Origin of the sequence: Paenibacillus sp. p3-SID867 (assembly GCF_025142895.1) — a bacterium.
Taxonomy (GTDB): domain Bacteria; phylum Bacillota; class Bacilli; order Paenibacillales; family Paenibacillaceae; genus Paenibacillus_AQ.
The window spans coordinates 1-50631 of the sequence record NZ_JAMBDM010000031.1 but is presented as its reverse complement, the minus strand read 5'-3'; the positions used below and the strand labels follow the sequence as shown (position 1 = coordinate 50631).

The 50631-nt window shown below is 40.6% G+C and carries 44 protein-coding genes, 3 pseudogenes, 1 riboswitch and 1 other annotated feature; of the genes and pseudogenes, 8 read left to right on the top strand and 39 right to left on the bottom strand.

What is annotated here, in order from left to right:
• Positions 1-736, top strand: a 736-nt coding sequence (locus M4D81_RS32655) for an IS3 family transposase (RefSeq protein WP_260069428.1), incomplete at its 5' end; no start/stop codon positions are given.
• A 118-nt stretch (positions 737-854) separates the two neighbouring features.
• Here M4D81_RS32655 and M4D81_RS32650 read toward each other — a convergent pair.
• The 9 genes from M4D81_RS32650 to M4D81_RS32610 all read right to left on the bottom strand — a co-directional run bounded on the left by M4D81_RS32650 (position 855) and on the right by M4D81_RS32610 (position 10813).
• Positions 855-1316 carry a GNAT family N-acetyltransferase gene (locus tag M4D81_RS32650; RefSeq protein ID WP_260069427.1) on the bottom strand — a complete coding sequence of 154 codons (462 nt, stop codon included), beginning with the start codon at positions 1314-1316 and terminating at the stop codon, positions 855-857.
• 809 nt (positions 1317-2125) lie between these two features.
• Positions 2126-2524 carry a DUF3221 domain-containing protein gene (locus tag M4D81_RS32645; protein ID WP_260069426.1) on the bottom strand — a complete coding sequence of 133 codons (399 nt, stop codon included), beginning with the start codon at positions 2522-2524 and terminating at the stop codon, positions 2126-2128.
• Positions 2525-3429: 905 nt separating this feature from the next.
• The gene (locus M4D81_RS32640; RefSeq protein WP_260069425.1) at positions 3430-4092 is read right to left on the bottom strand and encodes a YdcF family protein; all 663 of its coding nucleotides are present in this window, start codon (positions 4090-4092) and stop codon (positions 3430-3432) included.
• A 632-nt stretch (positions 4093-4724) separates the two neighbouring features.
• Positions 4725-6035, bottom strand: coding sequence for an alkaline phosphatase (locus tag M4D81_RS32635; protein WP_311200738.1), 1311 nt, complete (start codon positions 6033-6035; stop codon positions 4725-4727).
• Positions 6036-7631: 1596 nt separating this feature from the next.
• Positions 7632-8408 (bottom strand): phosphotransferase enzyme family protein, encoded by a 777-nt coding sequence (locus tag M4D81_RS32630; protein ID WP_260069424.1) that lies wholly within the window; start codon positions 8406-8408, stop codon positions 7632-7634.
• 195 nt (positions 8409-8603) lie between these two features.
• Positions 8604-9065, bottom strand: coding sequence for a YdcF family protein (locus tag M4D81_RS32625; RefSeq protein WP_260069423.1), 462 nt, complete (start codon positions 9063-9065; stop codon positions 8604-8606).
• A complete protein-coding gene (locus M4D81_RS32620; RefSeq protein WP_260069422.1) occupies positions 9034-9222 on the bottom strand; it encodes a hypothetical protein in 189 nt (62 codons plus the stop codon). The genes M4D81_RS32625 and M4D81_RS32620 overlap by 32 nt, the downstream gene beginning before the upstream one ends.
• 267 nt (positions 9223-9489) lie before the next feature.
• A complete protein-coding gene (locus M4D81_RS32615; protein WP_260069421.1) occupies positions 9490-9975 on the bottom strand; it encodes a hypothetical protein in 486 nt (161 codons plus the stop codon).
• 658 nt (positions 9976-10633) lie between these two features.
• Positions 10634-10813 (bottom strand): hypothetical protein, encoded by a 180-nt coding sequence (locus tag M4D81_RS32610; RefSeq protein ID WP_260069420.1) that lies wholly within the window; start codon positions 10811-10813, stop codon positions 10634-10636.
• A 392-nt stretch (positions 10814-11205) separates the two neighbouring features.
• Between M4D81_RS32610 and M4D81_RS32605 the strand changes: the two genes are divergently transcribed.
• Positions 11206-12525: a hypothetical protein gene (locus tag M4D81_RS32605; protein WP_260069419.1), complete on the top strand. Its 1320-nt coding sequence runs from the start codon at positions 11206-11208 to the stop codon at positions 12523-12525.
• A 325-nt stretch (positions 12526-12850) separates the two neighbouring features.
• Here M4D81_RS32605 and M4D81_RS32600 read toward each other — a convergent pair whose 3' ends face one another.
• From M4D81_RS32600 to M4D81_RS32575, 6 genes are all read right to left on the bottom strand, one after another.
• Positions 12851-13600 (bottom strand): DUF3600 domain-containing protein, encoded by a 750-nt coding sequence (locus M4D81_RS32600; protein WP_260069418.1) that lies wholly within the window; start codon positions 13598-13600, stop codon positions 12851-12853.
• Positions 13590-14174: a sigma-70 family RNA polymerase sigma factor gene (locus tag M4D81_RS32595; RefSeq protein WP_260069417.1), complete on the bottom strand. Its 585-nt coding sequence runs from the start codon at positions 14172-14174 to the stop codon at positions 13590-13592. The genes M4D81_RS32600 and M4D81_RS32595 overlap by 11 nt, the downstream gene beginning before the upstream one ends.
• Positions 14175-15658: 1484 nt before the next feature.
• Entirely contained in the window at positions 15659-17530 is a 1872-nt protein-coding gene (locus M4D81_RS32590) for an alanine--tRNA ligase (protein WP_260069416.1), read from the bottom strand.
• Between the two features lie 109 nt (positions 17531-17639).
• Positions 17640-17883, bottom strand: a binding site (T-box leader).
• 991 nt (positions 17884-18874) lie between these two features.
• Positions 18875-19291 (bottom strand): amino acid kinase family protein, encoded by a 417-nt coding sequence (locus tag M4D81_RS32585; protein ID WP_260069415.1) that lies wholly within the window; start codon positions 19289-19291, stop codon positions 18875-18877.
• Between the two features lies 1 nt (position 19292).
• A complete protein-coding gene (locus M4D81_RS32580) occupies positions 19293-19832 on the bottom strand; it encodes a prolyl-tRNA synthetase associated domain-containing protein (protein WP_260069414.1) in 540 nt (179 codons plus the stop codon).
• Between the two features lie 122 nt (positions 19833-19954).
• Positions 19955-20833 carry a DMT family transporter gene (locus M4D81_RS32575; RefSeq protein ID WP_260069413.1) on the bottom strand — a complete coding sequence of 293 codons (879 nt, stop codon included), beginning with the start codon at positions 20831-20833 and terminating at the stop codon, positions 19955-19957.
• A gap of 164 nt (positions 20834-20997) precedes the next feature.
• On the opposite strand from M4D81_RS32575, the gene M4D81_RS32570 reads away from it, so the two are divergent.
• Complete coding sequence (locus M4D81_RS32570) at positions 20998-21882, top strand: LysR family transcriptional regulator (protein ID WP_260069432.1); 885 nt, start codon at positions 20998-21000, stop codon at positions 21880-21882.
• 619 nt (positions 21883-22501) lie between these two features.
• Here M4D81_RS32570 and M4D81_RS32565 read toward each other — a convergent pair.
• Positions 22502-22963 carry a GNAT family N-acetyltransferase gene (locus M4D81_RS32565; protein ID WP_260069412.1) on the bottom strand — a complete coding sequence of 154 codons (462 nt, stop codon included), beginning with the start codon at positions 22961-22963 and terminating at the stop codon, positions 22502-22504.
• A gap of 604 nt (positions 22964-23567) precedes the next feature.
• Positions 23568-24383 carry a MerR family transcriptional regulator gene (locus M4D81_RS32560; RefSeq protein ID WP_260069411.1) on the bottom strand — a complete coding sequence of 272 codons (816 nt, stop codon included), beginning with the start codon at positions 24381-24383 and terminating at the stop codon, positions 23568-23570.
• 98 nt (positions 24384-24481) lie between these two features.
• Here M4D81_RS32560 and M4D81_RS32555 point away from each other — a divergent pair, with 98 nt between their 5' ends.
• Both M4D81_RS32555 and M4D81_RS32550 read left to right on the top strand, forming a co-directional pair.
• Positions 24482-25774, top strand: coding sequence for an alpha/beta hydrolase family protein (locus tag M4D81_RS32555; protein ID WP_260069410.1), 1293 nt, complete (start codon positions 24482-24484; stop codon positions 25772-25774).
• A 99-nt stretch (positions 25775-25873) separates the two neighbouring features.
• Positions 25874-26443 (top strand): GNAT family N-acetyltransferase, encoded by a 570-nt coding sequence (locus tag M4D81_RS32550; protein ID WP_260069409.1) that lies wholly within the window; start codon positions 25874-25876, stop codon positions 26441-26443.
• Positions 26444-26769: 326 nt separating this feature from the next.
• Here M4D81_RS32550 and M4D81_RS32545 read toward each other — a convergent pair whose 3' ends face one another.
• The 5 genes and pseudogenes from M4D81_RS32545 to M4D81_RS32525 all read right to left on the bottom strand — a co-directional run bounded on the left by M4D81_RS32545 (position 26770) and on the right by M4D81_RS32525 (position 30807).
• The gene (locus M4D81_RS32545) at positions 26770-27651 is read right to left on the bottom strand and encodes a phosphotransferase family protein (protein ID WP_260069408.1); all 882 of its coding nucleotides are present in this window, start codon (positions 27649-27651) and stop codon (positions 26770-26772) included.
• Between the two features lie 187 nt (positions 27652-27838).
• Positions 27839-28057: pseudogene (locus tag M4D81_RS32540) on the bottom strand (DNA mismatch repair protein MutT); the annotation flags it as partial.
• Complete coding sequence (locus M4D81_RS32535; RefSeq protein WP_260069407.1) at positions 28050-28313, bottom strand: hypothetical protein; 264 nt, start codon at positions 28311-28313, stop codon at positions 28050-28052. The gene M4D81_RS32535 and the pseudogene M4D81_RS32540, both read right to left, overlap by 8 nt.
• Positions 28314-28589: 276 nt before the next feature.
• Positions 28590-29456, bottom strand: coding sequence for an MBL fold metallo-hydrolase (locus M4D81_RS32530; protein WP_260069406.1), 867 nt, complete (start codon positions 29454-29456; stop codon positions 28590-28592).
• Positions 29457-29706: 250 nt separating this feature from the next.
• Positions 29707-30807 (bottom strand): GNAT family N-acetyltransferase, encoded by a 1101-nt coding sequence (locus M4D81_RS32525; RefSeq protein ID WP_260069405.1) that lies wholly within the window; start codon positions 30805-30807, stop codon positions 29707-29709.
• A 51-nt stretch (positions 30808-30858) separates the two neighbouring features.
• A riboswitch (ZMP/ZTP riboswitch) is annotated at positions 30859-30940 on the bottom strand.
• A 441-nt stretch (positions 30941-31381) separates the two neighbouring features.
• On the opposite strand from M4D81_RS32525, the pseudogene M4D81_RS32520 reads away from it, so the two are divergent.
• Positions 31382-31627, top strand: a pseudogene (locus tag M4D81_RS32520) (group II intron maturase-specific domain-containing protein); the annotation flags it as partial.
• 206 nt (positions 31628-31833) lie between these two features.
• Here the strand turns inward: M4D81_RS32520 and M4D81_RS32515 are convergent.
• From M4D81_RS32515 to M4D81_RS32445, 15 genes and pseudogenes are all read right to left on the bottom strand, one after another.
• Positions 31834-32706, bottom strand: coding sequence for an aminoglycoside phosphotransferase family protein (locus M4D81_RS32515; protein ID WP_260069403.1), 873 nt, complete (start codon positions 32704-32706; stop codon positions 31834-31836).
• Between the two features lie 196 nt (positions 32707-32902).
• Positions 32903-33058 (bottom strand): annotated as a pseudogene (locus tag M4D81_RS32510) (DoxX family protein); the annotation flags it as partial.
• Between the two features lie 524 nt (positions 33059-33582).
• Positions 33583-33831, bottom strand: coding sequence for a hypothetical protein (locus M4D81_RS32505; protein ID WP_260069402.1), 249 nt, complete (start codon positions 33829-33831; stop codon positions 33583-33585).
• A gap of 279 nt (positions 33832-34110) precedes the next feature.
• Positions 34111-34752 carry a signal peptidase I gene (gene lepB / locus M4D81_RS32500; RefSeq protein ID WP_260069401.1) on the bottom strand — a complete coding sequence of 214 codons (642 nt, stop codon included), beginning with the start codon at positions 34750-34752 and terminating at the stop codon, positions 34111-34113.
• Between the two features lie 275 nt (positions 34753-35027).
• Positions 35028-35696 carry a Type 1 glutamine amidotransferase-like domain-containing protein gene (locus tag M4D81_RS32495; protein WP_260069400.1) on the bottom strand — a complete coding sequence of 223 codons (669 nt, stop codon included), beginning with the start codon at positions 35694-35696 and terminating at the stop codon, positions 35028-35030.
• Between the two features lie 264 nt (positions 35697-35960).
• The gene (locus M4D81_RS32490) at positions 35961-36671 is read right to left on the bottom strand and encodes a GNAT family N-acetyltransferase (protein WP_260069399.1); all 711 of its coding nucleotides are present in this window, start codon (positions 36669-36671) and stop codon (positions 35961-35963) included.
• 79 nt (positions 36672-36750) lie between these two features.
• A complete protein-coding gene (locus M4D81_RS32485) occupies positions 36751-38328 on the bottom strand; it encodes an MFS transporter (protein ID WP_260069398.1) in 1578 nt (525 codons plus the stop codon).
• A 102-nt stretch (positions 38329-38430) separates the two neighbouring features.
• Complete coding sequence (locus tag M4D81_RS32480; protein ID WP_311200739.1) at positions 38431-38976, bottom strand: TetR/AcrR family transcriptional regulator; 546 nt, start codon at positions 38974-38976, stop codon at positions 38431-38433.
• A 123-nt stretch (positions 38977-39099) separates the two neighbouring features.
• Complete coding sequence (locus M4D81_RS32475) at positions 39100-39405, bottom strand: DUF6320 domain-containing protein (protein WP_260069430.1); 306 nt, start codon at positions 39403-39405, stop codon at positions 39100-39102.
• Positions 39299-39622: a DUF6320 domain-containing protein gene (locus M4D81_RS32470; RefSeq protein WP_260069397.1), complete on the bottom strand. Its 324-nt coding sequence runs from the start codon at positions 39620-39622 to the stop codon at positions 39299-39301. The genes M4D81_RS32475 and M4D81_RS32470 overlap by 107 nt, the downstream gene beginning before the upstream one ends.
• Positions 39623-40221: 599 nt before the next feature.
• Positions 40222-40488 carry a hypothetical protein gene (locus M4D81_RS32465; RefSeq protein ID WP_260069396.1) on the bottom strand — a complete coding sequence of 89 codons (267 nt, stop codon included), beginning with the start codon at positions 40486-40488 and terminating at the stop codon, positions 40222-40224.
• 1255 nt (positions 40489-41743) lie between these two features.
• Complete coding sequence (locus M4D81_RS32460; protein ID WP_260069395.1) at positions 41744-42208, bottom strand: hypothetical protein; 465 nt, start codon at positions 42206-42208, stop codon at positions 41744-41746.
• A 669-nt stretch (positions 42209-42877) separates the two neighbouring features.
• Positions 42878-44578, bottom strand: coding sequence for an ABC transporter ATP-binding protein (locus M4D81_RS32455; protein ID WP_260069429.1), 1701 nt, complete (start codon positions 44576-44578; stop codon positions 42878-42880).
• Positions 44579-44700: 122 nt separating this feature from the next.
• Positions 44701-45507, bottom strand: a complete 807-nt coding sequence (locus M4D81_RS32450) for an NmrA family NAD(P)-binding protein (protein WP_260069394.1) — start codon at positions 45505-45507, stop codon at positions 44701-44703.
• A gap of 12 nt (positions 45508-45519) precedes the next feature.
• On the bottom strand, positions 45520-46365 hold the full coding sequence (locus tag M4D81_RS32445; protein WP_260069393.1) for an AraC family transcriptional regulator: 846 nt from the start codon (positions 46363-46365) through the stop codon (positions 45520-45522).
• 108 nt (positions 46366-46473) lie between these two features.
• On the opposite strand from M4D81_RS32445, the gene M4D81_RS34930 reads away from it, so the two are divergent.
• Both M4D81_RS34930 and M4D81_RS32440 read left to right on the top strand, forming a co-directional pair.
• Entirely contained in the window at positions 46474-46797 is a 324-nt protein-coding gene (locus M4D81_RS34930; protein WP_397376799.1) for a LysE family translocator, read from the top strand.
• A gap of 452 nt (positions 46798-47249) precedes the next feature.
• Positions 47250-47810: a hypothetical protein gene (locus M4D81_RS32440; RefSeq protein ID WP_260069392.1), complete on the top strand. Its 561-nt coding sequence runs from the start codon at positions 47250-47252 to the stop codon at positions 47808-47810.
• A 542-nt stretch (positions 47811-48352) separates the two neighbouring features.
• Here M4D81_RS32440 and M4D81_RS32435 read toward each other — a convergent pair.
• Entirely contained in the window at positions 48353-49798 is a 1446-nt protein-coding gene (locus M4D81_RS32435; protein ID WP_260069391.1) for an erythromycin esterase family protein, read from the bottom strand.
• Between the two features lie 334 nt (positions 49799-50132).
• The gene (locus M4D81_RS34765; protein WP_311200736.1) at positions 50133-50450 is read right to left on the bottom strand and encodes an NUDIX domain-containing protein; all 318 of its coding nucleotides are present in this window, start codon (positions 50448-50450) and stop codon (positions 50133-50135) included.
• Positions 50451-50631 lie beyond the last annotated feature (181 nt).

The following is a 50631-nucleotide window of genomic DNA, read 5'->3' as shown; positions in this document are numbered from 1 at the left end:
CGATCCGAATGCCGAGTTGGAGGCTGAAATCCAGTCCATTTACGTGGAACATGATGGACGTTACGGATATCGCCGTATTCGTGATGAACTGGCAGTCCGAGGGTGGAAAGTTAACCACAAAAAGGTTCAGAGGCTCATGAAGAAGATGGGCCTTCAATGCCTGGTCCGCATGAAAAAGTATAAGTCATATAAAGGGACCGTCGGCAAGATTGCACCGAATCATCTGAACCGCCAGTTCACGGCTGGGGCGCCAAATGAGAAATGGGTGACGGACATTACAGAGTTTAAGTTATTTGGAGAAAAGCTGTATCTATCGCCCATTTTGGACTTATTCAACGGGGAAATTATCACCTATACCATGGGTTCACGACCAACCTATTCTCTAGTATCCGAGATGCTGGATGCAGGACTGAAGCGTCTGCCGGAAGAACACCAACTTCTCCTTCATTCAGATCAAGGATGGCATTACCAAATGAAGCCGTATCGCCATGCACTTAAGTCGAGAGGCATTTTCCAAAGCATGTCACGAAAAGGGAATTGTTACGACAATGCCGTCATAGAGAATTTCTTCGGCATTCTCAAGTCGGAGTTTCTGTACTACAAAGAGTTTGAAAGTGTGGAACATTTTAAGGAAGAACTGAAAAAGTATGTTGAATACTACAATACCAAACGGTTAAAGGCAAAATTAAAAATGAGTCCGGTACAGTACCGAACTCATTTTGAGAAAGCTGCCTAATGAAATAACCGTGTCTAACTTTTGGGGGTCACTTCATTTATGCGGCTTACAATGTTAACTTGTTCTTGTCACCCGACATCAAGTAATTTATAAGTCTGCTTTTACTATTTTTGACGTTTTAGTAATTTGAAGTGTCAAACGAAAAATGAAATGTTTTAGTTTGTTCTCCACCGATTTTTTTATAGAATTTTATAGCATGTTGATCAACGCTATCAGCCTGAACAAACATTTCCTTAATGGATTTTGATTTGCAGTATTCAATCATTTCATATACTAATCCACTGCCAATTCCTTTTCTTTGACATTTATTAATGACAGCTAAATCATAAATGTACATCGAAGACCCCTCACGGTCATACATCTCTAATTCGAATCCAGTTAATCCTCCTACAACTTTGCCATCGATGGTTGCCACAAAGCAGACAAAGTTTGGATTTTTCAATAGTTTTTCAATATTATCTAAATTTACATAATTCGGATTCGGCGATTCAAACTCTACATTAAACAATAATACTAGCTCAGAAAACTTTGAATTGTCTCTAATTTTCAATTTTGTGTACTCTACAACACTCTTATTCATTAAAATTCTCCCCTATCCTTGTCTTGATTAACTCACTTTACTATAAATACTTTATTAATTTGTATTTCACATTGCTCTTGAACTCTCGGGGATTTTGTTAACGTCTTATTCACGTACTTCGCAAATCATTCTATATGTAGGGTATTCTCTAAAATTTTGAACTATCCTGCCCGTTAGCTTAATGAGATTGCATGGAAACATAGTTAGATACTTATCTAATCGGGAATCGGCTCATGTTCTTGTCCTTTTCGGCAATCGGTACAAGTTCTTATCCTCGACTCGGGACAAGAACTTGTACCGATAAAACAAAAAAGCCGCTAAATTAGCGACTTTCAATGGGAACATGATCTTGTCCCCCGACAGGTAAGCAGCAGCGTAAGAATAACCACCTTCAAAATCTCCATTCGCGCTCTTACTTATCGACCCTAAACGTGAGGAAATATTAATGATCTTGGGCTGGGGCGCATTTTTTAGAAGGTCGATACTAGATTTAATTACTCGAACCGCTCCAAGTGTATGGATATATTGAATAAGTTCAAGATATTCTCTGTTGATATAGAATCAACTTCTCAGGATTGGGGTGGATTACTTCTTCTTTTTGAATTTAATTTTTGCGACAGTCCTCACTAGTGTTACTGTGATCTTAATGAAAGGTTGAAGCTCTTTTTCTATTGAGTATAACGAATGCATGATACTAATTGATATGCTTGCTTACAAACGGGACAGTCAGTGTCAGTGGTGAGATTTGAAATGGGTGCATCCTTTCATTGTTTGTGACACGATTTTATGATAGCTCAATTTCATAACAGTTATTCTGATTCAATTACAATTTTAGTTGCTTTACCTTGAGCCGGATAAGAAGTATCGATCTTCCCAGTAGTCCATACATCAACTTGATTACCGACCGAGTAGTCGTCTAACTTTTGACCTTCAGGTATAATTAACCAAGTCGCGTCTGGTGAAGCTTTTGTCAATATTTCATTAATGCTTAGTTTATTCAGATCCTCTTCAACTATTTCTCCACCTACTACTAGGATTCTATTATCTGAAATATCAACGATATATCCACTAATGTCAGGAGTAACCTTCACTTCATCCCCCTCTATAACTTTAGAGTTATTTTCAGGGTTGCTTGTTTGCTCAATATTTCCACAACCCGCACTACAAATTATAATAAGACAGGTGATTATAATTTTTTTAAAATTCATAACAATTGTTCCCCACCACTTAGTTAAATATTATGTTCTTAATACTTTAGACGGCTGGGTGTGGGAATATGTTGCAAGAAAAATGATATTTTACCAAGTAACGGGAGTTAGTCCTAATCGATTTGTTACATTTCCTACATGGCTGTAAACAGAATATACAAAGCCATTGGCGGGAAGGGTACCTTTGTTAATGCCTTTTAAAGTGTTCCCTCGAAAAATTGTACCACCACTGTCCCCTCCAGAAGTAGGATATGTTGCAGCCCTTAAGTTATCAAACCATACTTTTGTTAAGACTCCGTTATCCATTATTTCCCAAAATGCACTAGCGCTTTTACCCTGCAGAGTACCACATGGGTTGGTTTCTCTCTATTTCATCCTGAGATACACACGACCTCACCTATAACATCATTACCTGGAACTTGCAGAGCTGTTAACCTTGTGGTTTCGTTGTAGACTTGATTACTTAGAAGATTGGTTGAACTAACACGTATCGCCGCAGCATCTACGTTATTCCCATAATGGGCTATACTACTAAAGGTACCAATATACGCATCGGACTGATATATTCCTGTACCCGGTTGTTTATACCAACAATGTGCTGCAGTCATAATATACGGGTTACCTGAAGAATCTAAGGCAGAATAACCTGTTGAACAATTTCCAGCTGTAGATGGTGCCGAATCAATAGTTAATCCCCCCTGTAAGGGTCTAATGCGATCCGTACGTAAATTATCCTCTATCTTTGAAGTTGGGTCTGTAACTATTTTAAATAGGTTTTTATTTTGTCTAGTTATCTCACTGATTTTTTGGACTATTAAACCATCGGCATCATTAACTTCCTCTTTAGTACCTATTTGATTTTCTTGTTGGGACCAAGTTCTTGTCCCCCGACACGGATTAATAAATCAATCATCCATAGTATAAGTGAGTCCCTCCACTTTCTTATTTAAGCGAAGTATGTCTCCACGGTCACCGTAAAAACAGATTCTCAAATACTCTCCAAACACTCTCGAGCGACCCATTGAACTATGCATCCAGTTTTCTCTGTTTATCGTTTGACCATTATAGTTGGAATCAAAGCCATATGAAAAATAATTAATTTTTGGGGGCAAATGCTTCGCTAATGTACGATATTGCCTGCCCGCACCATGAGATTTGCATATAATGAGAAGAGACTCGATAGCGTCGAAGTTAAATACTTCTTTAGCGAATAACACATTCTCTAAAGTGTTCCTTGAGCGATCTTCATACACGATTACATTTAAAGGAATACCTGCCTCAGTTAGTTTATTAACAATGACATGCGCTTCGGGTACAGTTTTATCTACCCAATTCTCATGCTTAATTCCTGTAGGACTGACTCCTCCTGTGACAATAATCATTCTGCCCAGGCCTCTATTATAAGCGTCAATCGTGGCTTCCCAATGCCCCGGATAAGTACCTCCAAAAACAAAAATAGCGTCGCAAGGTAATAGTTCCTTAGATAAGAAAACGATATCAGTTAATTCTGTTATCTGTACTTCAGTTAATTCAGGGACTACAGGATCTTTAGGTATTTGAGGTTGCATATAACACCCTCCTTAATTCAAATCATTATTATAATATATGCGTCGTACCTAATTAAGTACTGACAATATACATATACCCGCCCAGCGCCCGATAGCTGAGAAAGACATTGCCTACATATGTCTTTATTATGTCTATCTCCTCTATCCTGCACGCTAGCTTAATGAAATAGCTGTAGAATTTTAATTAGATATGTATCTAATCGGAAATCGGCTCATGTTCTTGTCCTTTACGGCAATCGGTACAAGTTCTTGTCCTCGACTCGGGACAAGAACTTGTACCGATAAAACAAAAAAGCCGCTAAATTAGCGACTTTCTATGGGAACATGATCTTGTCCCCCGACACCTGCTGTTACATATACCATGTTAAAATAAAGAATCCGCTTTAAAATATCAAAAAATAAACGATTCCGGGTTCGTGGAAACCAAGAATCGTTCATTTAAAGTTATGGCTCGTGTACAATTCCAATCTCGATAGATTTATCCGATACCGTTTGATTTTAGGAGTCCGTCACAAAACTGTTTGACTTCCGCAGTCCCGCAAACCTAAAGAAGGAAATTTACCCGAGCTTGCGGATTTCGTAAAGGCGGTAGAACATTTAGCGCTAATTATTTTGATATCACCCGATCGATTTTAGTTTCCCGGCGTAAAGTTAATTTTCATAGCTTGTGCCATTAACACCGGTAAATCTGTATTTTGATGCAGACCTCTAAAGAGATCAGCACCTGGACCAAATGCGTAGAGCGGAATATCTACACCTGTGTGATTATAGCTTGTCCATCCTATATTAGCCCGTTCCGAGATCACTTCTTTGATGGCGATATCCGGTTTTTCTGTGGATTTAATTTTTTGAACCTCTGCATCGGTAAGATCTAAAGTTGTATATTGTTTCACTACCTCTTTTACATTACTGCGGGTTGCATTCAACTTCGTTACCATAAAATCGCCGGTAGCCGTTACGTTGCGAAGGACTTCTAGTTTCACATCTCCCTGACCATAGCCACCAACTGCCATACCGCCAGTATCATGGTCGCCTGCTACAACAATCAAGGTGTTTTTATCCTTCTTTGCAAATTCCAATGCTGCTTCCAATGCCTGCTCGAATGCTTCCGAATCTTTCATTGCCCACGCTGCATCATGATCATGGCCTGCCCAATCAATTTGGCTTCCTTCAACCATTAGGAAGAAACCGTCTTTATCCTTGTTAAGAACCTCCAATGCCGTTTCCGTCATTTCTCTAAGGCTTGGCTGATTGGACGTGTCACGATCCAATTCCGGTGCCATGGCATCTTCAGCAAACAAACCAATTACTTTAACAGACTTTTTGGCTTTACTTAAGTCTTTTTTGTTCGATATATATTGGTAGCCCTTTTCTCCCGCCTGATTAAGAAGTGATTCAGGGAAATACTTTTTTCCTCCGCCCAGGATGACATCCACATCATTATCAATAAGCTGGGGGGCGATCCCCGCCTCATCCGCACGGGTGGCCACGTGTGATGCGAACACAGCCGGTGTCGCATGTGTAATCGTTGAAGTTGCAACTAATCCAGACGCTTTACCTTCTTCTTCAGCGGTTTCAAGAATCGTTTTCAGCTCTTTACCTTCAGGAGAAGTGCTGATCATTCCATTATTTGTTTTTACACCGGTCGCAAATGCTGTTCCGGCAGCGGCTGAATCGGTGATCTCAGAGTTTGCAGAATAGGTACGGTGCATACCAACCAGTATGGAGTCCAAAAGGGTTTCTTCACCCTTAAACCAACGGTAATTGGTTGCATAGGAAGCGGAAAAACCATCGGGAACCATGAAGATGACATTTTTAGCTTTTCCTTTATCATTTGAGTTCGCTTTCGCATGTGATAGCGGCAAATGGGTCCCGGCAAAAGTCCCTACCGCTATTACAGAAGCTACCGCGATCATTGCTACATTTTTTTTGAATTTGTTCACTATTTACCCTCCCTATAAATTAATTCCAATTTAATATAACTCATAAATATAAACTCAGTATTTTTGAAGTGTAAATTATTTTGACTGGACAATATTCAATTACAACTGGACACTTCCTCCAGGGAGACGAATATAAATTCTGTACCTCAGCGTCACACTTAAGATCCGAGACTTCTAGAAACAAAGAAGTCTCAGATCTTACGGTTGAACACGACTTCCTTCCTCCATTCATTTAATTAAAAGAATTCTGGGTTCTGCTGATTTTTCACTGAATATCCTGTTTGCTTTTTCGTGTAATGGAACTGAATGACTTTACTCCCATATTCCATAAAAAAGCACGCACCTATCGAAGATAATAGATGCGTGCTTCGCATTTAATAGTATTTAATTGAGTTAATGATAACAACGACAGGGTCATTATGGTCCCCTCTTGGCTCAATAGCTATAGTTCATGTTGAGCAGCGCAGGTATCGTTTAGATGAACAAACGTTATTTCTGATTGGAGATAACTGCTGCTGCAAAATTGCGTAAATCCTCATCATCAGCGGTATTAGTGACTACTGCGTAACTCCGATAATTACCATCGGCCACTTTCTCCGACCAATTTATAGACCTTTCACTTCCATTGAGATCCCGATAAAAAAAAACTCGGCCCTACCCACGACCTGTATACGCCTTCTGCGATCCACGAATCGAGACCGATGATTTCTCTGAGCCGGAGGTCACGCTCATCCTCTGGTGCCTTTACGCCATATTCGTTCGATTGATTATCCCAGAAAATATCGTCTAGATCGTAATGGGGATTTGGAGCTTAGCGCTTAATAACGCCGCGATATAAGATTTACCGCTACCTGAACCGGTGATGCGGCTGCCATGTTCTTCTTAGATTTCAACAAGGAGGCCTTTTCCTTTTCATAATCCGGGAGGATATATTTGAGTTCTGTAAACTTTTGCATATTTACTCTCCTTTATCAATGTTGCCCGCGCGGTTATTAACAACACTACACTTCCCACAAAAAAATAATAGACTCATATTAATTTTTTTATATACTAATATGTATCCGTGTCATTTTTAAGGAATATCACATTTTACATATAAGCATTGGCGAACCGGCATCGATTATGCCGGTTTTTTATTTAGGTTTAACAGGCGATAGCTGAGGAAAAAGGCATCCGGCTTTTTGGTCGGCTGCCTTCAACTGTCTTCTTTGAGCTAACGTTTCCCGTTAGCTTAATGAATTTTGCCGAATAGTCTGAAACGCGAATGGTGTTTATGCATGTCGGATGACAAGAACTTTATCCCTAACATAAAAAGCCGCGATTAGCCCCTACGTTAGTAAAATGTAATGCTCCCAGGTTAATGAATACTATTATAAATGCTTTTAAATTCATGAACAAAGTCAATCGGCAGCATAGGCTCATCAGAAGTGGCTATTTGTTGAATCTCTTTTAACCTGTTCATTGATTCTTCATCCAAATTTGACACATCGTTTGCTTGATGAAAATAAATATACTGCAATACATAACGAAGTTTAATAGACTCTTGTAAATATTCTATTTCTTCTTCTTGGATTGTATTTTCCTTTAGATATCCTTTTATAAAATGGCGGAAAAACAATCTATAATATTCCGTTTTATTTTCAAATTCCTTATACGGAAAAAAAGTGCATAACACAATGTAATCCCAATATCGTTTACGAAATACGTATAACTGCAATCATCGAAATCGAACAAATAAATGTCGCCGTTATGCAGATAAAAATTACTTTGACTAAAGTCACTATGAATCAAACCGTATGTATCTTTGGACTTGGGCAGAGAAGTAAGTTTTGTTAATCTTTCTTTTAGAATTGAAATCATTACATCATCAGGTCGCAGGTACTTCTCCGCCTTTAATTGAACTTCTTGGTCCCAGGCTTGTCGTTTAAACGCCGGATTACTCCATTCATAACCCTTTGTGGCATGATGGATTTTCCCCATAAATTCGCCCCATTTTTCGTAAAGCGATTCATTCCAATCTTCATCCGACACTTCTTTTCCAAGAGCCATTTTGTATGAAATGGCTAGGAACGAACCATTTTCTGCAGCAATTTCTTCAACCATATTACCTCTGGTCGATGGAACAGCATTTGAAACTGCCAGTCCTTTATTCGACAAAAAATTTAAAAATTCAAGTTCACCCAGTATATTATTTCTTGATCTTCTAATTGTATGTGAGATTTTTAATATGAAAAATGCGTTGTTTTTCTGGTATTCATAAACAAAGCTTTCATAACCGCCCAATGAACGAACAGTGTCTTTATTAAGGTCATATCGCTTTATTGCTTCGGTAAGGATCTCTTCAGTGAATTGCTGTTCAATTTCTTTAATCATTTTCTATACCTTCTTTCATTAATAATTTAAGTAGTTGCATAATTTTTTCAATCAAAAATTCCGGCAACTACCTGACGGAAGACCTCCTGCTGACCGCTTTCAAGGTAATTGTCCAGCATATAATAAAATTCCACTTATTTCCACGATATCCTGCCCGTTAGCTTAATGAGATTGCATGGAAACATTGTTAGATACTTATCTAATCGGTAATCGGACTATGTTCTTGTCCTTTACGGCAATCGGTACAAGCTCTTGTCCTTGGCTCGGGACAAGAACTTGTACCGTTAACATAAAAAAGCCGCTCAAATAGCGACTTTCAATGGGACCATGTTCTTGTCCCTCGACAGAAAAACAATTAATTTTTTGAGGTAAATGCTTCGACAATGTACGATATTGCCTGCCCGCACCATGAGATTTGCATACAATTAAAAGTGACTCGATAGTGTCGAAGTCAAATATTTCTTTAGCAAATAACACATTCTCTAAAGTGTTCCTTGAGCGATCTTCATACACGATTACATTTAAAGGAATACCTGCCTCAGTTAGTTTATTAACAATGACATGCGCTTCGGCTACCCAATTCTCATACTTAATTCCTGTAGGGCTGACTCCTCCTGTACAATAATCATTCTCCCAAGCCTCTATTATAAGCGTCAATCGTGGCTTTCCAATGCCCCGGATGAGTACCTCCGAAAACAAAAATAGCATCGCAAGGTAATATTTCCTTAGATAAGAAAACGATATCTGTTAATTCGTTTATCTGTACTTCAGTTAATTCAGGAACTATAGGATCTTTAGGAGTTTGAGGTTGCATATAACACCCTCCACAATTCAAATCATTATTCTAATATATGCGTCGTACCTAATTAAGTACTGACAACTTACATATACCTGCCTTTAAGTTGAGTAATGACGATTTTCAATACAAGCGGTTAATATCTACTTGCGCAATCCTGTCTGTTAGTTTAAACAAAAAGAGCAGCCATTGTTCTGTCGGCTGCTTTCGTGCGTTTATTCATCATTCTCACCAAGCTGTCTTCTAGTCTTTAATGAGCTATCGTCTTCTGGAGAATATCCAAAATCACTTCACTTTGTTTAAAGGAATCTCAGCAATAACCTTGTTCCCCATAAGTACAAGTAATGTAGAATCAAGCGCAGATTTTCCTACTTCATCAATATCCACATCCTTCTTTATCGAATACTCAAGATTAAGTGTAGTCTTTCCTTCTGTGTCAAAATTACCTGAACTACCGCCACCACGAAGTTGCATTTTTACATACTTTTTATTTGATTCCAATTCCATTAGTGATGCTAAATTATTGTTAGGCCTAACAGCAAAATTTAATCCTTCGTTAAACACATGACCTGGAGAATTATTAGTCTCATTGATATCGTCTAATTTAAATTCTGCGGTTTTCTTTAAGACGATATCATACCGAAGAATACCAGCTATCTTCATTACATTGATTTCAACATCACTTATAACAATGGGGTCTTGTTTGCTAAATGCGGTTAACAATGTTAGCAAGACCAGTAGTATAAGAGTAATATGTCTTTTCTTAAGCATAGGGCTCACTCCAATTCTTAGGTTCGTGAATGTAACTATTTATTTTGGTGTATTATGCCCTGCTTATTATTTTTTATTAAATGGATAAGAGGAAGTGAGTTTTCTATAGCTAAACAGCCGATAACTCTGGCAGGCTGCTTTTTTGTCATTATTGACCTACCGTTCCCCGTTAGTTTAATGACGGCAGGGTAATTTGATCATATATTCATTAACGATATTTTCCGGATTAACTTATTGTCTTTATTGAGTAGAGCAACTTCATTCAAAGAGACCCATTGTATTTTTCCGAGAAGTTAAACATAAGCCCATTCGTTTGGAAGATCCCGAAAAGCCTCTGTACGAAGAACTTCTTTAGTTGTTTTATCAAAGACAATTAAGTTACCAATTACAACAGTTACTTCATGCACAATATATAAACCTACTTTTAATCTTCTGTCAGGACTTTCATATCTGCTTCAATCACTTTTGAGAACGCTTGCTCGAAAGAATCTGAATCCCATCACCTTATCAAGCCCTTTTCTTAATAAATCAAATGTTAGTTCTTTCTTTTGTTGATCACTCATTGAGAAGAATGAATCAACATGAAATTGTATTTGCGTTTAGCAAACTCCTCCATAGGTAATTACCCTAGGATCAGTAACTTCAGACACACAACAAATTAATACCTTCCATGATTCGTTTTTATATTTTCCAAAATGACGTTCGTAAAGAGAAGCAATGCAGCGTATCTCATCTCGGAATTGAACTCTTTTTCTCTCCAATTGGCTTCATAATCTTCAGGTGTTCCATCTATATTAGGGTAAGGAATATCTAAATCGAATTCTTTTAAAGTAGGCAACTTGTGAAACTCCTTTCCGGGTCAACTTCAACTTGAAAAATCTAATGCCGAACTTATTTATTCCCAGTACTGTTTCCCAACATCCCGTTCTTAAGTAAATAACAGCCTGTTCTTATGACCGACCGGCTTCTACACTGCATTTAACTAAAGTTTCCCGTTAGTTCAATATCCTAGATAAGTAGTCGTAAAAGATTAAAACAAAAATTAACGTGAATAATCTGTCCTGATGGTACTATTTCCCACCTCAAATGTGCTTTTCATAAGTCTCATCTGTGCAGGATTGCCTAATGGGCTAGCGATTTGCATTGGCAATATTTACTCATTAAACTGTGTTCTCATCTTTGTTAAAGTGGATAAGCATTATGAAGACAAAGACGGGAGTTTTAATAGACATGAGTGTTCTCACCAAATCTATCATTGGTCTGCTTTGCGTGACGACATTAGCGGGCACGTATTTCAGTTATACGGAGCATCAGAATAATCGGCAATGGGAGCAGCAACAACAGCACAATACGCAATACTGGTCGCATATGCAATTGATCTACCTGCGTGATTTCGACTATGCGCTTGCGGAGTCCCTTGCGGCATCTACGATTTCAGATCGGCAAGCAGCACTTCAATCTGCGATTGAAAATGCCAATTTTATCTTGCAATCTGTAAGGATCGGATACGTTACAATGAACTTTCAATCTTGGTCATATGAGTCGTTTATCACAGAGGGCAGCCGCTACTTGGCCTATCCTGCCAGCGAGAAGGAAATCTCGCTTAACCCGGATCAATTAGAACAAATTCAGCGTTTGAGAACGTTCGCGAGGACCGCCCTACCTTATCTCGATCAGATGAGAAAGAAAGCTGTTGATTCCTCTATATCGGATATACAACAGATATCAACTGAAATGGAAGAGGATTTGTCTCAACTCGACTCGGTCTCCACCTATGGAAATAAAGCCTTTAACGAGTTCCTGTACAACCAGAATCCATACATACCTCCGAAGCCAGGAACCGTTTTCGCCGGTGAAACCACTTATACGGCTACGGAGCTTGCGGCCAAAGCGAAAATTTTCATGGGCGAGGCTTGGAATAAAGGAGCAGGTAAGCAAATTGTCCACATCTCAGGCGAAAGCAGCCCCCAATTCGGAGAAGTCTTGGATTTCAAGTTATCGGACACCGATGGAAAATCAACCAACTCCTATATTGCAACACTAAGTAAAAGCGGACACGTGCTCCAAGTGAGACGCAAGAGCTCGATCTCTGAAAAAGGAGATGTAGAGCAAATTATGGACTTAAAGCAGGTTGTCGCGGTTACGGACACCTGGATGGCTCGCTGGTCTGACGAACGTCTGACATTAGTAGCGAAAGAGATAAACAATACCTCCATTTATCTCACGTATATTCCGGTCCGGGAGCAAGTTTCCATTCCGCAGATGAAAGTCGTATGGCGATTTGATCGCCGTACCGGTACGTTGAAGAGCTTTGATGCGTCTAATTATTATTCCCATTACAATAAAACCTTCCCCGTTCACCCGAGGCTGACAGCGGAGCAAGCCTCCTTGAAGCTTGGCCCAAAAGTAACCCCCTCGGGCAAGCCAAAGCTGGAAATCCACAACAGCCAGCTCGTATACGCATTTCCCGTCACTGGGATCGAAGGCGTTTCTCACGTATACGTAAACGCCCGCACAGGTGCTGGCGAAGGCATTAATTACAACCTGTAACCACAACAAATTTAGGCAGCCCCACGAATATCCTCGCTGCGGACTGCCTAAATTTTGCGTGCCAACGTTGGGTCTTCCTTTTAGTTTTTTTACGTTTCTTCGTGACTAAAATTAAACTAACCTGCCCGTTAGTTGAACAAAAAGCAGCTGATCATGGCCAGCTGCTTTCTATATTTATTTAACTATCGTTTCCCATTAGTTGAGTGGCTTTACAATTCTAAAATCATGTTTGAAAAGGCTTCAGTTTTTCTTGAGTTAGGTGAACTAGGGTTGCTCCTAACGTTTCGTTAACGTGGAGTTTTACATGTTCTTGTTCCTCGACAGCTCAAGTTTTCGGCTTAACTGTTATGCCCAACTTCTTAAAAAATGGTTGTATCTGCTGGAACAATTGCTCTATATTCATTTGATCTTCCTTTGACAGCCGTTCAGTATGAACACTACCATCCGGATCATCTTTTTTCTCGTCATAAGCCCTCAATTCATTTAATAATTTTTGAAACTCATCAAATTCTTCTTTGCTGAATATTTGCCCTGCTTCATCTAGCACTCCATTCCAAAAAGTAGTGCTATCTATAGGTTTAGCTTCTCCCTTCGTTGATTGAACTTCATTTAATTTGCGAAAGAGTGGCTCTAGCTCTGCGGTTAACCTTCTATAGATTTTTTGCTCTCCTACGCTCAATCTCTCAATATGAAAATCCCCATTTGTATCGGCAATTTTCAAATTGAGGAGGCCCCATTCTTTTAGTAAGGACATCCATTTTGTAAACTCCTCTTCACTGAGGTTTTGTTTGGCGGTCTGCAGCTTTGCCTCCAGCTCATCATATTGCTTTTGAGTTACTCCGATATTGTCCCGCGAACCATAGATGGAATCAGCTATGTAGCTATAACCGGCAAAAGCACCTGTTGGGATTAACAATGTAGCGGCCAAAATACATGCAACGACCCACTTTTTCATTCGTCTTCCTTCTTGAATGTGTACGACTTTGTTAAGTATTTTTTCCTTGAGCTCCGTTGGTGCGTTCCATTCTTTGGTCTCTTCCTTAAAAGCGGTTTTCAATCTTTCATCAAAACTCATTTTGCCCCTCCACCTTTCCCATAGCCAGAATGCTAATTTTCTGTTTTTTGCGCATCTTTTGCAGAGCAGCATGAATCCGTGATTTTACCGTCCCAAGAGGGATTTCTAATGTGGCTGCAATCTCTTCTTGCGTGTAATCATTCATATAATGCAGAATAACTACTAGCTTTAGCTTATATGGAAGTCGATCTACGCTTTCAAGTAGCGAATGATTCGATAGTTTGTTGACCACCTCACTTGAGATATCATTGACCACGGCTTGATCAATCTGTTCAGCTTTTTTGATGATCCGCATATGTGTCCAACTCTTTCTGCGGTGCGCTTGAATTTGCCGCATAACCACTCCCATTAACCAAGGCCGAAACGGCCTGCTTACGTCAAACTTTTCAAGAGACCGGTATAATTGAATATAAATCTCCTGAATGACATCCTCTGCATCTGATGGTTCTCGAATAAGAAAATAAACAGTATTGTAAACGTCCTTAATGGTTGCTTCATATAACTCGCCAAACGCATCACGGTTCCCAGCCAACGTAAGCGAAATAAGCCTTGCATATTCAGATGGATGATTCATCTGCTACCTCCTCCCCTTCGGTCTTACAGTATATATTGGTAATAATTATAGATATCGTTCGAATTATTTCAAAATATAGGACAAGAATTCAGCTGTGACCGGAAAATGGTTTGTTTCTGCCCTATCTACCCGCTGGCGTTATTGTTAAACCCCAAGCTACTTTATAAGAAAATCTACCGCGGTTAAGGATAAACTTTTTTATCACAGCCTTTGAATAAGAGCTTACATTCATAAATCAAAAAGCCCGCTATTTATGAGGACTTTTATGCGTATATGTTCGTTGCCATAAAAAAGCGGGCCCTCTCTTTCTCTACAAGGGGCTCGTTTTTTGTAAATTATCAGCTGAGCAAAGTTCAACTAACGTATGCCGTTAGTTCAATCATTGAATGCTATTCAGATACCTTCTAAACCATTTATTCCGTAGTATACGATCGAATTGTTCTTTGTAGTAAATGAGAAGATCTCCATCTTGTGGCTCGATTTCAATGGGTATCTTGATTTGATCGTACACATTTTCTTGCTCATTCATCCATTGGACATGAAACACATCGTCTCTGTGTCTTGCCCTCCAGACTTCCCTCCATTCGAATTCAGGAAATGAAGTTAACTTTTCTTCCTTGCCGATCTCATGGTAATCCTTAAGATCGTTTAAATGAGCCCGTTCCTCCTCGGTCGTCGATTCGTACCACTGGGGGGTAATGGTTCAAAAACAGAGGATGGTTACAATGGAAAATCTGGATGTCACGTTGCCGCAGTGAACGTACTAATGGCGTTAGTTTATTCAGAATGATTTTTTTCTCTCTTCGTGCATGAGAAGTTCCTCTTTACGTACTTAACTCCCAACCTAAGGAATCAACAACAGGACCGTCCTCCCACCCAAAATTCCACAGATCCACGAGTGCGATTCCAATCTCTTCAGATCGAAAAGTGAATTGGGATGACGAACGTACAAAACTAGATTCCGTATATGTTACGCCGGGACGTGGCGATCGGGGTGAATTCTAAGTCAATTTTAATGTCCATAACCAACACCTCCTGAAACGATTTTCGTCACAACGGAGAAAATTCCTTCAAGCCTTACTGATACTTCTTAGTTAGATACTTGTCTAATCGGTAATCGGCTCATGTTCTTGTCCAATACGGCAATCGGAACAAGTTTTTGTCCTCGGCTCGGGACAAGAACTTGTTCCGATAAAACAAAAAAGCCGCTAAATCAGCGACTTTCTATGGGACTATGTTCTTGTCCCCCGACAATACACCATATAGCTCGATTTTCGTTCTGTTTTTTTATAAGTTCCCCTTTCTTGCAGTAAAAAAGCAATTCGGATTAAGCCCGAATTGCTTTTTCTTTGAATACTGTGCTCCGGTACCGCCAATGGAAAGGCCAAGCGATGTCAAACCCTCTTCGATTGCCGGATTTATCATTCATCCTGGATTCCCGGCAACTCATAACGTTGTTACAAATGGCAATCCTAAAACATCAGCTATTGTTCCGCGTTTTTATTAATTACTCCTTTAATCCTTCTAACTCCAGCAGCAGAAGATTGTTCTTTTTTAATACTGAACTTTCCTAAGTTTGTTGTATCTTCTACATGAGGTCCTCCACATACTTCTCGACTCCAAACTTTCCCTTCGTTATCTTTGATTGTATACACCTTAACGATATCCGGATATTTATCCCAAAAATTCCCTTCAACATTACTTTCTTTCGCTTCAATTTTAGGCAGCTCTGAAATATAGGTAACTGCTTTTGATGAAATCGCATCATTCACATACTTTTCCACCTCAGCTATTTGCTCTGGCGTAAGTTTTTCATCGTGGTTGAAGTCAAACCGTAATCGTTCTGAAGTAATATTACTTCCTTGTTGATGAACATGATCACCTAAAACTTCCCTTAAACCAGCAAGTAATAAATGAGATACCGTGTGCAGCGCTGTTGTTTCTGTTGAATGTTCAGCTAATCCACCTTTAAATTTACCCGCAGAAGCAGTTCTGCTCTTTTCAGCATGTTTCTTTGCCGCCTCTATATAAGACGCCTTGTCCTCCATGCTATATCCACTTTCAGTTAGAAACTCTTCCGTCAACTCCAAGGGAAACCCATATGTTTCGTAAAAATAAAAGGCATCTGCACCTGTAACTTTACCCTTATTCTTAAGATGTTTTTGTATTTCAAATTCTCCTTGCTGTAAAGTTCTATAGAAAAGATTTTCTTCCTTATTTACTGTTTCGATAACTTTCTTTTTATTACCGATCAAATCTTCATAAGCTGTTGCTTCATCTATATAAACTTCAGACAACTCACCCACAAAACTTCCTTGTATACCTATTTTTTTACCTGCACGAATCGCCCTTCTTAATAACCTTCTTGTTATATACCCTGCATCACTATTAGCTGGCTCCGCACCATCATTAATTAGAAAAGTAGCCGCTCTCACATGATCAAGTATGATTCTAAACGACTTTAAATCGTCAGTATATTGTTTACCACTTAACTCCATCAATTTTTTCTTGGGATTAAGGAAGAAAGCCGTATTATAAATATCCTTGTCACCATTAAGGGCTGTTGCAACCCTTTCTAATCCGCCTCCATAATCAATATTGGGATTTTGCATTTTTACAAATCCTGTGTCTTCATTTTTGTAACACATAAATACGTTGTTCCCAATTTCTAAAAACCTCTCGCTTACAGAAGCAGGATGATCCAGCGAATCACCGCCTGGTTCAAGATCATAGAACATTTCACTATCAGGCCCACCCGGTTCACCAACAGGCATATCCAATGGACTTCCGGCTCGACTCCACCAATTTTCTTTTTCATCGTATAAGAATATTCTTCCACCTCTAGATGCCCCATATTGATAGGGATCATCTTCAATGATAGGTTCTATACCAACTGATTTGAATTTTTCTGACCAGATTTGAATGGCTTCCGTATCTTTCTGTATATTCAAATCATCACTTCCTATAAAAGCACTGATATACAGCCTGCCAGGATCAATTCCTAATTCGATAATATGCCAATTCCAAATGGCATCGATTTGCTTTTTCTTATAGTTATTTTCATTTGCTTTAAACTCCCATCGACCTATCATTTCAAAAAATGTCAGATGCGACGTATCTCCTACTTCATCAATATCCACTGTCCTTAAACACTTCTGAATATTAGCAATCTCATTACCTATCGGATGCTTTTCCCCCAATAAATATGGAACCATAGGTTGCATTCCACTTCCTGTAAACAACGTTGAGGGATCATTTTCTGGTAACAAGCTAGAAGAGGGCACTTGGCTAGCCCCTATTCCTTTCATAAAATCAATATATGATTTTCTTAACTCATCTGGTGTCATTTTCACCATGCTCAATACCTCCATTTCAATTATTATTTATTTTCGGAAAATTATTTTGCAAATATCCAAACGAGAAGAAATAAAACAAAAAAGCCCTAAGCTGACATATTTCTTGTCAACTTAGGGCGAACTATTATGTCCGTGTTACCACCTAATTTCAGATTTCTCTGCACTCTATCAATACGGGATATCTCCGATATTGTTTCCTGAATAACGGTGGAACTCCGTTGAAGCCTACTAAGATTCCTCTGTTCGGTTCACAGCTCCGAGACTGCTTCACTACTAGATCAATGAAGATTCGCACCAACCATCTTCTCTCTGTGAGATCCCTAATAGCTACTATTTCTCATCATAGCCTTTTCGTTTTAAGTTAAACCAATGCTATCACACTCAACTTGTTCTGTCAATTAATTCCACTATTTTTTTATAAGGTATAAGTCTGTCGATTCTACCATCAGCTTTGGCAATTCGGTTGCTTCGCATATCCTCTGACTTTAGCCAAATTATAATTCTCCCCAACCTCAATTCCACATTCCTGTTTACCTGTGAAATAATCAGGAGGTAGAACAAGCTTGGGTGGGGAAGTATCGCCTCCGGAGCGGAGGTGATAACCCTTTGTGGCATGATGGATTTTCCCCACAAATTCGCCCTATTTTTGAAAAGGGAAGAAATTAGTTAATCTGCCCTTTTCTTTGAAGGTTATTGCTTGTTAAAGAGATAGAGATAGGATTCATTCGTTGATAAACTTCTCAAATTCACTTTTCAGCCTATGCTGATTCTGATATGCAATATACTGTTCCATCCGAATCAGTAGATCAACCAATTCTGGCTTTGTTAACTGCATATAACGCTGTCTGACTCGATCTATGTCGCGATCCTGTTTTACATCCAAATCATTATCTAAGGGCTTAGATAAGCTTTTGCGCGGATTATAAACCTTGGTTGTTCTATACTGAAGAAAATGATTATGAAGTTCTTGGTTCTTACGAATTGTGTTTTGGTGGATACCTATTCCTTCTGGATCAATAAACTTTGATTTGTCCGAAACAGTTCGGTAAGAAACCGTTTTACCCTCTTCGTATCAATTGCTTTTACACCAATTTCAAGTGAACGGTTCTTCTTCTTGTCGTAAGATGCTTGAAGCCATTCCAGTTCAGTTGTTTGAGGTGATACGGATTTCCGGCGCATATGTCTCATCCCTTTGAGATTTCTCTATCAGTTGTATTATGTACATATGTCAAAGATGGTCAAAGTCAAAGTGATTGAATCTAAATTATTCCCCATGGCGTTCATTGTATCATGGAGAACAATTGGTTTCTCGATGTTTTTTCTCATATCGGCGGAGAAACACGGTTAGTACGTAATCCTGCCCGATACCCTGCGGTTGATTTCGAGTAAAGCATCAAAAGTGTTTGTCAGATTCTCCTTCTTTTCCTCGATTTCTATATCCTCAGCATTTAGGAGGATTTGTGCTATGGTATTATCATAGTCATTAAAAAATTTATCATATAAAAAGATGATACTACACTGTCCAACCGCAGCTGCAGCCTGCTTCAAACGCATAGAAGTAGGCCTCGTTTTCATTTGAAGCTTATTTGAACCTATGGCTATCGCACCGGAAGATACTAAAATAATTTCATAACCCATGTTATGAACATCGGATAATACACAGGCAAGCCGGTCAAAAGAACGCAAGTCATTTTGTCCTATTTCATTTGTCAGTGTGGAAGTTCCAACTTTCACAACAATTCTATTCTGATATAGTCTCATACTACACCTCAATAATGGACGGTGTATCCTTCACAAAAGGCAGAAATTCGTGAATGATTTGCGCCGTTTTGATTTTCATATAACCTGTGGTTGTACCGTCGCTACATCCATACCATTCTTCGCAGATAATGTTCTTATCAATTACAATTTGTATAACATTATCTTTGTCAAGTAGTGCACTAAATACAGTTGCGGCTCCGACTTTCGTTCCCAGCATCTTTTCCAGTAAGTCCGAAGGGGCAAAGGAGACTCGTGAAATTCCTAAAGCATTGCTGAACTCCTTTGACTTAAAAGGTTTATCGCCAGCCGTTATGAATAAATAAAATGCTGTTTGTTGCCGGTTGCAAAGAAATAGAGTCTTTACCATCTTCATATTCAGCTTTTTATTAATCTGCACACAATCTTCCATTGTTCTCGCTTCATCGGTATCTACACGCTCAAATGGTATATGCAGGTTTTGCAACGTATGGTAGGTCTTTTCTTGTAGTACCGACTTAAACTCGGAAGGTGCTGTTGTATATATATCACTTACAAAGAACATTGATCATTTTCCTTTCACTGAGTAATTCATGTTTTTAATGTATCACTTTTATTTGGAATACAATAACGAATATTTATCATGATTTTCATTACAATACCAGATATAAAGAGATGCTTGTTACCTTACGAATCGCTCATTTTTGCCCTTGATTTGCCAGATTCACCGAACCAAATGGACCCTAACAACAAAGCAGCACCTATCAGTTGTTGCATAGTCATCTCCTCTCTTATTATTAAAGCTGAAATCATTAGTGAAGTAAGTGGATCAACATAGCTTAATACGGCGATACTTTGGGCTTTTAATCCTTTCATACCTGCGAAGAACATATAAAATCCGATTCCGCCATGAAGGACACCCAGTAAAAGCATTACAAAAATCGGCCTCCACGTGAGAGAAGAAAAATTGAAGCCATCGGTGAATAATACTAAAGGGAATAATAGCAAAACCGATAAACCAAGTTGTAAAAGGGTAATTGTCAGCCCATCCAGACCACGAATAAATTTATTTGTCATAGTTAACACGGCATAAAATCCCGCTGCTATTAGTCCATAGCCGATACCAAGCAAATGATTCCCGGTGCTTTCCATTGTACTGTTTTGCAGTATAAGGAATAATCCCAATAAAGCGACAACGATACACATCACTTTTTTAAGCGACAACTGTTCTTTTAAAACCAAAGGTGAAAACATAATAACCAAGACAGGCGCAAAATAATAGCTTAATGCCGCATTAGCTATTGTTGTTTCCTTATACGCTTGAAATAAAAAAATCCAGTTTCCGCTTAGTGCAATGCCTGCAATAAACAGAACAAAGGCATTTTTTCTTACAAGGGCCCAGGATACCTTCTGTTTTCTGAATAGAAAAATAAAAAGTAGAAATAATGCTCCAATTAGACTTAGAAATAGTGAAATTTTACTCGAAGACAGGTCAATATATTTTGCGAAAACTCCTACCGCGCCGAAGATAATCATCGACAACATAAAATACAGTTTTTCCTTCATTCTAGGTTCCTGCTTTCTATCGGTTTGAAAATAAATAATGAGTTGCTCTCATTTGTTTTTTACTACATAGGTAGGTTATCATATCCTTAAAGATAACAAAAACGAATATTTTTAATGATGAGCATAACAAAATCAAATGTAAAAGAGGATATCTAAATATGGATATGAATATTCAAAAATACATGGCTTTTATCAAAACCGTCGAATTGGGCAGTTTTACAAAGGCTGCAGAAGTACTGAACTATTCCCAGTCCGGAATCAGCCGCATGATAAACGATTTGGAAAAGGAATGGCGCGTGTCACTTCTTGAACGTGGTCGTGCTGGTGTTCGTTTGACTTCTGATGGATTAAAGCTGTTACCTTTTGCTCGAAGTGTATGTAATGAATTCGAGAAATTACAGACTCAAGTAGACGAACTGAACGGCTTGCAATCTGGGTTAATTCGGATTGGAACGTTTTCCAGTGTGGCAACGCATTGGCTCCCGAATATTATCAAGATGTTTCAGAAGGATTATCCTAATATTGATTATGAACTATTACTGGGTGACTATACTGAAATAGAAGGCTGGATCTTGGAGGGGCGCGTGGATTGTGGATTTATTCGGTTACCGACAATCCCAGAGTTTGACACAATTTTTTTGGAACAGGATAAATTACTAGTCATTTTGCCGGAGGATCATCCCATGGCCGACTGCGAACGTTTTCCTGTAAAAGCGTTATGTGATTACCCCTTCATGCTTTTAGAAAAAGGCGCTAAAGCAGAAATATCGGAAATTTTTGAAAAATGTAACATTGAACCTAACATACATTTTACAACATGGGATGATTATGCCATCATGTCAATGATTGAAAGCGGATTGGGAATCAGTATTTTGCCAGAGCTTATTTTGAAACGTATTCCATATCGAATCATAACGAAAGATCTTGATATACCAGCATATCGTAAGATAGGCCTTGCAATGAGAGATAGTAAAACAGCATCACTTGCCGTCAAGAGGTTCATTGATTACCTGCAATACAGAAACAACTTTACAAACGACGAGGTGTAACCGATCTAATGTTAAAGCTATTTCAACCCAACTCTTTCTAAAAATTGCATTCCTTCACAATCATTAATCACAATGTTAAACAACTCGGAAAATATTTAAATTTAAATGACTTAGTGTTTATCAACTGAAGTACACTTGGAGAGAGTAGTTTCCACTCTGTAATTACTAATTTGCTAATTATCCCGAGTTTGAATTGATTTACGAGAAAGACAACAATATGTATAAAGTGGACGTTCGGATTCCTGTCGTTAAGAACCGTGGAACTTAGAAATCGATCAGATGCTCGAATTCTACTAGCGATGTATCCCGGGTATTACAAAGGTTTTTAGGAGTATGCGGATGTATCCCGCTGATCATTGCGTCTACGAGCTGATCCTTCTCGTATTTGGGTACAGACTTGTGGAGTGGAATCTCCATAACAAGCACGATTACGGGAAGACGAAGCATGTCCATACGCAAAAAATCAAAGAAAAATGAGTACCAGCCTGCGCAGGGTTGACTCTAAAAAAGAACTCCGAAAACCTTGAATGTAATAAGAAAGCCGTTAAAAGCAGCCGATCACATTGATCTGCTGCTTTCTTTTGTATTATTGCACTATCGTTTCCCGTTAGTTTTATCCTTAGGAAAAGTAATGCTCATAACGGTACATTTGAACAAACCACATTTTAAACCCATGTTTCTCATAAAAACCAATTATTTTTTGCCACTGCTTAGTCGCAGAATATACAACAGACCGAGTTATGCCATTACCTTCAGCAGCTTCAAGAAGCTTATCTACCATCACGTGACCTATATTTCTACTTCGATACTCAGGGTGAACAACATATACCTCATCTACCTCTAAATAATGCTGTCCCTGCTCGATTACGACTAACCCGTCGCTTTCATGCATACTACCAGTTATATAGCCTACAATTTGTGAGTTGATTTCTGCAACCCAGAAGTAATCCCCGATATTGTTTCTCAACAACTCTTCGGTACTAGCCCCCAAACCGTAAGTGATAGATTCTGAGACCCATATTTCAGATAGGTTAGCCACATCCGAAAGGTCCGTTTCTTTTGCTTTTCTAACAATAAACATTTATATCACCACCATTTATTATTTTTTATATGCAGTTCAATTGTTAATAGTCAAATTCCTTGTCAAAGATTGCTGCCCGTTAACGTAGTGAAGGACAGTTATCCGTTAGCTGATGCCATTGTGCTAACCTACCCGTTATCTTAATGAAATTGCATGTAAAACATATTTAGATAATTATCTATTCCGTAATCGGCTTATGTTCCTGTCCTTTACGGCAACCGGAACAAGTTCTTGTCCTTGACTCGGGACAAGAACTTGTTCCGATAATACAAAAAAGCCTCTAAATTAGCGACATTCAATGTGACCATGATCTTGTCCCCCGACATGTATGGTGGGGACTGATATTACGGCGGCAACTATTATGTTATGGTGCTGCTAACTAACTGTCCTTACTACCAGGAAATCCTATGCTCCAAAAAACCACCATCAACAAGTGTGGTGGTGGATTTGGATTAAGAAAAAAGCAGTAAGTTTTGAACGATAATGCGCGCCAGGCGCAGCCACGGCTGCGACAATGCTTCCTGATCCTCCCGATCGAAGTCAAAGTATGATTACATAATTTATTCTCAACTGTACTTCATCGCCATGACGCCGATAAATTATGTTAAGGATGTAAATATACTTGTATTTCATGAGACTGATTATCAAAGTTATCGTAAAGTTCAGATACAAGAATAATTGTAGTTTCTTTCATGTGAATTCCGTTAAGGTAATCCTGCATTTTTTTTATTCTTTCCATTTTATTATGATTATTGTATGTGAGACAAACATATTTCCCTTCTGGAATATGACTTAAAACATATTCATTTTCGGGTTTAAAGTGTGTTATCTCATCCCCACCCATTACCGTCATATATGCCGATATGAAAGATTCTTTGCCAAGATTAATGAAAAGCGGAATATCAATGAAATAACCACTTTCAAAGGCAAACTCCAAATTAGATTGAAACATGTCTATTTCAATTTTTCTGCTATTCAACTCAAAATTAACTACTTCGTTTTGATCTTTTAATTTTATTATGCGTCTTTTGTTAATCCATTTTAGATATGGTTCTTGCTGCTGTACAGCTTCTAACCCATACTCAATAAGTTCTGCTACCTTCGTAAATCTTCTATTAACACTAAATAGTGTCTCCATTTGTTTTTCTAACATATCTCGATAAGTTCTAATCTTTATTGATACTTCTTGCATATCGCCAGAACTAAGAGTATCTCTCACTTCTTTCAAAGGAATACCAAAAATCTTGGCATATTTGATGATGTCAAGGTAGATAAATTGGTCAAGAGTGTAGTAACGATACCCACTATCTTTGTTAACATAAGAGGGTTTTAATAATCCTATTTTGTCATAATGTCTTAATGCCTGAATTGATACATTGTTAATTTTTGCAGTTTCTCCTATGGAAAAAATGGTTCTCATAAAAAACTCCTTTACTCTATACCAAGTATAGACTTTATAGTGTAATTATAAACATTAAAGAGGTATACTCAAGGCCTTTATAAAAGGAGATTGGTAACATGAAAAAAGTATTACTTGCTACATTGACCACATCGGCACTGCTTGCTGGATTTAGCCTTCCTGCAAGTGCACAGGATCAAAAAAATACTGTTACAGAGCCAGCAACAGCACATAAAATCATGAATATTTCGCAAAACCAATCTATCTCAAAAGAGGATGATAGAGGGGAGTTGTTAAGCTACAAAAAAGTAAATGATTTAACTACAAAAGAAATCAATAAGTTGAATCCTGAAAAGAATATCAGGCAGCTTTTGGCTTATGATGTATCTCTCTATTCTATTACTTACAAGTCAGTCCAAAATGGAAAACCGATTGTATTATCAGGTCTTGTAACGATTCCTAAGGGTAAAGAAAAACCATCTTTCTTGCAATACCATCATGGTACAATGCTACCGATCCCAATGCCTGGTGGCGAAGGATCAAACGATGTACCTTCATTATTCCACGGACAGTCGCCTCAGCCAGATGCTGATTTTGGGGAGACAAGAATGATGATTCTGACTTTCGCATCAAAAGGTTATGTTGTGAGTGCACCAGATTATGCTGGTTATAATGTTTCTAAAGATTTGGATCACCCGTATAATATCCCAAGTGAATTAGCAAACTATTCAGTAGATATGCTTAGAGCAACTAAAGAACTAACAAAAGAATTAAAAGTGAAGACGGACAGCAAGTTATTTTTAACAGGGTGGTCTGAAGGAGGAGGAGCTGCTTTAGCAACTCATAAAGCCATTGAGCAAAAATATTCGAAAGAATTCAATCTTATTGCTACCTCTCCATTAGGTGGACCATATGATATGCCATCTATGCTCCAAAGCAATACTCTTGATTTTGAAAGCGACGATCTGGGTGAAAATGCTGGTATTTATAGTTGGACATTATATAGCTTGCTAAAATTCAGTAACATCAATGTACCTTTAGATAAGGTATACAATTACGAAGTCAACGATTCTTTAGACGCACTTAATCCACCTTCCAGTAAAGTAAGCGAAATTTTAAACTTACCGTTTTTACAAGAAAGCATCATGAGTGGTGATAACGAGGAATTGCTTAGTGTCATTGAACAAATAAGCCTTATTAACGGTTGGACTCCTAAGGCCAAAATCATGTTTCACTCAGGTAAGAACGATAATATTGTACCTCACTTCAATACATTGAATGCCTATAGCAAGTTTAAAAAGCAAGGAGCAGATGTAACCCTGTATGAGTATAATGGTGACCACTATACTCCTGACTTAGACTACCTGACAACTACGATTAAAGATTTTGGAAAACTGTCTCGACAAAAATAATAATCTTTAGCTTTTACTATATAAAGGCCTAATCACTCATAGAATTAGGTCTTATAATTTTTCTGAAAGTTTTGGCTAAACGATTTGAGGAGGCATTTTATGCGTATGAGAACAGAAATAGTAACAAAACACTTTAAAGAGTTGTATAAAGTAGAGAAGTTATATAAAACATCCTTTCCAGAAAATGAACGAATCCCATTATGGTTCTTATTGTGGAGATCTCGCAAAGAATTCGTTGATTATATTGCCTTCTACGATGATGAAGTATTTATTGGATTCGCCTATCTGATCTCAGATAGAAATCTGACCTTTGTGCTATATTTGGCCATTTCATCAGAAGTCCGATCAAAAGGCTATGGAACGATCATACTATCTACGATCAAACAAAAATATATAGGCAATCGTATTATATTGAATATTGAAGCAATTTATGAAGTGGCGGACAATTCTGAACAACGGATTAAACGCAAGAATTTCTATCAGAAAAACGGATTTCAAAATGCGGATTTCAAAATTTATGAATATGGTGGGCTATACGAAGTATTGATTCATGGAAGTAATGTCACACTTGAAGAATACAAATTACTACTAAAGCAATTTACTGGGGTTCTTTTCAGTTTGTTTTACAAACCTAAATTTATTTCTGATTATGGTACTGATAGAACATAATGAATGCTTCCTGCCCGTTAGCTTAATGAGATTGTAAGGAAACATAGTTAGATACTTATCTAATCGGTAATCGGCTCATGTTCTTGTCCATTACGGCAATCGGTACAAGTTCTTGTCCTTGACTCGGGACAAGAACTTGTACCGATAAAACAAAAAAGCCGCTAATAAAGCGACTTTCAATGGGTCTATGTTCTTGTCCTCCGACACTTTTTCAGAATGGGATCGCTCATATGTCGGAAACACTTGCTTCGCCTGCACAAAGATTCCCGTGCTTGTAATAATGGCTCCTATTTAATGCTTTTAATAAAACATCAATATACTTGCACTTAATAAGCCACTGATTTTTTTAAGGTAAGAATACTTTCTTGAAGAAACGTTTGGTTTTTTTCAATTCCTCTGTTTTTACACCAAACAACAGCACTAAATGCATCGTAAAAATCATAAAATGGTAGCACTCTATCCAGAGCTAACACAGGTCGAATCGTCAGATAACCTTCAATATAGGGTAACTTAGTTCTCGGATTGACTTCCCAAATATATCGATTTACTTTTGTAAAGTCTATTTCTGAGGACCCACCACGTGCACTTTCGAAATCAATAATTCCAGTGACCTTGTTACCGTTCACCAGAATATTACCCGGCCTAAAATCCATATGAACAATACACGGTCCGTCAGGATTTGGTAAAGCAGAAAAAACGTCATCAAAATGAAGAATACATCTTTCAAACAGTTCTGGATTGAGGATCTCCTTGCATGGCTCTTTCCACTTTTCAAAATTTTTTCTGATATGTAGTCTCCAATTATTTTGGTCAACTAACTTGAATCCCTTTGTCGTATGGTAACCGTATCCTGGAGTTTTTACTTCATGTAGCATTGCATGATACACACCGATTTGAAAAGAAAGTTTCTCATCCATATCTTCTATACTAGGCGTACCTTCAATAGCAGAAAGCAGCAATGCTCCAGTAGTGCTTTCATCCCCAAACCAAATGTCCAAAACCTTAGGAATAGGAATCACTCCCTTCAACGTTTCAAGTACCTGAAATTCACGAAATAGTTTATCTTTGTTATATGGGATTTTTACATATACAATTTCCCCGTTAACAAGAGTAAGCTTGTATACGAGTGAACTAAATGAATCTGGAACATCTTCTATAATCAAGACGTTCAACTTTAGCTCTTTAATAACGGTTTGAATAGAACTCACATGGTACCTCCTTCGCCTGACAGATTCCATTAGTTTAATAATTAAATTAATTACCCTAAGCTACCCGAATATTCTTTTTTGCATTAACCTACCCGTTAGCTTAACAAGACAGCTGATCGCTCTGACCAGCTGCCTTCTCTGCTTTATTCAACTATCGTTTCCTGTTAGCTTAACAAATCCAAGTTTATTAATCATTGTATAACCTAGACAATAAGTTATATGCTGGATTTACTTCCCGCGTTTCATACGGAACAAAACACTTTTCTTTCATCGCATCGAGCGTACGAGATTTTTGTTGCGGACAGGTTATGTATTGGTCTATATTAGATTCATTTAATTGAATATACTTGGCTTTTTTAATTTCTTTTGGTTGAATATTTATTTCTCCACTAACATACTCAGCTTTCTTCAGCCCAAATATTCATCTCCGCACCAATCTCAACCGAATGAATGTTTAACTTCTTTAGTTTGGGTTCGATATGTTGCCTCATGTATCCTTCTAAATCCGCTAGAAAAGATTGGCTTTGCACATTGCCGACAATCTGAAAACCTTTTTGGCCCTGGATCCAAACCAATGATGCAGTTGGTTCCGTTAAATCATCAACATAAACTCTGCCCGGGTTATTCCCATTAACGATCGCCCTGACTTCAACGTTTGACACTGATCGGTGATATGCCGTATTTTATAAAAATCCTGTTTATTAAGTTCTAATATCATTTTTGTTCTCCTAAGTATGAAGATATTCTTCCGCATCTGATTCTTGTAAGTACCGGATGACCAAACGATTCTTGAATCCCTTCTTTCAAAAGAATAAAAAAATCGACCCAGCTTGAGATAACCTTATCTTAAGCTGGGTCATTTGCCTCTCTGAGCATTCTTCGAAGATTATAAAACTCACAAATGAATCCTGTCTAATAAATATAGTCAGCTGCCTCTTTTATTTTTCCGCTTGTTCGTATTGCGATTTTAATATCTGATCATTCACGAATGCTTTTAAGAAAAAGAGTTCATCTTCAGAGGGTTTTCGGTTGTGCTCCCTTTCAAAAGCCTCTACCGCCTTCTCCATAGATGCGGATGTCACTGCATTGCTCGTTGAGATGAGCTCTTTCCAATACAGATCCATCTCCGCCGTGTCACAAATGGATTCATGCCCCAGCAGGAAGTGAGTGGCGTCATATTTCCGAATATCCTCGATCATAGGCAATAACAGAGATTGCTTAAAATGATACAAAGAATTTTTCGTTGTGCCATATGCACTATCCCCCAGAAAAAGGACCTTTTCATCCGGAATATATACGATGGTTGAGTCTTCCGTATGCGTGCTTCGAATGGTTTCAAGAACACAAACTTTATATCCTAAGTCGATATGAAGGGATTCCTCAAAAATGATATCCGGCGAAGTTAACTGGAATGTGTCTCTATCCGGTATTTCACTCCTGATGATCTCCACACATAGTGAATCGATCTTTTTGGCATCTGCATATTCTTTGAGAGAACGATCGTCAAACGAAAACCCGCGCCATTCCTGAATGATTTCATTCGTTCGGGTATTAACTATAATTGTTGCTTCAAATTCGTTCATCCCTAGAAAATGATCCCAATGCGCATGCGTAATGACCAAATATTTTATCGGAGGTACGTTTAATTTCCCGATTTCACGCAAGAAGTCCCGTGCGTGCTGAACCGAATTTCCGCCATCGATAACCAGGCTGTATTTGTCTCCGCAAACGAGTCCTAGCGTCGGTCTTTCCTTATTGTTTTGGTTCGTTAGGTAATAGATTGATTCTCTTATTTTATTTAGCATGTCAAATTCTCCTCTAAATTTTATTTGCAACGGCTAAGAGAAAATCTGCATGCTAATTTGGGGCTCGAGTTCGCATATCGATTTTCTCATTTTATTTTGTTACCAATGGAATCGCCTCCCGTGTATTTAACTATCATTTATTTCTTCATGCGCTCGCCGATACCTCAGAGTAATATTTACATTTTATAACATCATCTTCATCATGGAAAGGTACGGTTTGGTTTAAATGGTTTTTTCGAATGGAAATGGTTTATGCTTTTGCGATGATCTCCCTCTCATACAAGTGCGCGCTCCAGGAGCCCGCGTCAAAGCGACCCTGCAACACGAATCCTAGATTTACGTAGTATGAATTTAGTCTTGGGTTGTCGGCCATACAGTCGAGACGAAGCCGGCTTTTTCCATTGGCCCGAACATAACTTTCCGCGTAGCGAATGAGTTCACGGCCAATTCCTTCTCCCTTCCGTTTGTGTGAGACGCATAACCGATGAACATACCCCGCGTCCTCGTGAAATTGCTCTCCCCATATTTCCTCGTATACCCAGTGGACGGAGAGACACCCGACAAGTTCATTCCTTAGAACAGCGACGAACACTTCATTATCACGGACAAATGCATCGACAATCTCGCGTTCGAAGCTTTCTACACGCCATTGCCAGAAGCCATGAACCGAATGAATCCATTGCGCTGCGTCGATAAAAAGGGAGCGAATACCGTCCACATCTTCATATGTTGCCCTAAGGATAGCCAGCGATTCGGAAGGCTCTCGTCTCCAGTCATGCTCCAGCCTCGACGCAGTATCGATCGCCCGTTCCTCCCCGTGAAGCTTTGCGATAAGATGTAGCGCTGCATCTATGCCTGCCGTAACACCAGCCGATGTAATGATTCGGCCATTGTCCACGTATCGGACGTTCTCTATCAGCGTCGCGCTCGCCGGCGCGGCCTCAATAAGTAAATCCATCGCCCGTATATTGGTGGTCACACGTAGTCCTTCGAGAAGTCCGGCCTTGGCGAGCAGCAATGCCCCCGTACATACGGACAGAGTAAATGAAGCACACTGGGAGGTTTCTTTGATCCAATCGGTTAACTTCTCATTATGCATCTCCTTGCGTGCTCCCCAGCCTCCCGGAACGATCAGGATGTCTGGCGTCGGACACTCTGAAGCAGCGAATTCCGGAAGAATCGTCAAGCCGCTAATTGTCCTAATCGGCGTTTTTGATTCCAGAGCGACCGTATAGACCAGAAAGTCCTGTCCCCAGTTACTCGCCACCGCGAACGCGTCGAATGGTCCCGTTACGTCCAATGCATCCACTTGCTCATACACCAGCACCGCTACTTTTTTCACTGCTCCCATCCCAGCACTCTCCTCGAAAAATAGAAAAGCATTTGGTTAAAAATCAACCAAATGCTTTGCCCAGGCGAACGGCTTATTTGACGGATGCGCTCCCCCGTAGTAATCTACGTTCTCGCCAGTTACGCATCCCATATGTTTACTATTTATTATAAGACTGGCGAACGATTGAGATCAACAACATTTTTCAAAATATTCGAACTTAGATAGACTAATCAGAATTCTTGTGGCCTGTTCTAAGCACAGTAATGAACAATCCCACCCGTTGCTTCAACAAACCAAAAAAGGTTCCGCAAATGCAGCTCCTACGCTATCGTTTCCCGTTAGAGAAAGACAGAAAGGATAATTGAAAGCATAAGCAAGCACAGGCTCCCTTTTGTGTTTGCTTATGCTTATTTATTGGTATTTTTCGAATTCATTTTTCAACCAGAGCCTATTGTTCTGAGCAATGTATTGCTCTGATTGGATTAACAACTCCACGAGCTCAGACTTTGTAAGCTTCATATTTCGCCTTCAGTATTGTCCGCTAACTTAATAATCTGAATTTCCTAACTCATAACATAACTACACAATCAGGCTCATGGGCTGGATGGGCTATTTCCGGATAGCTTCTGCCAAGAACCACTGTGAGAGATTCGACCAGTGGATTCGCAGGCGCCTGCGAATGTGCTTGTGGAAACAATGGAAACGGGTACGCACCCGCCTCCGGGAGCTCCGGGCACTGGGTGTGCCCGAATGGGCAGCGTCCAAGATGGCCAACTCCCGTAGAGGTGCTTAGGAAATGTCCCGCAACACGAACAACGCCCTTCCGAACTCCTATTAGGAAGCGAAAGGGCTGATAAATTTACTTACTCGTTATCTGGAGCTTTGTTAACCTTTTGGAACCGCCGTATGCGGACCCGCATGTACGGTGGTGTGAGAAGACGGGGGTTAGTCGCCCCCTCCTACTCGATTTGCCTTTATAATTATTCAACTATCGGATTCGATCTCTATGACACCATTGATACTTAACAGCAAGATTATCAAGCATCATTCTGACAATACTAGGTCGAGCCAGGATTTTGCCTCATGGTACAGAACTGGATTGTTTTCTGGCGTGTAGTAAGCCAACACTGCCACCGCCTGCGATACGACCCATCCGCGGGCTCTTGCCCATGTAGCGTCATCCGTAGGTAGATAATTGCGGAACGCGTCACGTGCTGCCGGCGAGTGTAACTTCCATGCGACCATGACATCGCATGCAGGATCGCCAACGCCCATTGTATCCCAATCAATCACACCGGTGATTCGTTTATTTCGCACAAGCCAGTTACGCATGTCAAGGTCGCCGTGATGCCAAACTGGTGGGCCGCTCCACGGAGGCGCGGCAAGTGCCGATTCCCACACATCAGACACCGCAGCAACATCGCCATCGAACTGTGCCAAACAGTATCGGAACCCCTCATCCCTTTGAGCCAAAGGAATGCCGCGTCCCTGTGGCCCACCCGATGAATCGATTTGTTGCAGCGCTGCAACGAACTCCGAAAGATCACGAGCTGCCTGAATCGCGTCAATCTCCTCTATCGGCACCGTCTCGCCCTCAACCCATGTGTGTATATACCAAAACCACGGATATTCGCTATTCGGGTGCCCTAGAGCGACTGGTACAGGAGCTTCCAGCGGAACCAATGGAGCAAGCTTAGGCAGCCAAGTAAACTCGGGACTTTCTGGTGTCGTAGGCCCTTCCCGCCGCGAGAGCCGAACTAAATATTCGTTGCCTAGCCGAAAGATGGCGTTCACTGTGCCAGCCGGCTCGATCCGTCGCAGGGATAGATCCGCCCAATGGGGAAACTGTGCAACAAGCAGACGACGAACGAGCGCTTCATCAAGTTCCTTTTCGTCGACGTGCATTTTCTCAACCATGATTCGCTACCTCCTCGGTGTTACCATCACATATTTAACAGGGTATCAAAGAAATAATGGAATAGACAGATAATACCTAATTATAGTTAAAGTATACCGCTAATCAGCGGTATCATTGGCACGTAAACCAGCTAGTTCTACTACTTCAATCAACGTTATAGAACATTATCATATCGCCTCTAATCTCTTTATGCCATTAAAGTCTGCGGCTTTTCTGACGCAACGCCCAGGAAGCGATGCCAAGCGCAGCATAGACAAGCGGAAGAATGATATGGAATCCGTAATCGCCGTAATCATTAGCAAACGCATGAGATAAAGCCTCACCCATCATGAGAAAAAAGATACCGCTATAATCAAGGGGCACTGTTATGTCTTTAAACAGCTCCGCCATGTACATTGGTGCAGGGTCTTTATCGGCATTAGCGGCAGCGTTGTTGGAAGTTGATTCATTCTGGAAAATCGGTATGATGTGCGGAGCAGCAAATCTACCGGTAACGATCATTGTCATTTTTGCTATACGTGAACGAATAATGAGTAGTCAAGGGCGTGTCATTAATGCAACCTATATTCGATAACCAGGTTGGGTTGGTACTACCGAAAGTTCATTATTAGATCAGGTTGCTGCTGGCAAGCTGCTTCTTGGTACATCGAATCTTGGGTTCGTCGGATAGCCGACATTCAGATAAACCACTTGTGGGATATAATTTCGCTCAGCTAAACTGCCCGTCGGATTTGATTAAATTGGATGGAAATATAGTTAGACACTTATCTAATCGGTAATCGGCTCATGTTCTTGTCCATTACGGCAATCGGTACAAGTTCTTGTCCTTGGCTCGGGACAAGAACTTGTACCGATAAAATAAAAAAGCTGCTGAATTAGCGACTTTCAATCGGACCATGTTCTTGTCCCTCGACATATTCCCATGGACGTGGCCTTTGATGTTTACTCATAGAATTCCCTTTTTCCCATTTAAGGGCTTGCTGTCTATTACACATGTTAGTTTTTACTACTCTGGCCTCATATTTAGTAGTACCGGCATTTTTATTCCATTTGTTAACTTGGCTGTTTGCTCGTGGAGAAGTACCATTTTTGTTCAATTTACGGCCGCTAATTCCTGTTTTCACAACATCTCCCGTGCTCTTTCAGATATCTCATATCCATGTTGTGTTTTTTGCTCGCCTTACTATTGCCATGAGCTGCTTTTTTAATCGCTTTTCCAGCAGCCTTTATAGAGAAACGTTTTCAAAATAAAAATGGGCGATTAGTTTCCCGGAAGAATACCGGGAAACTAATCGCCGCTTTTCTTTTTACTGACTACTTGACGAAGCTACAACCAAGTGCGTACATCTTCATCGGGTTCAATTAGTATCTCAGAAAACTGGACGATTAATGCTTTATAAGTCTTATTTTTTATATCCTATTACTTTACCTATCAGCTTCTCTCTGGGTACAGTGCCAAAACTAAAACTATCTATGCTTCTCCACCAATTATCGCCTATCAGAAAATAATGTTCACTAGGAATGCTAATTTCCTTGAATTTTTTCGTGAAATATTCTTTAAACCTTGTAGGATCTTTTCCGTTCTCTTCAGCCCAAGCCTTATATTGCTCCTGCGTAAATCCCTTATTTCTTGCGTTACCGTAAAACGCGTCAAGGAGCAAACCATCGATATATATCTGACCATTGTTTACTTTTATTTTTTCCCCCGGCATTCCAACAATTCGTAATATTCTCGTTTCTGATATATTTGAGGATTGCTTCTCCAACTTTTCCTTAGGCGTATTTAGATATACCACGTCTCCTCTCTTGAATTCTTGATGATGAGGATCAACAACAAACTCTCCCCATTCAATTGAATCGTACTCAAATTTCCCCTGATCCATTTCGTCTAGTAGGTTTTCAATGAGAATGGTGTCTTCAGGGATATTACTCATCGGATGGACATAATGCGGAGTCTCCGTATCACTAATTTTTGAGGTTGATTGTTGAACGTTACAACCTGTTATCAAAACTAGAGCAATGACTACGTACCATTTTATCCTCATCAAACATCCCTCCAATGCAGAAAATTAAATCCTAATAATACATATAACGTAAAACATCCCAAAGAGTTCGAAAACAAAGCATAGAAAGACCGCCATTGAAGGCGGTCTAAAAAATTTATCATTTCTTCCCAACAATAAGTCCTGGGGATATTAAGATTGCATCTGTTTAGAAACAGTATTCCAATCATAGAGAGGAAACCTGAGATGATTCGCTGTAAGCCTTAATTATTCATAAAAAGGAATCAATTCTGTTAGGTCACAGCCACTCACCCTAATTAGAACGTCTCAACCAATTTCTGAATCTTTGAGTGGGAAATTAAGTATACATTACCCATTATATCTATTTTGCCGTCCTTTACACGCATAGCGCTCTCCTGTTCTGCCGCATAAACATCAATCTCCTCAGACAAGGGGAACAGGTAGCCTTGAACCAGCGCGGCGTAGTCGAGTCTAGAATGAGATTCGTAGGCAAAACGATCAAAGCCTATACCATCATAAATAGTATTTGTTTCAACTTCATAGCCAGCGTTTTTCGAGCATAACCATTTTGCAGACATGTTTATCGCACCAGCGCTGGCACCCATTATAAAGGCATTGCTGTTCTTAATCGCATCCGATAATTCATATTCAACCAAAAAATCGTTCTGCAAAACAGTATTTCCACCGCATAAAAAAATGACAGAAGCTTTTTGAATTAATCGCTGGGCATCTTCCTTCTGCATGCGGTAATCAATTAAATGATATCCATCAAAAATAATGTTAGCCTGATTAAACCATGTCCTTTCAAAAACATCATCAATGTTAACTTGCTCACCTTTATAACCAGATGGTTGAGCGCTAATCATAACAAGAGATTTTCTGTCTTTTATATCCTCATGCAACCATTTGACCAGCTTCTCTGGAAAAAAGTCATTAAACCAACTGAGATAGTAGTGAGTTTTCAAACTTAATTACCTCCATATGTACTATTAACATTCATCCATTCTTAACGATAAAACATATTATACACGCTAGAAAGATGAACGGTTCTTCAGCCATTTCGTTTACACACCCTTGTACACTTTTCATAAATCCAACTCTATATTACCATAACATGGAATTGAAGTATGAGAAATATGTTTCCACGTTAACCTGCCCGTTAGTTGAACAAAAGCAGCCGATCAATGTAATCGGCTGTCTTCTTGTTTTTATTGGGCTAGCGTTTCCCGTTAGCTGCACTCGCAAACCTTATACCATACAAACATGTTGCCCAGTAATTGGAATCCTACCTTGATATACACCCGCATCGCATCGTCAGGCTCTGGATCTAGGGTCCATAAACCGCCGTGGTTAATGTAGAGTTTAGAAATCCCCATCTTTCGCAAGCGGTGCATACACTCATAGAGCAAGTTCGTGGCCAATCCCTTTCTCCGATGGCTCGGTGCGGTTCCGAACGGTTCAATGTTCGCAATATTATTAGCTGTGTCATGCCACACGTTTGCAAACCCAACGATCTGATCTTCTTCATCGACAATTACTAAGTCCAATTCCTGCTTGTACGTCGGGCTACTCATCAGGCGCTGGTATACTTCCATCATAGGCGCTGTCAGCCCAGCTGAACCACCCATGATATTTACTTTTTGTTCCAAGTCATTAGAATTGATCGGCCGAACCATGAAGCCCTGTGGAAATAGCGGGTTTGGTATAGAGTCATCAAGCTCGATAGAGCCTGAGTACATATACCAGGTATGCTTGGTATATCCTCGTGCTTCCAAAGTTTCCACCCGTGTTGCATCTTCATACTTTGTAACAACCCATGTGTATTGACCATTTTTCATTTTGGCAAGGTGAATAGGCTCATTTTCACGTAAGTTTTTAAAAGTTGGATAGGGGTCTTGGTTAAACTCAAAAGAAAATAAGTCTTTATTTTTGGAACTCAAAATACTCAATCCTTTCCTAATGTTTTTTTGGATGCTTTGTGGTACCACACGTTGACAAGCAATATATAGTAATTAAGCATCATTCAGTTCTGGCGGATACGTTACGCAGCAGAAAAACGGTTAATCCAGCCACTAGTAAAGCAAGCACGGCACTAGTGGCAGCAATCGTATTCAAACCCGCTGTAAATGCCTCGCGTGCCAATCCGACTACCTCTGCTGCCAGCTCCGCGGGCAAGGCTGCGCTCGCCTCCACAGCGCTTGGAAGAGAGTCCTTTACAGCCTGTGCTGCGGAAACGGGAAGTTCCTCGGGCAGCGAACTGCTTATTTGGCGATCATAAACCGCTGTTGCAATACTTCCCATTATGGTAATTCCTAATGCTGCTCCCAATTCGGCACTTGTTTCCGATATCGCGGAGGCAGATCCGGCTTTTTCCGGCGGGGCTGCTCCGATAATGAGGTCGGTCCCCAATACCGTTAACGGCGCCACGCCTATCGAAAAGACTACACTACCAACAATCAGTACAGACAAAGCTGAAGCAGCCTCCAACTGCGTAATGGCAACTAAACCTATACAGGCGATGAGCAGACCGACTCCGATCACATAAGCTGGGGGAAAGCGACGGACAAACCACGGAGCTGCCACTGAACCAATAATGATTCCCACTGCCGATGGAATCAGCCAAAGCCCTGCCATAAACGGGGACAGATGCTGCACAAGCTGCAAGTATTGGGCAATATAAAAATTAAGGCCACTTATGGTAAGCAAGCCAAGCAGCATCATGCACAGCGCCCCGCTGAAAACAGGAAGGCGAAACAACCTTATATCCACTAGTGGTTCCTTCACGTAATTTTGTCGATACACGAATCCCCACCCAATAAGCAAACCGGCAGCTATGATCAAGATGGACACCACATCGAGCCCTTCTTTGGCCATACTCTTAATGCCATAAACCACGCACAGGATCGCTGCCAGGGACATGATCGCACTAAACATATCCAGCCGTTCCGATGTCGGCCCCCGATATTCAGGCAACAAGGATGGAGCAGTAATAAGCAGCAACAGCATCACGGGTACGCCCAGCAGAAAAACAGAGCCCCACCAGAACCATTCCAGCATCAATCCCCCGACAACTGGACCAAGCACACTTCCCGCCACTAGACACATCATCCATACGCCAATGGCACTACTGCGCTGCTGAGGATCCAGGAACATATTCCTTAGTAAGGATAGTGTGGAAGGCATTAAGGTTGCACCTGCGATGCCCAGTAACGCACGGGTCGCGATCAGCATTTCCGCACTGTTCGAATAAGCAACAAGCACGGAAGCCACACCGAATGTAACTGCTCCAATCATAAGCAGCTTTCTGCGTCCTATACGGTCAGCTAGTTTCCCCATGATAATGAGGAAGCCAGCCAGTGTGAAGCCATAGATATCCACCATCCACAGCATTTGAGTGCTGCTCGGAGCAAGATCTGCCGCCAAATGCGGAAGCGCAAGATAGAGTACGCTAATATCCATAGACATCAGCAAGGTTGGCAGCGCAAGTACGCCTAATCCGAGCCACTCCCTGACCCCAGCTTTAGCCGGAGCTTCTATAGCCGCAGCCTCCCCCGTCCTTTTCTGTTCACCTGTCGTTCTGTTTTCAATTTTCTCCACAGCGTTCCCTCCTCTATAATTACTTCAAGGCATTCTTAACCTAAAAAACTATTATAGTTTTTATAGTTCCCATAAAAAAAGAAGGCGTAAAATTACCCTTCTTTATTTTTCCTTTGAAATCAGCCCGAACAAGATAATATCCGTAATTTGCATGACAGCTTCTGTAGTGGAAATATTGTTTTGCATATAGAATCTTTGATCATGCACGGATTGGATCGCTTCTCTTATCAACTTTACAATTAAAGAAGCATTTTTGTTTATGATGACTCCTTCGTGTATACCTTGCTCGATTAAGGCTTGCAGTTCGTTCCAGTCCTCAGTAAAAACTTTTGAGACCTTGCTCCACTGCTCTGGATAAGATCGCTTGATTTGCTCTAATATGACTCGATCGTAAAGCTCTTTATGCGTTGGCAAGGCATTTATAACACCTTTGATCTTCTCGACAAGCGTTAGATTAGAATTATTCAATATTTGCTCCGTTATATTGTCCACTTCGGAAAAAGTCTCTTCAATTAATGCATCTAAAATCTCCGCCTTAGATGAGAAATGCTCATAGAGCGTCCGTTTACTGATTCCAAGTCTGCGGGACAAATCGTCCATTGTTAACTTTATACCACTTTCCTTCAATTCTTCAGCGAATGCTTCAATAATACGTTGTTTGATTGTTACGCCTCCTTCGATACTAAAGAGTCAATAATGGTTTTATCAGTTTCGATTTATTATATAGTCTTGTAGTATATTTTTGTAATGCAGCCAGCGACTCCTGATCCATCAACCATGAAATTTTAGCTTAATTTCTTCGCGAAAGCTGTTATCTGCAAATAGCAGCATGCCGCCAAATGTTATCAACGAATGCAAGGCGGCCGCAACAGCGGTCCACAAAACTTGTGACAATCCTAACAAATATAACAGCAACGGAACAAAACTTAGGAAATGCAGGTTCAGTAGGCACCCTATAAGCCCCCGCCATTTAGACCTTCCCGTACAACAAATGAGAGTAACAAGTAGTGTTGCCGCTATCAATACAAATGGGATCACATACTCTATCGACCAGTAATGTGTCCCCCCCCACCACATCGATCCACAACAACATAATCGACAGCCCAAGCAAATGGACTAAGATTTTACGGCCCAGATGGGAGGACCCTACAATGGTATGCCTAATGGAAAGCCATATATACAGCAAACAAGGTACTAGATACAAACTCCACATGTTCTCCCTAGAACTCAGTATGTTAACAATAAGAAGAACGCTAATGACGGATACCGCGATAAAAGAGAGCCACTTGGACATGTTTTCGCTAGTCTTCTTATGATGCCTATCCGACATTAAATAGAATGGGTACAATTGATTAGTTAAAATAGAGATTCCAGCAGTCTCTCTGCTAAATTTCCTTCGACACAGTGGGCATATAGCATGCGAAGGATCTACGATAACGCCACAGCTTTCACACTTCATGTTTCCATCCCCCAATCATTGCTGACAATCCTCAATTCCAGTCCGCTCTGGCCGCTAAGCAGTCGAAAAAAATGCATTTTAACATCACTTTCTAAAATATTGCGTGCAAAGGTTATTGTGAGTGTTTCATTGACAGAGCACACGGCACAATTTATTGGAGTTTTAGAGGTTGGATACATCGTGGTCTCCATCGCTTCAACATATTGTGTCATACTGGACGGAATACTAATTCTGCCTAAATTCGTAAGCGTCATTGTCTTGGCAGCCTCACTGTACCTATCAAAACCATACCGCATGGCTAGGTTTTTTAACTTAAGGGGTACAAATCTAGACATCCAGTTTTTTTTCATATTTCATACTATTTTCTATTTTTTTATATAAATACGTTTTTTTCTTCATTTGCTCACTTACCGCTTCAAGCACTTGTTCAAATGTCAGCTCTTGCTCCATATATATTCAATGTTGATTACAGTAAAAAAATTTCGCAAACTGATTGAAGGGAATAATTTCCTCAAATTGACGGGTAAGCTGATTACAATTGACTCTTGGCTCTCGCTATTAATAGTCATTGTAGCGGCATGAACCGCCATGATCAGAATGGCCGTTAGGTAAGCTGTAATAGTTACTCCTTTCATCTTTGCTGCTGCATTTAACTGGTAAGCGTTAATAAAGCCGTGCACGACATTATGTCCGTAAGGCATGAAGCGTGTGCCGGAATTTTCAGTGCATTAGATACCTCCTCATCTTTCAAATGTGATTGACTATTGTAGTAAACTCTAAAGCTATCCTGTGCTTCAGCATAGCGAGCAAATGAATCTGGAGGAAGTATTACGCCTTCCCTGTCATCTATCTGAACTCCACTTGTAAATAAATACTGAAATACTAATGTTTTGAGAAATTCTAGTGCCCCCCCCCACCATCCGTTATAGCATGAAAAACTTCAATGCTGATCTTGTTTCTGTAATACAGCACCCGTACTAAGCTTCCATAATTGTTCTGACAAATTCACTGGCGCACAAGGATAGTTCGTTTCTTGCTCGACTATGAGCCTCGATTCTTCTGGCGAAGAAATTTCCAGAAAAAACCGTTTTGAAGTTCTACATTCAAATTCGGGAATCTAGAAATCACTTTGTCCAAGGCCTTTGCAGTAACTTAAGGGCGATCGGGCTAGTAAGAATCATCGACAATCGATAGGTAGAAGAATTTTCTTTCCCGGCTACTGCTGGAAACAGCTTACCTGCGTGATCAAGTTTACTCCAATCCTCCATTAATTTATTTACTTATACGCGACTTGAATTTTTGTAAACTAATAAAACCTTTTCAGTTTTATTGTTTTAAGGTATTATAAAGCGGCAGATTTATATTTGCAAGCTCAATGTTTTTCGAACCGATTGGATCGGAATTAAGAACTTGTTCCACATTGGATATTTCCTGAGAACTTCAAGTGAAGTCACGGGTACGAGAACAAGCAAGAACATCTAGAAAAACTCGTTGGCCAACTCACAATTGAGGGGACTGGCTCAAGAAAAATCTGGCTTCAATTGAATCCCCAGGATAATGATAAGAGTGTGCAGGTCATGCACCGGATTAACGAGACCTGTATGAAGCACCCGCATTTTGAATCAATTGTCATTGATGCAACCTGCCAACCTCTTCATACTCCACGTTGTCTCTAACTGAAGAAAGTGATTCATATTAAACTCTCTTTAAAATAAATAAGCCATCAAATCGTTTGTACGACTGATGGCACTGGTCCAACATATAAGATTTCTCATAATTTAGGATTTTTCTCGATCAAATATTGATTGGCTGAATTCGATATGTTTTTTCGATTCCATTGTGTGAAAAGAAGTGACGGTACATAATCATTGTGAACCAAATCAAATGAATTCGGATAAGCACCCGACTGCCTTTCCTTGCACCGATACTCGGTTAATTTAAAACTTTATGTCAAAGCTACGCCTTAATCACTTTTAACATTTGGCGAAGAGCTCCAAGATGATATGCTGAATGGGCCAAAATAGCTACCACGGTGGCAGTTTGTTCATTCCATTCAAAAGCGTCAATCGATTCCAAAAGTGTTAAGTATTCATTTTTCAATCCTTCTTGAATTCGGTTCCATTGCTGTTCATCGACTGAATGAATACCCCAGCTCTTTCCCCAATCCATTTCCGGTTGTTTCCCTTTGTTTAAGATTCCGTTGGTTCCCCACATGTGATAGCGGACATGATCAGTATGTGCAGCCAATGTTGTTCCATGAACTGACATGGAAGCTTCGCCGCAAGAAATTCCTTCTAGTACACCGAAAATTCCTGAATTCGGTTCAACAGTTGTGAACCACGTTCCTTTTACAGGAACCGGGGGGCCTTCGAATGTTTCCTTTATCATCGCTTTAACCGAGTTTCTTAATGCTTCACTCATCTTAATCCCTCCACTAATTTTTGTTATGCTCCTTACAGCAGCCAATTGAATCAAAATGGGTTAGGACAAATAAATTTGATCCTCACCCCCTTTCGTAAAACCCCGTATCCCTTACAAATTCATTTGTTACTCGCAAAACTAAGATAGTTTTGCTTACCTTAATTCTCTCTTTCCCATTAGTTCGGGATTCAATCCCTTTTCAAGATCTTGACCGTTATCTGTAGTTCTTTTTCGAAAAGAGTTTCGTGAAAAAGCTTTTATAAAACGAATGTTTATACTTGTTTAATGATTTGTATTTTCAACCCTCACGATCGTCCTTTTCGGCATTCGGTACAAGTTCTTGTCCTGGGCTCGGGACAAGAACTTGTACCGATAAAACAAAAAAGCCGCTACATAGCGACTCTCAATGGGAATATGTTCTTGTCCCCCGACACCTCCCGTTTCATTTTTGGGGTAAAATCGGACCCGCAGATTAAAAATTGAATATAAAAAAAACGGTAGTACAGCACGAACGCGTTCTGTACTACCGTTTTAAGTAGAGTAGAGAAAGGAGCAACGAATCTGCCCCTTTTTCGTTTTGCAAATTTCAATTCACCACTTTAATTAGACGACTAAATAAATCAGCGATAGCTAAACGTTCTTTCCGTTCACCATCGTCTTTAAATTACCTTAAGGTATTGCCGTTTCATTGTAAAACTGCTGTTTAGCCAATCTGCGATACAGAGCGTGATTTTCCAACAATTCTTCGTGTTTGCCCGTCCCGGTAATGCGCCCTTTTTCAAGGACAATAATCTGATCGGCATTCATAACGGTCGACAAGCGATGGGCAATCACGATCGTCGTTCGCCCACTCATCAACGTGTCAAACGCTTTTCGAATCATAAACTCAGACTGGCTGTCGAGGCTGGACGTGGCTTCATCCAACATGAGGATGCTCGGATTGCGAATCAGCGCCCGGGCAATCGCGATGCGCTGCCTTTGTCCTCCTGACAGCTTCATTCCCCGCTCACCCACGTAGGTGTCGTACCCTTCCCGAAATCGATCGATAAACTCCGTCGCATACGCGGCTTCCGCCGCTTCTTTCACCCGCTCATCCGTGACCGAACCGACACCGTAGCCGATATTGTCTCGAATCGTGCCCTCCATCAGCGGACTCTCTTGCGCGACGAATCCGATCTGACTTCTCCACGCGTGAAGATCGACATCGCGGACGGGAACATCGCCATAACGGATTTCACCTTGCGCAGGCTGATAAAAGCGTTCAATCAAAGAAAAAAGGGTCGTCTTCCCCGCCCCGCTCGGCCCGACAATCGCGGTGATTTTCCCTGCCGGAATCACGCAATCGATGTCCGTCAAAACCGTTTCCGATTCGACTTCCTTATCGTCGCCCCTCACAGCATACTGAAAGGAAACTTGTTCAAAAACAAGATCTTTTTCTTCCGTTGGCAGCGTCTGAACCGAATCTTGCGACGTGGGTTCCGCCACGTGTTGGAAAATTTGTTGAATGCGCTCGGTTGCGCCCATTGCCTTCTGAAACTCTGTAAAGAAGGAAGCCAAGTTCACGATCGGATAAATAATTTGCAGCAAATACAGAATGATGGCGACCATCGTACCCGCCGTCAAAGCGCCCGATGCGACCTGAGCCCCGCCATAACCGACAAGCAGCACGAGCAGCGCCATCATGACAAGCGTCATGAGCGGATTAATGATGGCCATGATGCGTGCTTGCCGGATGTTAAACCCGAATAATTGGTGGATCTTCCCGGAACCGCGGTCATATTCGTCTTGTTCCGCGTTGTACGCTTTGACCAATCGAATATCGCCCAACACCCGAGCCATGCCGCCGTTAAAAGCCGCCATTTCATCCTGCGCGCCCAGCGACAAGCCGTACATCGTTTTGCCGATCGGTTTTAAGATTACGTAGGCCAAAGGGGCGGCAACTGTCATGATCAGCATCATTCGCCAATCCAAAATAAATAAAATGATGACGGCGCCCGCGACGGTAATAATCCCCGAAACAAACGAAACGAGTTGATCGATGAGCCCTTTGACCGTTTCCGTGTCGTTGCTTACCCGGCTCATCGTTTCGCCCGAAGAAGATTGATCGAAGTACGATACAGGCAAACGCAAGACGCGACTCCACACGTTTTTTCGCAAGGAAGCCACCACCCATTCACCCATGTAGCTCATAAGATAGTACGAGATGGAACCGGAGACCGCTTGAAGCACAAAGGCGCCGATCAAAAACGCGATCAGCATCGAATCCAGATTGCCCGCGGACAGCTGGTCGACGATGCGTCCGGTAAACAATGGAACGATGAGCACACCGGCCGTTTCCAACAAACTTAACAGCAGAGCGGTCCCCACCATCCATTTCGGCACGTTCGCGCCTTTGACAAAAGTGAAGAAGGTTTTCCAATTACGCGTTTCTTTCGCTTGTTGGGCCAATAAAGAACCTCCCCCTTTTTATCAGCCTTATTTGTAAAAGGCCCTTATAAAAAATCCGCCGCGTGCTCTTCCGCCCATTGCGCAAATGTCCGGGCCGGGCGGCCTGTCAACGTCTCCACGGAGTCGGTGGCCGGAGAAATGCATTCCCATGAGCCAAGCTCCAACAGCCACTCGATTTCATCGCCCGTATAGCCTTCCTCCAACCACTCCGCCCGTGCTTGTTCCGTCGTCAGTTCCTCGTAACGAATAGGGCGTCCGATGGCCTGTCCGAGTTGCCGGATCGTCTCCCGGCGCGTTAACTCCTGCCGTCCCGTCAGCAAATAGTCTTTGCCTTCATGACCTTCTTCCAGGATAGCTTTGATGGCGACCGCGGCAATGTCCGCTTCGTCGATCATGGCGCTGAGCTGTCCGCCGAAGGGCGCTCGAACGATCCCGTCACGGCGAATCGATTCGGCCCAGACCTTCGTGTTCGACATGAACTCCCCGGGTTGCAGATGCGTACAAGCCAGTCCTGCCTGCCGAGCGGCTTGCAAGACCGTTTCATCGCCCCCTCCCGTCATCACCGCCACACGTTTAATCCCGGCCTTCTTCGCCATCTCGGCCACTCTCGGAGCGGCCTTAAGCGCATCGTATTCGTATATGGAGATCCAATACATCGCCTCGATTCCCGCGAAACCCGATGCAAGCGACTCCGGCATGGACAGATCGCCGGCGACCGTCTCGACTCCCTCGGGGAATGAAGCCTGCTCCGGACGGCGTGTCATGGCGCGGATCGATTTCCCCTGTTCTGATAGTTGCTTGACGATTTCCCGGCCTACAGTGCCGGTTGCTCCCGTTACCAGAATGGTCATGAGGACCCCTCCCTATTTTTTGTCTTGCGTTGCTCTCGTAATCGGAATCCAAATTTCCCATGCCGCATCCTCGTGCGTGCAACGAATAAATTCCGGCGCATCGGCGACTTCAAAATCCCCATCCGGGAACCACTCCGTATAAATCCGTTCCCACGTTTCCAGCATGCATTCCGTCGTAGGACGGTCAAGCGAGAACACCACCCAAGTCGCATCCGCAAGCTCGTGTGATTCATAACCTTCGGGTGCCGTTTCCCTCGTCGATACGGCAACAATGTAACGCGAACGTTCGTCCGTGATGCACCGGGTCACGTGAAGGATGCCCGGAAACACCGGTTCATCTTCCAGCGATTTTAATTGCTCATTCAGGCTATCCTCATCTATCCGTTCAAACAGCGTGATGTGAAAAACAGACGTTTCCATGGAAACTTCCTCCCCCATCCCGACAATCCGAAATGCCGGCCGATCCACAATGCGGTAATGAAGCTGCGCCTTTCCTTGGACGGTCATTTGGAACTGAATGCGGGGATGCGCGTTTAATGAGACACTCTGATTTCTGGCCTCCGAGGGCAACACGCCGTGAATGCCGCTGAACGCTCTGGAGAACGCATCCGCCGACCGATAACCGTATTTGATGGCGATATCGATCAGGCGGGCTTCGCTGTCTCGAATTTCAAGAGCGGCCAACGTCATTCTTCTCCGTCTGATATACTCGGACATCGGCATTCCGACAACGGCCGAAAACAAACGCTTGAAATGATACTCGGAGCAATGGGCGTACCCCGCCGCTTGGCCGTAGTCGATCTCGTCGGCCAGATGCTCTTCGATATATTGGATGGCGGCGTTTAAACCGTCAAGCATTCCTTCTCCTCCTTTCTTGGATTCCAGTTTAACAAATCATCTTTTTCTTCACCCGACAATCTGTGCGCACTAGTGTAGGATAACTAATATTTCTAGGCGGCGCATACTGTGGAGTCCCACTTCTATTTTCTGCTTGTATCATTAATTATAATTATTACACTTGGTCTGGACATTGTCCTTATTACAAAAAACACGATTGTTCATACGCAAAAAGGGGGACGACAAACAGTCTTAGGGGTTGTGGGTGGGTGGACATATTTTATTCATGCCACTTTTTCATTCGTGGGGATTACCGCAATAATTGCAAATTCACTGTTCCTTTTTGAAATCATTAAAATTCTTGGCGGCGCCTACCTTTTCTATCTCGGGATCAAAACCACCCGTGTGAACGGGTGGTATTGTCTATTAAAAGTGTATATGTTTATTACATAGTATTTTGTACATATGTATAAAGATCCATCTCTGCCTTTGACGTTGTTGTGTTATGCTGCCCGTTAGCTTAAAAACCAGCTGCCTTCTATTCTTAATTCAACTATCGTTTCCCGTTAGCTTAACGGGCTATCTATCACTTGGTAGTGGCCGAACTGTAGCATTACAAAATAGCAGTATGAATCATGTTCTTACGAATCACCACCCATTATATTGGACAGGAGCCACTTGAAAAACAACCTTCCACTATAACCTTGCTATAAATGATGTCCGAGCAAGAATTATTTCAATTGTTAATGCGAATAGAAGTACAATTATTAGCGGTAACGGTTATGCTACAATAAATGTTAGTATAGATGGACAAATGTACAGGTTGGTTGTAAGTAATTATAGAATAAATACATTTTACCCTTATTGATTAAGTTACAACATACCTTTAGTTATTGGAGTAGTTTATGCTAAATATAACCACATACATTGAAAAGAAGACTATAGATTCTTTTTACTTTAGTCAAGATAATATTGAAGACTATTTTATTTCATTGAAAGATAGTTTATCAATCCAGGTGGCTAACAGACAATTAAACAAGCATAAAGGCCATAAGTTAGATGGTGTAGTAAATATTAAAACGTCTGATACTACAATCACCAACTTTATGGATTGGGATGATATTGACTTGATGTGGATCGGTGTTTTAGAAATGACTTTGGAATATAAAAAAACAGGTTTTGGAGAGCACATTATGGCCATGAATAGCCATGAGTGGAGTGTCAAAAGAATCATTACAAAACCAGAGAACAAGATATTATTTAGAGTAAAAAGGAATCCGTTGATTTTTGAAGATACAAACCTTTACGAAGCTTACAAAGAGACGAAAAACATTGTTGTTGAAGAAGAATTTTTATCTGAAATTCTTAAGGCGGCTAATGAGTTTATTTCTTTTAGAGAAAAACTATTAAAAATTGATAGTCTAGGCAGATTAAAAGCAGTAATGTCTGAAATACAATCTTATTAGGCCAACTAGTAGTTTTAATTTAACTAGTGGCATAAAAGGATCTCCCAATTGGAGATCCTTTTGACTTTGTGCTTTAACAACCAAGTCTCCTACTCTTTGGCCACGTCTACCTCATTCACGATATCCATGACTTCTGACACAGATTCCTGACAATTTAATTTTGATGGAATAAAAAGGCCCCTATTCTGTCCGTTAGCTTAATGAAATAGCTCTCGAAATTTAATTAGTTATGTGTTAAATCGGTAATATGTCTTTTAGCAGCAAAATAAAACCCGTTGGATTCAAATCTTCAACGGGATTTTAAAAATTAATTTTTTAACACAAAAGATAAACTGATCTTTAAAGCTGATTATTCCTCATTATCTGCTCTTGACCATCATTGTAAATTTCCGAGGTGTAAACGAAAGCATTGTTTGGTTTGGATTTTTTCTTTACTATGTTCATCCTGATACGAAAATTCCATCAACAATACTTCAACCCCCCCTTTCAACTGTATCACTGCATCCACTAAAGTTACCCCTAACCACTTCTCTTTCCATTAATTATCTTTCATAAGGTGTGAATACGTTTACCTTGCGAAAATGAATTAATGCATCAAATGACTCATCTAAAATCATGCCTGAGTAATAGTTTTCTATCTTACGATGATTAGGATCATTCAAATCAACACTATTTAGGCTACCTGCATATGGCATCTTTAACTCATCTTTGGAGATTAGCCGGTTTAATTGCTCATCTTGCTTCGCACGATCAAGATCCAAGAAATAACGATCCGCCGGCAATTGCTTCAATGAATTTAGTAATAAATTATCACTATGAATAGTGAAGGTAGGCGGATTTGGATCCGTCATAATCTTTGAATCTGCTGCTAATACGCCCTCATTAAAGGATGTTCCGATAGCATAATAAGCATCGCCATAACTTTCCTCCAGAAGCTCACCTATATATGTAAGTTTAAGCATTTTGCTATCTACATTAATTTTTTTCTCTTTTGCTGCACTAACAAAATTGTCAGCGGCAGCTCTATTCTTTTTCGAAATATGACCATTATGACCTGCAATTAGAATGGGTCCATTCGACTGGTTTAAAATCCAGTCTACCTTTTCCTTCATGGCTTTATCACGATGGTTAGAAGAGGAAACAAAGTGAAGATACCCATTCCCCTCGCTAAAATCTCGAAGCAAAGAGTCATTGATCACTGAGTAAGAAACATAAATAGACTGGATATTCTGCATTGCGGCCTCATACATTTGTTCATCTGATTTGGCGATAAGAAGATCTGCATTCATAGCCATCCGGTGTATCAATCGTTCAATAAGCTGAATATCCTTTTGGATCAATGGACTCCATTGTCGTTGCAGCTGTTTATAATCACTTTTAGTCAATGCACGCTCACTGATTGGAGTAAAGATATCGCCGAGTAATTGATTCGATATTTCCCACAGGTCAAAACTGCCGACCTGTATACGGTTAAGCTCTTTAGAGAGTTCACGATCCACTTCTTTTAAATAATTATCAAGTGTGGGTAACATCAGTTCTGATCGCTGAACATCCATGCCCCAATATTGAAGCTGTTCTTCACTAGATGCGGAACGGTTATATTCTCGCATCCACTCAAATAATTCAGCCATTTCTTGTGTATGGTAGAAGGGAAACCATTTTTCCCATGCTTCTTGCAGCTCGATTTCCTCGCCCGATAGATACCGATTCATTAATTCTGAATTAGCAAAATCCTCTTCTAATACGAATGTTCGAACACCATACTTTTCAACAAGCACCTTAAATACATCAAGCCGTACAGACTGAAATTCACCGTTGTTATGAGTTGCTTCGCCTAAACCAATAATTTGGACACCCTCGGGTACTGTCAATTGATTAACGGGTACAGCATATTTCTCTAGTTTATTAGTTAGATCAACTGGTTGACTAGAACAAGCAGTAAGTAATAGCGATATAACGCTCACCAACGCTAAAATAAAGCGCTTCATTGCTGTAGCTCTCCTCTCCATAGTAAATAAGTACTTGTAACATTAAATCCCATATAAGGAATTCTATAATGTTATTGAGTAATCCTTCCCGTTAGTTGAACAAAAAAGCAGCTGATTATGTCCAGCTGCTTTTCTATATTTATTTAACTATCAATACAACTAAACATTCCTTTGAAGCTTGACACTACATTCTGACGTTGTCGCAGTGACGTACTCCATATAATTCACTGAGCCGTTAAAGTTCAAATAAGCTTCATAACGCATGCGGATTGCGGGTAAAGTGATCAAATCCAGAACATTTTCCTTTGGAACCCACCTGCATTCGCTGGATTCTTCAGTCGATGTTGCTAACGCTCCACCCACCAGCTTTGCACACGAAATCAAACATGACCTTCGTAGGAACATCAGTTTCACCGTCATACCACTTATGGATGGCTGTATTCGAAACAACACTAATTAAATGGCTAACAATAGCTTCTATTCCACTTTCCTCATTAATTTCACGGATCACGCCATAAATCAGGTTTTCTCCAACTTCAGTTATCCCACCAGGATATACCCAACCGTCGTCGTGGGCTTTTACTAATAGGATATTTCCATTTCCATCTTCTACAATTCCGCCTGCCGATACAATATGTGTCGGAAACGACATTTCTCAACCTCCTAATACTGATAATTTGTATATTTATTCCACGTGTTTCATGTACTTCCCTGCTTTCATGAATTTATATGCTTGAAAGGTACTCACGAAACGTTTGAACTTGTCTGCCCGTTAGCTTAATGAAATTGTAGGGAAACTCAGTTAGATACTAATCGAAACGGTAATCAGCTCA

What these genes read in the sequence shown, in the direction of transcription:
- M4D81_RS32650 (WP_260069427.1), bottom strand. Translation starts at nt 1,316, where the DNA reads ATGAATAAGAGTGTTGTAGAGTACACAAAATTGAAAATTAGAGACAAT.
- M4D81_RS32645 (WP_260069426.1), bottom strand. Translation starts at nt 2,524, where the DNA reads ATGAATTTTAAAAAAATTATAATCACCTGTCTTATTATAATTTGTAGT.
- M4D81_RS32640 (WP_260069425.1), bottom strand. Translation starts at nt 4,092, where the DNA reads ATGCAACCTCAAATACCTAAAGATCCTGTAGTCCCTGAATTAACTGAA.
- M4D81_RS32630 (WP_260069424.1), bottom strand. Translation starts at nt 8,408, where the DNA reads ATGATTAAAGAAATTGAACAGCAATTCACTGAAGAGATCCTTACCGAA.
- M4D81_RS32620 (WP_260069422.1), bottom strand. Translation starts at nt 9,222, where the DNA reads ATGCAACCTCAAACTCCTAAAGATCCTATAGTTCCTGAATTAACTGAA.
- M4D81_RS32615 (WP_260069421.1), bottom strand. Translation starts at nt 9,975, where the DNA reads ATGCTTAAGAAAAGACATATTACTCTTATACTACTGGTCTTGCTAACA.
- M4D81_RS32605 (WP_260069419.1), top strand. Translation starts at nt 11,206, where the DNA reads ATGAGTGTTCTCACCAAATCTATCATTGGTCTGCTTTGCGTGACGACA.
- M4D81_RS32600 (WP_260069418.1), bottom strand. Translation starts at nt 13,600, where the DNA reads ATGAGTTTTGATGAAAGATTGAAAACCGCTTTTAAGGAAGAGACCAAA.
- M4D81_RS32595 (WP_260069417.1), bottom strand. Translation starts at nt 14,174, where the DNA reads ATGAATCATCCATCTGAATATGCAAGGCTTATTTCGCTTACGTTGGCT.
- M4D81_RS32590 (WP_260069416.1), bottom strand. Translation starts at nt 17,530, where the DNA reads ATGGTGAAAATGACACCAGATGAGTTAAGAAAATCATATATTGATTTT.
- M4D81_RS32585 (WP_260069415.1), bottom strand. Translation starts at nt 19,291, where the DNA reads ATGAGACTATATCAGAATAGAATTGTTGTGAAAGTTGGAACTTCCACA.
- M4D81_RS32580 (WP_260069414.1), bottom strand. Translation starts at nt 19,832, where the DNA reads ATGTTCTTTGTAAGTGATATATATACAACAGCACCTTCCGAGTTTAAG.
- M4D81_RS32575 (WP_260069413.1), bottom strand. Translation starts at nt 20,833, where the DNA reads ATGAAGGAAAAACTGTATTTTATGTTGTCGATGATTATCTTCGGCGCG.
- M4D81_RS32570 (WP_260069432.1), top strand. Translation starts at nt 20,998, where the DNA reads ATGAATATTCAAAAATACATGGCTTTTATCAAAACCGTCGAATTGGGC.
- M4D81_RS32565 (WP_260069412.1), bottom strand. Translation starts at nt 22,963, where the DNA reads ATGTTTATTGTTAGAAAAGCAAAAGAAACGGACCTTTCGGATGTGGCT.
- M4D81_RS32560 (WP_260069411.1), bottom strand. Translation starts at nt 24,383, where the DNA reads ATGAGAACCATTTTTTCCATAGGAGAAACTGCAAAAATTAACAATGTA.
- M4D81_RS32555 (WP_260069410.1), top strand. Translation starts at nt 24,482, where the DNA reads ATGAAAAAAGTATTACTTGCTACATTGACCACATCGGCACTGCTTGCT.
- M4D81_RS32550 (WP_260069409.1), top strand. Translation starts at nt 25,874, where the DNA reads ATGCGTATGAGAACAGAAATAGTAACAAAACACTTTAAAGAGTTGTAT.
- M4D81_RS32530 (WP_260069406.1), bottom strand. Translation starts at nt 29,456, where the DNA reads ATGCTAAATAAAATAAGAGAATCAATCTATTACCTAACGAACCAAAAC.
- M4D81_RS32525 (WP_260069405.1), bottom strand. Translation starts at nt 30,807, where the DNA reads ATGGGAGCAGTGAAAAAAGTAGCGGTGCTGGTGTATGAGCAAGTGGAT.
- M4D81_RS32515 (WP_260069403.1), bottom strand. Translation starts at nt 32,706, where the DNA reads ATGGTTGAGAAAATGCACGTCGACGAAAAGGAACTTGATGAAGCGCTC.
- lepB (WP_260069401.1), bottom strand. Translation starts at nt 34,752, where the DNA reads ATGAGGATAAAATGGTACGTAGTCATTGCTCTAGTTTTGATAACAGGT.
- M4D81_RS32475 (WP_260069430.1), bottom strand. Translation starts at nt 39,405, where the DNA reads ATGTGGTGGGGGGGGACACATTACTGGTCGATAGAGTATGTGATCCCA.
- M4D81_RS32470 (WP_260069397.1), bottom strand. Translation starts at nt 39,622, where the DNA reads ATGTCCAAGTGGCTCTCTTTTATCGCGGTATCCGTCATTAGCGTTCTT.
- M4D81_RS32465 (WP_260069396.1), bottom strand. Translation starts at nt 40,488, where the DNA reads ATGCCTTACGGACATAATGTCGTGCACGGCTTTATTAACGCTTACCAG.
- M4D81_RS32460 (WP_260069395.1), bottom strand. Translation starts at nt 42,208, where the DNA reads ATGAGTGAAGCATTAAGAAACTCGGTTAAAGCGATGATAAAGGAAACA.
- M4D81_RS32455 (WP_260069429.1), bottom strand. Translation starts at nt 44,578, where the DNA reads ATGGTGGGGACCGCTCTGCTGTTAAGTTTGTTGGAAACGGCCGGTGTG.
- M4D81_RS32450 (WP_260069394.1), bottom strand. Translation starts at nt 45,507, where the DNA reads ATGACCATTCTGGTAACGGGAGCAACCGGCACTGTAGGCCGGGAAATC.
- M4D81_RS32445 (WP_260069393.1), bottom strand. Translation starts at nt 46,365, where the DNA reads ATGCTTGACGGTTTAAACGCCGCCATCCAATATATCGAAGAGCATCTG.
- M4D81_RS32440 (WP_260069392.1), top strand. Translation starts at nt 47,250, where the DNA reads ATGCTAAATATAACCACATACATTGAAAAGAAGACTATAGATTCTTTT.
- M4D81_RS32435 (WP_260069391.1), bottom strand. Translation starts at nt 49,798, where the DNA reads ATGAAGCGCTTTATTTTAGCGTTGGTGAGCGTTATATCGCTATTACTT.
- M4D81_RS34765 (WP_311200736.1), bottom strand. Translation starts at nt 50,450, where the DNA reads ATGTCGTTTCCGACACATATTGTATCGGCAGGCGGAATTGTAGAAGAT.